General features: G+C 38.8%; 57 protein-coding genes and 1 riboswitch (1 of these 58 only partly in view). Of the genes, 15 read left to right on the top strand and 42 right to left on the bottom strand.

Going from position 1 to position 57,671, the window contains the following annotated elements; genetic code table 11:
- The first annotated feature begins 238 nt into the window (after positions 1–238).
- Positions 239–871, top strand: coding sequence for a DUF1796 family putative cysteine peptidase (locus ACQKKK_RS10010; protein ID WP_427615981.1), 633 nt, complete (start codon positions 239–241; stop codon positions 869–871).
- A 773-nt stretch (positions 872–1,644) separates the two neighbouring features.
- Here the strand turns inward: ACQKKK_RS10010 and ACQKKK_RS10005 are convergent.
- From ACQKKK_RS10005 to ACQKKK_RS09960, 10 genes are all read right to left on the bottom strand, one after another.
- A complete protein-coding gene (locus ACQKKK_RS10005; protein ID WP_427615980.1) occupies positions 1,645–2,493 on the bottom strand; it encodes a dTDP-4-dehydrorhamnose reductase family protein in 849 nt (282 codons plus the stop codon).
- 1 nt (position 2,494) lies between these two features.
- A complete protein-coding gene (locus tag ACQKKK_RS10000) occupies positions 2,495–3,481 on the bottom strand; it encodes a polysaccharide biosynthesis protein (RefSeq protein ID WP_427615978.1) in 987 nt (328 codons plus the stop codon).
- The gene (gene wecB, locus ACQKKK_RS09995) at positions 3,474–4,565 is read right to left on the bottom strand and encodes a non-hydrolyzing UDP-N-acetylglucosamine 2-epimerase (RefSeq protein ID WP_427615976.1); all 1,092 of its coding nucleotides are present in this window, start codon (positions 4,563–4,565) and stop codon (positions 3,474–3,476) included. Before wecB ends, ACQKKK_RS10000 begins: the two co-directional genes overlap by 8 nt.
- A 377-nt stretch (positions 4,566–4,942) precedes the next feature.
- Positions 4,943–6,658: an ABC transporter ATP-binding protein gene (locus ACQKKK_RS09990; RefSeq protein WP_427615974.1), complete on the bottom strand. Its 1,716-nt coding sequence runs from the start codon at positions 6,656–6,658 to the stop codon at positions 4,943–4,945.
- 470 nt (positions 6,659–7,128) lie between these two features.
- Positions 7,129–8,391 carry a glycosyl hydrolase family 18 protein gene (locus ACQKKK_RS09985; protein WP_427615973.1) on the bottom strand — a complete coding sequence of 421 codons (1,263 nt, stop codon included), beginning with the start codon at positions 8,389–8,391 and terminating at the stop codon, positions 7,129–7,131.
- A gap of 240 nt (positions 8,392–8,631) precedes the next feature.
- Positions 8,632–9,381: a (S)-benzoin forming benzil reductase gene (locus ACQKKK_RS09980; protein WP_427615971.1), complete on the bottom strand. Its 750-nt coding sequence runs from the start codon at positions 9,379–9,381 to the stop codon at positions 8,632–8,634.
- A gap of 81 nt (positions 9,382–9,462) precedes the next feature.
- Positions 9,463–10,920, bottom strand: coding sequence for a cardiolipin synthase (gene cls, locus ACQKKK_RS09975; protein WP_427615969.1), 1,458 nt, complete (start codon positions 10,918–10,920; stop codon positions 9,463–9,465).
- Between the two features lie 228 nt (positions 10,921–11,148).
- Complete coding sequence (locus ACQKKK_RS09970; protein ID WP_061463458.1) at positions 11,149–11,412, bottom strand: metal-sensitive transcriptional regulator; 264 nt, start codon at positions 11,410–11,412, stop codon at positions 11,149–11,151.
- Between the two features lie 174 nt (positions 11,413–11,586).
- On the bottom strand, positions 11,587–12,030 hold the full coding sequence (locus ACQKKK_RS09965; protein ID WP_427615967.1) for a CoxG family protein: 444 nt from the start codon (positions 12,028–12,030) through the stop codon (positions 11,587–11,589).
- 289 nt (positions 12,031–12,319) lie between these two features.
- The gene (locus ACQKKK_RS09960; RefSeq protein WP_427615966.1) at positions 12,320–12,520 is read right to left on the bottom strand and encodes a hypothetical protein; all 201 of its coding nucleotides are present in this window, start codon (positions 12,518–12,520) and stop codon (positions 12,320–12,322) included.
- A 637-nt stretch (positions 12,521–13,157) separates the two neighbouring features.
- Between ACQKKK_RS09960 and glpT the strand changes: the two genes are divergently transcribed.
- Positions 13,158–14,519, top strand: a complete 1,362-nt coding sequence (glpT, locus tag ACQKKK_RS09955; RefSeq protein WP_427615964.1) for a glycerol-3-phosphate transporter — start codon at positions 13,158–13,160, stop codon at positions 14,517–14,519.
- Between the two features lie 351 nt (positions 14,520–14,870).
- On the opposite strand, the gene aspA is transcribed toward glpT, so the two are convergent.
- Both aspA and ACQKKK_RS09945 read right to left on the bottom strand, forming a co-directional pair.
- Positions 14,871–16,301 carry an aspartate ammonia-lyase gene (aspA, locus tag ACQKKK_RS09950; RefSeq protein ID WP_427615962.1) on the bottom strand — a complete coding sequence of 477 codons (1,431 nt, stop codon included), beginning with the start codon at positions 16,299–16,301 and terminating at the stop codon, positions 14,871–14,873.
- A gap of 23 nt (positions 16,302–16,324) precedes the next feature.
- Positions 16,325–17,314: an asparaginase gene (locus ACQKKK_RS09945; protein WP_427616208.1), complete on the bottom strand. Its 990-nt coding sequence runs from the start codon at positions 17,312–17,314 to the stop codon at positions 16,325–16,327.
- Positions 17,315–17,546: 232 nt separating this feature from the next.
- On the opposite strand from ACQKKK_RS09945, the gene ACQKKK_RS09940 reads away from it, so the two are divergent.
- Complete coding sequence (locus tag ACQKKK_RS09940; RefSeq protein ID WP_427615961.1) at positions 17,547–17,918, top strand: helix-turn-helix domain-containing protein; 372 nt, start codon at positions 17,547–17,549, stop codon at positions 17,916–17,918.
- 696 nt (positions 17,919–18,614) lie between these two features.
- On the opposite strand, the gene ACQKKK_RS09935 is transcribed toward ACQKKK_RS09940, so the two are convergent.
- The 7 genes from ACQKKK_RS09935 to ACQKKK_RS09905 form a co-directional block, all read right to left on the bottom strand.
- Positions 18,615–18,782 carry a hypothetical protein gene (locus ACQKKK_RS09935; protein WP_162878727.1) on the bottom strand — a complete coding sequence of 56 codons (168 nt, stop codon included), beginning with the start codon at positions 18,780–18,782 and terminating at the stop codon, positions 18,615–18,617.
- Positions 18,783–19,303: 521 nt separating this feature from the next.
- Positions 19,304–20,266 carry a homocysteine S-methyltransferase gene (gene mmuM, locus ACQKKK_RS09930; protein ID WP_427615959.1) on the bottom strand — a complete coding sequence of 321 codons (963 nt, stop codon included), beginning with the start codon at positions 20,264–20,266 and terminating at the stop codon, positions 19,304–19,306.
- Positions 20,256–21,650: an S-methylmethionine permease gene (mmuP, locus tag ACQKKK_RS09925; RefSeq protein WP_427615957.1), complete on the bottom strand. Its 1,395-nt coding sequence runs from the start codon at positions 21,648–21,650 to the stop codon at positions 20,256–20,258. The genes mmuM and mmuP overlap by 11 nt, the downstream gene beginning before the upstream one ends.
- Before the next feature lie 82 nt (positions 21,651–21,732).
- Positions 21,733–21,835, bottom strand: a riboswitch (SAM riboswitch).
- Positions 21,836–21,990: 155 nt separating this feature from the next.
- Positions 21,991–22,599 (bottom strand): flavin reductase family protein, encoded by a 609-nt coding sequence (locus ACQKKK_RS09920; RefSeq protein WP_427615955.1) that lies wholly within the window; start codon positions 22,597–22,599, stop codon positions 21,991–21,993.
- Positions 22,600–22,617: 18 nt separating this feature from the next.
- Positions 22,618–23,226, bottom strand: coding sequence for an alpha/beta hydrolase (locus ACQKKK_RS09915; RefSeq protein ID WP_427616207.1), 609 nt, complete (start codon positions 23,224–23,226; stop codon positions 22,618–22,620).
- A complete protein-coding gene (locus ACQKKK_RS09910; RefSeq protein WP_427615954.1) occupies positions 23,226–24,173 on the bottom strand; it encodes a ring-cleaving dioxygenase in 948 nt (315 codons plus the stop codon). Before ACQKKK_RS09910 ends, ACQKKK_RS09915 begins: the two co-directional genes overlap by 1 nt.
- A 5-nt stretch (positions 24,174–24,178) precedes the next feature.
- On the bottom strand, positions 24,179–25,177 hold the full coding sequence (locus ACQKKK_RS09905) for a ring-cleaving dioxygenase (protein WP_427615952.1): 999 nt from the start codon (positions 25,175–25,177) through the stop codon (positions 24,179–24,181).
- 241 nt (positions 25,178–25,418) lie between these two features.
- On the opposite strand from ACQKKK_RS09905, the gene ACQKKK_RS09900 reads away from it, so the two are divergent.
- A complete protein-coding gene (locus ACQKKK_RS09900; protein WP_427615950.1) occupies positions 25,419–26,018 on the top strand; it encodes a nitroreductase family protein in 600 nt (199 codons plus the stop codon).
- 182 nt (positions 26,019–26,200) lie between these two features.
- Here the strand turns inward: ACQKKK_RS09900 and ACQKKK_RS09895 are convergent, their stop codons facing one another.
- The 3 genes from ACQKKK_RS09895 to ACQKKK_RS09885 are packed head-to-tail and all read right to left on the bottom strand — an operon-like array spanning position 26,201 to position 28,525.
- A complete protein-coding gene (locus ACQKKK_RS09895; protein WP_427615948.1) occupies positions 26,201–27,253 on the bottom strand; it encodes an alpha/beta fold hydrolase in 1,053 nt (350 codons plus the stop codon).
- Positions 27,246–27,737, bottom strand: coding sequence for a hypothetical protein (locus ACQKKK_RS09890; protein ID WP_427615947.1), 492 nt, complete (start codon positions 27,735–27,737; stop codon positions 27,246–27,248). The genes ACQKKK_RS09895 and ACQKKK_RS09890 overlap by 8 nt, the downstream gene beginning before the upstream one ends.
- A gap of 26 nt (positions 27,738–27,763) precedes the next feature.
- On the bottom strand, positions 27,764–28,525 hold the full coding sequence (locus tag ACQKKK_RS09885; RefSeq protein ID WP_427616206.1) for an SDR family oxidoreductase: 762 nt from the start codon (positions 28,523–28,525) through the stop codon (positions 27,764–27,766).
- A gap of 294 nt (positions 28,526–28,819) precedes the next feature.
- On the opposite strand from ACQKKK_RS09885, the gene ACQKKK_RS09880 reads away from it, so the two are divergent.
- Entirely contained in the window at positions 28,820–29,275 is a 456-nt protein-coding gene (locus ACQKKK_RS09880; RefSeq protein ID WP_427615945.1) for an OsmC family protein, read from the top strand.
- Between the two features lie 47 nt (positions 29,276–29,322).
- Here ACQKKK_RS09880 and ACQKKK_RS09875 read toward each other — a convergent pair whose 3' ends face one another.
- Positions 29,323–29,574: a YkuS family protein gene (locus ACQKKK_RS09875; RefSeq protein WP_427615943.1), complete on the bottom strand. Its 252-nt coding sequence runs from the start codon at positions 29,572–29,574 to the stop codon at positions 29,323–29,325.
- 98 nt (positions 29,575–29,672) lie between these two features.
- On the opposite strand from ACQKKK_RS09875, the gene ACQKKK_RS09870 reads away from it, so the two are divergent.
- Complete coding sequence (locus ACQKKK_RS09870; protein ID WP_101225105.1) at positions 29,673–29,807, top strand: YuzL family protein; 135 nt, start codon at positions 29,673–29,675, stop codon at positions 29,805–29,807.
- 134 nt (positions 29,808–29,941) lie between these two features.
- Here the strand turns inward: ACQKKK_RS09870 and ACQKKK_RS09865 are convergent, their stop codons facing one another.
- Positions 29,942–30,106, bottom strand: coding sequence for a hypothetical protein (locus ACQKKK_RS09865; RefSeq protein WP_427615942.1), 165 nt, complete (start codon positions 30,104–30,106; stop codon positions 29,942–29,944).
- Between the two features lie 86 nt (positions 30,107–30,192).
- Between ACQKKK_RS09865 and ACQKKK_RS09860 the strand changes: the two genes are divergently transcribed.
- On the top strand, positions 30,193–30,393 hold the full coding sequence (locus ACQKKK_RS09860; protein ID WP_427616205.1) for a hypothetical protein: 201 nt from the start codon (positions 30,193–30,195) through the stop codon (positions 30,391–30,393).
- 485 nt (positions 30,394–30,878) lie between these two features.
- Here the strand turns inward: ACQKKK_RS09860 and ACQKKK_RS09855 are convergent, their stop codons facing one another.
- The 3 genes from ACQKKK_RS09855 to ACQKKK_RS09845 all read right to left on the bottom strand — a co-directional run bounded on the left by ACQKKK_RS09855 (position 30,879) and on the right by ACQKKK_RS09845 (position 33,574).
- Complete coding sequence (locus tag ACQKKK_RS09855) at positions 30,879–31,817, bottom strand: magnesium transporter CorA family protein (protein WP_427615940.1); 939 nt, start codon at positions 31,815–31,817, stop codon at positions 30,879–30,881.
- A gap of 322 nt (positions 31,818–32,139) precedes the next feature.
- Positions 32,140–32,412, bottom strand: a complete 273-nt coding sequence (locus ACQKKK_RS09850) for a hypothetical protein (protein ID WP_427615939.1) — start codon at positions 32,410–32,412, stop codon at positions 32,140–32,142.
- Between the two features lie 61 nt (positions 32,413–32,473).
- Positions 32,474–33,574: a nitric oxide synthase oxygenase gene (locus ACQKKK_RS09845; protein WP_427615937.1), complete on the bottom strand. Its 1,101-nt coding sequence runs from the start codon at positions 33,572–33,574 to the stop codon at positions 32,474–32,476.
- 243 nt (positions 33,575–33,817) lie between these two features.
- Here ACQKKK_RS09845 and ACQKKK_RS09840 point away from each other — a divergent pair, with 243 nt between their 5' ends.
- Both ACQKKK_RS09840 and ACQKKK_RS09835 read left to right on the top strand, forming a co-directional pair.
- Positions 33,818–34,141 (top strand): winged helix-turn-helix transcriptional regulator, encoded by a 324-nt coding sequence (locus tag ACQKKK_RS09840; RefSeq protein WP_061463475.1) that lies wholly within the window; start codon positions 33,818–33,820, stop codon positions 34,139–34,141.
- A gap of 154 nt (positions 34,142–34,295) precedes the next feature.
- On the top strand, positions 34,296–35,213 hold the full coding sequence (locus tag ACQKKK_RS09835) for an NAD(P)/FAD-dependent oxidoreductase (RefSeq protein ID WP_427615936.1): 918 nt from the start codon (positions 34,296–34,298) through the stop codon (positions 35,211–35,213).
- Between the two features lie 91 nt (positions 35,214–35,304).
- Here ACQKKK_RS09835 and ACQKKK_RS09830 read toward each other — a convergent pair whose 3' ends face one another.
- Positions 35,305–35,451, bottom strand: coding sequence for a lmo0937 family membrane protein (locus tag ACQKKK_RS09830; RefSeq protein ID WP_125161371.1), 147 nt, complete (start codon positions 35,449–35,451; stop codon positions 35,305–35,307).
- 283 nt (positions 35,452–35,734) lie between these two features.
- Between ACQKKK_RS09830 and ACQKKK_RS09825 the strand changes: the two genes are divergently transcribed.
- Both ACQKKK_RS09825 and ACQKKK_RS09820 read left to right on the top strand, forming a co-directional pair.
- Entirely contained in the window at positions 35,735–36,055 is a 321-nt protein-coding gene (locus tag ACQKKK_RS09825; protein ID WP_427615934.1) for a YckD family protein, read from the top strand.
- A gap of 169 nt (positions 36,056–36,224) precedes the next feature.
- Positions 36,225–38,198 carry a prolyl oligopeptidase family serine peptidase gene (locus tag ACQKKK_RS09820; RefSeq protein ID WP_427615933.1) on the top strand — a complete coding sequence of 658 codons (1,974 nt, stop codon included), beginning with the start codon at positions 36,225–36,227 and terminating at the stop codon, positions 38,196–38,198.
- Positions 38,199–38,239: 41 nt separating this feature from the next.
- Here ACQKKK_RS09820 and ACQKKK_RS09815 read toward each other — a convergent pair whose 3' ends face one another.
- The 8 genes from ACQKKK_RS09815 to ACQKKK_RS09780 form a co-directional block, all read right to left on the bottom strand.
- Complete coding sequence (locus tag ACQKKK_RS09815; RefSeq protein ID WP_427615932.1) at positions 38,240–38,671, bottom strand: CBS domain-containing protein; 432 nt, start codon at positions 38,669–38,671, stop codon at positions 38,240–38,242.
- Between the two features lie 81 nt (positions 38,672–38,752).
- Positions 38,753–39,589: an MBL fold metallo-hydrolase gene (locus ACQKKK_RS09810; RefSeq protein WP_427615931.1), complete on the bottom strand. Its 837-nt coding sequence runs from the start codon at positions 39,587–39,589 to the stop codon at positions 38,753–38,755.
- An 89-nt stretch (positions 39,590–39,678) separates the two neighbouring features.
- A complete protein-coding gene (locus tag ACQKKK_RS09805; protein ID WP_427615929.1) occupies positions 39,679–40,659 on the bottom strand; it encodes an ABC transporter permease in 981 nt (326 codons plus the stop codon).
- Positions 40,652–41,566: an ABC transporter ATP-binding protein gene (locus tag ACQKKK_RS09800; RefSeq protein ID WP_427615927.1), complete on the bottom strand. Its 915-nt coding sequence runs from the start codon at positions 41,564–41,566 to the stop codon at positions 40,652–40,654. The genes ACQKKK_RS09805 and ACQKKK_RS09800 overlap by 8 nt, the downstream gene beginning before the upstream one ends.
- Positions 41,563–42,354 carry an SGNH/GDSL hydrolase family protein gene (locus ACQKKK_RS09795; RefSeq protein ID WP_427615925.1) on the bottom strand — a complete coding sequence of 264 codons (792 nt, stop codon included), beginning with the start codon at positions 42,352–42,354 and terminating at the stop codon, positions 41,563–41,565. Before ACQKKK_RS09795 ends, ACQKKK_RS09800 begins: the two co-directional genes overlap by 4 nt.
- Positions 42,355–42,548: 194 nt before the next feature.
- Positions 42,549–43,520 (bottom strand): bile acid:sodium symporter family protein, encoded by a 972-nt coding sequence (locus tag ACQKKK_RS09790; protein WP_427615923.1) that lies wholly within the window; start codon positions 43,518–43,520, stop codon positions 42,549–42,551.
- A 182-nt stretch (positions 43,521–43,702) separates the two neighbouring features.
- Positions 43,703–44,899, bottom strand: coding sequence for an MFS transporter (locus ACQKKK_RS09785; RefSeq protein WP_427615921.1), 1,197 nt, complete (start codon positions 44,897–44,899; stop codon positions 43,703–43,705).
- A gap of 95 nt (positions 44,900–44,994) precedes the next feature.
- Positions 44,995–47,142: a PAS domain S-box protein gene (locus ACQKKK_RS09780; protein ID WP_427615919.1), complete on the bottom strand. Its 2,148-nt coding sequence runs from the start codon at positions 47,140–47,142 to the stop codon at positions 44,995–44,997.
- A 371-nt stretch (positions 47,143–47,513) separates the two neighbouring features.
- Here ACQKKK_RS09780 and ACQKKK_RS09775 point away from each other — a divergent pair, with 371 nt between their 5' ends.
- Entirely contained in the window at positions 47,514–48,428 is a 915-nt protein-coding gene (locus ACQKKK_RS09775) for a YitT family protein (protein WP_427615917.1), read from the top strand.
- A gap of 87 nt (positions 48,429–48,515) precedes the next feature.
- Here ACQKKK_RS09775 and ACQKKK_RS09770 read toward each other — a convergent pair whose 3' ends face one another.
- The 4 genes from ACQKKK_RS09770 to ACQKKK_RS09755 all read right to left on the bottom strand — a co-directional run bounded on the left by ACQKKK_RS09770 (position 48,516) and on the right by ACQKKK_RS09755 (position 53,083).
- On the bottom strand, positions 48,516–48,710 hold the full coding sequence (locus ACQKKK_RS09770) for a cold-shock protein (RefSeq protein WP_034307294.1): 195 nt from the start codon (positions 48,708–48,710) through the stop codon (positions 48,516–48,518).
- Positions 48,711–49,578: 868 nt separating this feature from the next.
- Positions 49,579–49,785 (bottom strand): cold-inducible protein YdjO-related protein, encoded by a 207-nt coding sequence (locus ACQKKK_RS09765; protein ID WP_061463486.1) that lies wholly within the window; start codon positions 49,783–49,785, stop codon positions 49,579–49,581.
- Between the two features lie 130 nt (positions 49,786–49,915).
- A complete protein-coding gene (gene recQ / locus ACQKKK_RS09760; protein ID WP_427615915.1) occupies positions 49,916–52,039 on the bottom strand; it encodes a DNA helicase RecQ in 2,124 nt (707 codons plus the stop codon).
- A 156-nt stretch (positions 52,040–52,195) separates the two neighbouring features.
- The gene (locus tag ACQKKK_RS09755; RefSeq protein WP_427615913.1) at positions 52,196–53,083 is read right to left on the bottom strand and encodes a LysM peptidoglycan-binding domain-containing protein; all 888 of its coding nucleotides are present in this window, start codon (positions 53,081–53,083) and stop codon (positions 52,196–52,198) included.
- Between the two features lie 255 nt (positions 53,084–53,338).
- Here ACQKKK_RS09755 and ACQKKK_RS09750 point away from each other — a divergent pair, with 255 nt between their 5' ends.
- Genes ACQKKK_RS09750 through ACQKKK_RS09740 form a run of 3 tightly spaced genes read left to right on the top strand, consistent with a single transcriptional unit; the run spans position 53,339 to position 54,421 of the window.
- The gene (locus ACQKKK_RS09750; protein ID WP_427615912.1) at positions 53,339–53,572 is read left to right on the top strand and encodes a spore coat associated protein CotJA; all 234 of its coding nucleotides are present in this window, start codon (positions 53,339–53,341) and stop codon (positions 53,570–53,572) included.
- A complete protein-coding gene (locus ACQKKK_RS09745) occupies positions 53,573–53,839 on the top strand; it encodes a spore coat protein CotJB (RefSeq protein ID WP_427615910.1) in 267 nt (88 codons plus the stop codon).
- A 12-nt stretch (positions 53,840–53,851) separates the two neighbouring features.
- Positions 53,852–54,421, top strand: coding sequence for a manganese catalase family protein (locus ACQKKK_RS09740; protein WP_427615908.1), 570 nt, complete (start codon positions 53,852–53,854; stop codon positions 54,419–54,421).
- A 48-nt stretch (positions 54,422–54,469) separates the two neighbouring features.
- On the opposite strand, the gene ACQKKK_RS09735 is transcribed toward ACQKKK_RS09740, so the two are convergent.
- Together ACQKKK_RS09735 and ACQKKK_RS09730 are read right to left on the bottom strand one after the other, a co-directional pair.
- A complete protein-coding gene (locus ACQKKK_RS09735) occupies positions 54,470–55,342 on the bottom strand; it encodes a CvfB family protein (protein WP_427615907.1) in 873 nt (290 codons plus the stop codon).
- Positions 55,343–55,463: 121 nt separating this feature from the next.
- Positions 55,464–57,671, bottom strand: the 3' portion of a protein-coding gene (locus tag ACQKKK_RS09730) for an ATP-binding protein (protein ID WP_427615905.1). The gene runs 681 nt beyond the window's last position; only the last 2,208 of its 2,889 coding nucleotides appear in the window; the start codon falls outside the window, past its right edge; it ends in the stop codon at positions 55,464–55,466.

The raw sequence follows: 57,671 nt of genomic DNA, 5'->3' as shown, positions 1-57,671 counted from the left end.
CTTAATCTTTCCTTACTAATTGGGGATGTGATTCGATAAAAATTGTTCAGTTTCAATAGTATTTTGATTTTTGCCGTCTCACAAAACATCACTACTACATTTAATATTAGTAAACGGAATGAAGAAGGATGAAGGTTTTTTCCATCACGACTCTAGCAGAAAACCACATCCTTCCATTACTTTTCTACCGAAAATAGAACAATTCGGAAGAAACCTGTAACATAAAGGAGATGAAATAATGAGTTTAAGTTTAAAAGATATTAGCGGAAGTTACGATGCTATCTTTAGTTTGGGAGATCTTTGTTTGGCCTCCATTCAGCTTAGAAAAAACAATTTAAGACCATATGCAGGAGTGCTGGATTGGGTGGGTTCTCCCACTTTGCCTAAAGTGAACCTTCTTCTACAAAATCAATTTTCTGATTTCTTGGATCCCCGTAATTTAAAACCAATAAAATACCTTTCGCAGTTGGACCTTTACGTATTAGACGAGCATTACAATATAGGCTTTAATCATGACTTTAAAACAGATAAGAATTCGCTAACCCATTTAGGCGGTTATCCTGAGGTCAAAGAGAAATATGACAGAAGAATTCAAAGATTCCTAGAAAAAATGTCAACGAGTCAAAAAATCCTTTTTGTAAGGACGGAGGGTTCATTCGAAGAGGTTAAGGAACTCGAGTCCATTTTATCCGGATTGGTGAATCATGACTTTCGGATCCTCGTTATCAAACATACTAATGTAAACGGCATTGTTGAAAACGATTGGCCTCTAGAGAAAGTCTGTGTTATTGAACTTCCTAACCATGATATTTGGAACTCGAATGATCATCATTGGAAAACGATACTGAGTGGCATTAGTATCAATGTTTAGTATATAACTCCACAGCTTAGATAAAATAAAAATAAAAATAAGAACCAACATTTCATTATTAGTTTCATAGAACCTTTCATGGACAAGAAAGATTGTCCATAACGTTATAGTACCCATAACATAAGTTTGGACAGGTTATAATTCAGAATCCTAAATAATCTATTCTAACTAAGATCCCCTTCTAGTAACGATTGAAAAACAAAGTAAAGCTAAAATATGTTTTAAGCCGTTTCTTTACTAGGAGGCGGTTTTTTCTATTGCTCCAATCACAAACCAAAATTCAACAATTGTTTTTTATACTGGAATGAAATTAATCGAACTATTTATTAAAAGTCTAGATATTGCCCGTGCCTTTAATATGACTAAGTACACTCACTGCTTATATAGGTTGAGCCAAAATCTGCATGAATAAATAAGCCTTCGAAGTGCACCTGTGAAAAAAGTGCGTTATCGAATTGCTTAATTACTTTAACGGATTGTTTCTTCTTATATTCGTTATATCTTTCACACCTGTATTTTTACGTTCCCGCCTAACTTAACATACAACTTTAATTTACTTCATCCTAAAGTAATTTTTTGAACATTTGATCACTAATATTATGTAATATACTAATGGTCATAAGGACCATTAATATCTAATATGGGTTTTTTTTCAGATTTCCTCAAGGAAAGCACCTTATTACAAAACAAATAGATTCTCTACATTATTTATTTTGTAATTCGGTTCTTCCTTTAAAGCCTTTCAGGCACTATAAAGTAGGTTAATACTTAAATTAACCATTTTGTCTATTTGTTTCTTGCTTTCTCATCCAATCTTTTAATTCCGCTAACATCTTTTCATAAGTTGGAACTTGATAATTAAAATCGGACCTTCCATTCTTTATGGTTCGATCCAGAACTATATTTGAATCCGGAATAATTTCAACATCTTTTTTCTCAAAGATTTCTGCAATCAATTTCAATAAGGATAACTTTGAGACTTTCTCCTCCGAGCCTAAATGATATAACCCAGTAATATTCTTCTGAATCATCGTGTCTATCGCTTTAGCCAATTCTAGCGTTGTTACACCATTCCAAAGCACTTTTTCATACCCTTTTATTTCACCTTTTTGTTTCATGAACCATAGGAATAAACCAATTCCATCATTTTTTAGTTCTGGGCCTATTATGGAGGTTCGTATCGTCAAGTGTTTTTCGCAAATAATTTCTCCTAAGTGTTTTGACTGACCATAAATCGTGGTACTGTCAGGAAAATCGTTCTCAGTATAATCTCCTTTAGTACCTAAAAATACACAATCTGTACTGATATGAATCAATTTCCCATTATTGCGTTCGGTCAATTTGACAAGCTGATGGGGAAAAACACTATTAACCTGAAAAGCGAGTTTCGTATTATCACTTGCATGGTCATTTAATATCCCAATACAATTGATCGTTATGTCGGGTTTTACTTTATCCATAATTTCCTCTAGACTCGTTAAATCGGTTACATCCAGATATAAACCCTTTTTATCATTCGGATCCCTTGACGTATAGGTTACCTGATATTTGGGGTCCTCTGTGAAATAATCTTTTATTACATGGCCTGCCATTCCTTGTCCACCAAGGACTAGTACCTTCATGTTAAATGAAGCCACCTTTCTTTAACATTTCCTTAATCTGGGCTTTATCCATTAGTCCTGTGCCAGAGTTATAATCTTCTAAACTAACAGGCTGGTATTTAGAGTACTGTTCCTTTATACCCTCTATGTGAATGGCTGGCAGTATTACATAATATTCTTCATCATAGGCAATTGCCGTCGTGCTTTCATATTCTGAAAGTAAGATCTCATGGAGTTTTTCACCAGGACGGATACCTAGGACTTCCACACCAACATTTCCTTTATTGGACGCTTGTATTAAAACTTCAGCGAGGTCAATAATTTTACAGGATGGCATTTTCATCACGAATATTTCTCCGCCAATGCTTTCAAAGGTAGCCTTGAATACCAATTTAATCGCTTCTTCAATGGTTAAAAAGAACCTTGTCATATTTAAATCCGTGATACCTATTTTTCCCTTTTCTTTGATTTGCTTTTTGAATACATGGATTACACTTCCGTTCGTTCCCAAAACATTTCCGCCACGGATACATACAAATCTAGTTTTCGTGTTTAATGTATTAGCGTGAATGATCAACCTTTCGGCCATTGCTTTTGATAAACCATAAAAATTGGATGGATTCGAAGCCTTGTCTGTAGAAATGTTCACAACTGAATGCACATTACAGCTTATAGCTGCTTCTATAACATTCTGTGTACCAATCACGTTCGTCTTTAATGCTTCGATGGGTTGATCTTCACATACAGGAACATGCTTTAATGCGGCCAAATGAAAGATATAATCAACTCCTTGGCAAGCTTCCAATAAAGCATCCTTCTCTTTTATGTCTCCGATAATGAAATGCAATTTCGGATTGTTATCAAACTCTTGTTTCATTGTGAATTGATTAGACTCATTCCTTGAAAAAATCCGTATTTCACTCGGTTCAAAATCCAGTAGTTGCCTTACCAATTCATATCCCCATGAGCCTGTACCGCCTGTTACCAAGATTTTTCGATTCTTAATCAATTTCATGGCCTCCCAATATTATTTTAAGCACTTTATCCGAAACATTTTTATGGTCGTAGCCTTCTGGAATTGTCCAGTCTTTTTGCTGGTTAACCATAATCTTTACACAATTGACGATTTGTTTAGCATTAATTCCCGATAACATATTGCTGCCAGACTCAATGGTTTCGGGCCTTTCCGTTGTTTTTCGTATCGTAACCGCAGGAACATGGAACAAGCAGCATTCCTCTTGAACGGTTCCACTATCGGTCAGCACACAATAAGCGTTTTTTTCAAGCTTTACGAAGTCAAAGAAACCAAATGGCTCATGGAATTCAATTAATGGGTGCACTTCTAATTTGGGACTGAGTTCTATGCGGGATTTTGTCCGGGGATGTAAACTGCATATGATTCTTTTTTGATAGGTTTCTGCAACTAAATTCATGCCTTTCATAATTTCGATCAAACGGTCTTCATAGTCGACATTTTCAGCACGATGGGCTGTAACGAGGAAATAATCCTCCTTATCCAGATTCAATTTGTCCAAAATTACACTTTGTTCAATCTCATTGTTATAATGGTTCAAAACTTCGAAAATGGGGTTTCCCGATAAATAGATTCTTTTACTGGGGATACCTTCATTCAAAAGATTCACTTTACTTTGAGGAGTATAAGGTAAATTCAAGCTTGAAACAGCATCAATGATTCGGCGATTTTTCTCTTCAGGCACTTCCAGGTCAAAGCAACGGTTGCCTGCTTCCATATGAATGACCGGGATGCCCAGTCTTTCTGCTAAGATGGAGCTAAGCCCGGAGTTCGTATCCCCCAACACTAATACTTTGTCTGGTTTTTCATTTAATAGGATGGTCTCTAAATTCTTAAAAATGGCCGCTAACTGTTCGCCGAGGGATTTCTGTTGACTCAGCAAGACATAATCAGGTTTCCTTACCTGTAGCTGCTGGAAGAATATTTCGCTTAAGGATGTAGTGAAATTTTGTCCGGTGTGCACTAGTATATGTGAATCGGCATACTGATCCAACTTCTTTATAATGAGACTTAATCTGATGATTTCAGGTCGGGTCCCTAAAATGGTCATTACTTTCACGATTTTCACTCCTTACTCTTTTCTGGTTTTTGGCCTCTCCGTCTACCCTTTATTGTATGCACAGCCAATCCTATTGATATAGGCGGACCTATTAGATTTCGCCTCAATTTGAACGTTTAACCTACTAATACTCTCCATCCCCTCGCAACCTTGAGTATTAAAAGACTAAACGGAATCCCATTTTTCTTTTTCGGGAAAATTTCAATAACGGTAAAGTTTCCACTTTAATTTCTCCATTAAAAGGGATCTCTAATTTGTTGGTTCCTTTTGAAATATCAATTTGAATGAAATTGTGTTTTATCGAAATTATTATTGATTGAACTCCATTCCATTCTATTAAAAAAGCTATATATCCTCGTAAGGACATATAGCTTTTATCATTTTTGGAATTGTAATTGATGCAGATTGGCAAAAATGCCCCCCTGCTTAAGTAAGTCATCATGTCCGCCCTCTTCAGCAATTCCTTCTTCCGTAACAACTACGATTTTGTCAGCGTTTCGAATGGTTGCCAATCGGTGTGCGATGATTAACGTAGTTCTGTTTTCGGCAAGTTCAGTAAGGGCCTGCTGAATTATTCTTTCCGTCTCGGTATCAAGTGCAGAGGTTGCTTCATCTAGGATTAATATTGGCGGATTCTTCAAAAACATCCTTGCTATTGCAATTCGTTGCTTCTGTCCCCCCGATAATTTCAAACCACGTTCACCTATTTGAGTCTCATAGCCTTCTGGAAGTCCTTCAATGAAAGTCTCTAAATGGGCCTTCCTTGCAGCTTCTTGAATTTGTTCATCCGACGCATCAAGCATTCCGTACGCAATGTTTTCTTTTACAGTCCCTGTAAATAGGAACACATCTTGCTGGACAATGCCAATTTGTGACCGCAATGACTTTTTCGTCATCTCACGAATATCAATTCCATCAATGGAAATTGAACCGGCATTAACATCATAAAATCGTGGGATCAATGAACATATGGTCGTTTTCCCTGCTCCTGAAGGCCCGACAAAAGCGATGGTTTCACCCGCTTTAATAGATAGATCGATAGCTTTTAAAACGGACTTTTTATCTTCATAATTAAAAGAAACGTCTTTAAAGGAAATGTCCCCCAAAAGGGAAGAAACCGCTATTGCATCCTTTTTATCCACGACGTCAGGCGCGACATCCAGAAGTTCCGTAAAACGCTTAAAGCCGGCCATCCCTTTTGGATAAAGTTCCATCAACGCACTGATTTTGTCGATTGGCTTAAATAATACGTTAACATATAATACGAATGCAACCAGTTCACCATATGAGAGCTGCCCATGAAAAGTTAGCCAAGCTCCCATCACCAACACGGCAAGGGTCATAAACCTCGTCATCATGTAAATGCCTGATAAGCTAAAGGACATTACTTTATATCCAAGTAGTTTCGCTTTACGGAATCTGCGATTATTAGTAGAAAATCTATTCATTTCATATGTTTCATTAGTAAAGGATTGGACAACCCTCACTCCTGAGACGCTATCTTCCACACGGGCATTTACATCCGCAACCTCTGTATACATTTTCTTCCAGGCTTTATTCATCTTTAAATTACTTATGACAATCAATAAAACGAGGAACGGTAATATACAAACGGAAATGAGTGCCAGTTTCACATTAATTGTCAACATTATCCAAAATGCACCTATAAAGGTCATGAAGGCGATGAATAAATCTTCGGGACCATGGTGAGCAAGTTCTCCAATATCGAACAAATCATTGGTGATCCGGCTCATGATATGGCCGGTTTTCGTGTTATCAAAAAAACGAAAAGATTGTTTTTGCACATGTTCAAATAATTCTTCACGCATATCAGTCTCAATATTGATACCCAATTTGTGACCCCAATACCCTACGATGAACTGTAAGAAGGTACTAATGATATAAAGAAGGAACAAACCGGCACTTACTGAAACAATTGCAGACCAATTGTCGCCAGGCAGCAGTGTATCGATAAACCACTGAACTGCGAGCGGAAATGCAAGTTCAAGTACCGCAACGACCACAGCACTGAAGAAGTCAATAATGAATAACCGCTTATGCGGCAGGTAATATGAAGCAAAACGTCGAATCATCAATTTTTTCTCCTTTTTTACATATATTAAGGAGTATAATTCCATATTCAGTATTCAGCAAGCATTTCAGAATTAGTTTAAAGGGCAGAGTGTAATTTGTATCCGATGAAGCAATTCCTTCCATCCCATGTTCTAGATAGCGAGCTACCCTTCTCTTCAGAGGGGATAGACCTACATTTCTTTCTTGTGCAATTGTTTTATAAAATTCCCCCCCTACCACTTACTCTAAAACTGCATGTAATTTTTCGTCTATCGTGTATTTAAAAACTGCACCTCCAATTGTTAGATGTTGTCTAACAATTGGGGTGCAGTTCATTTTCCATGGCTCCCTTTCTTTATAACGGTTGCAAGGCCAAGAACACGAAGGCTCACTTTAAAATCCCGGTGTGATTGTCTTGATCCTGATGAAAGTCGCACAACTAAACAGGCAAAAAAATAAATTCACCTCCTCTTTTCACTGCCAATTCATTTTATTTTATTATCAAGATATTCTTTTCCATAAACGCCCAGTTCTGCGGGAATTGCAAACCAATCTGCCAATAAGTAGCCCCTATCAGTTCATATGCATCAATCACTTCATATTTTGCGCTTATCGAACGAATATCTTCGAACCAAACGACATGGTTCGAATTCTCTCTTCTATAAGAATAGGTAGGTGAAGCAGCGGAAGTATCGAAAGTGATTTCCGAGCCAGTTGCAATGGCAAGGTTTTGGGCATTTTGCGCTGATAAAGCCTTAGTCTCATGGCTAGGTACTATCCAATCGTATCCATACATAGGAAATGCAGACTGTAATTTATACCCTGGTATATTCGCCAAAGCATAACGGATAACCTCGCCCATCCACCAAAGAGGGGAAATTGGTTCAGGCGGGCCAGTTGGATACCCATAATCAATGGTCATCACGGCAACAAGGTCGGCTACCTCTCCAATCCCCCGATAATCATGACCGCCTACAATTCGATTATCGGGATTATCCGCTGTTTTTGCATGTACGTTCACATGCAGGATCAGCTTGTTCAACCCCACCTTTAATTCTTTTAAAAAAAGCACATAATCAGAACGTCTTGCAGGAGGGATGAATTCGATGTCCATACTTACACCCCCATAGCCTTTCTCCCTTACGAATTTCAGCATACTATTGATTAAATTCGCTCTGTATACTGAATTAGTGAGAACATCGCCAGCCAAGTCAGCTTTAAAATCCCCCTCTTGGAAATTCCGGATCATCAACAGCGGCGTCACCCCGGTTTGCTTACATTTCGCGATAAGGGGGAGATCATCACCGTCAACGAATGCATGGCCTTCCTCGGTAAAAGAATAAGCTACAATGGCTAAATAGGATAATTTATCACCATTCTCCTCAAGTGTTTCAAATACTACCCCACCAGAAGTCGGGAAGGCAAACCCCAGCGTAATCAATTGATTTTTGTAAGGAGATGGAATCGAAATTTCTGTGCCGACCTTTAGCGAGCTTGCAACAATTCCTGGATTGGCCTTCATGATTGCCGCAGCACTCGTTCCAAAACGACTGCCTATTTCAGAGAGGATATCATGATTTTTAATAATATACCTTCGATTCACCACATTTCCATTAGGTATATACAATGCCAGACCAGGAACCAAAGCTGCTGATTCCAATCCGTTTACTTCAATTATCCTCGATGGGTCAACTTTATTTTTCGTGGCGATTTCCCAAAGACTATCACCTTTTTTCACAACAATGATCGTCATTCAAAACCCTCCAAACCCCCTCCAAAAAGTTTATGTTATTCAGGTTAATAGATAGAACGAATTATCTCATTTCCATAATGATGGTATCCTGAATTTTTAGGCTTCACATGCGATATTTTAAATGATGAGTTTTTTTAAAAGTGGAATAAATGAATACTTAATAAAAAAGAGGATGTCCAAAAGGACACCCCTCAATATGAGCCATCAATTGATTTTCCGTTTCACCCATTCTTACATACATCAAAGTAAATTCTTAATATCGTAAAACTTCCCATTCTCCAAATCTTCCACTTCAAGTAGCTGCAATAGTTTTTCTGCTACAAAATCGGGGCTCCTTAACATGCCCTTCTCTTTATATTCATGGAATTTGTCTCGATCGGAAAAGTCCCGTTCGTCCGCTGTCCGGATTGTCCCTTGCATCTCCGTATCCATTACACCTGGTGAAAAAGATATGAGAGACGTTGGGAAAGGTAATTTACTCTGTTCCAACCCTGCAACCCGCGTGAACATTTCTAGCCCCGCCTTAGTACTGCAGTAGGCAGCCCAGCCATGATAGGGATTTTTTGCTGCACCAGAAGATATGTTCACCATTACCTTCTTTCTATTCCAGTCCCGGGTTAGTTTAACGAATTCATCGGCCAATACGATGGGTGCCATGAAATTCACCCGCATGCTTGCTTCCAAATTTACCTGACCAAGGTTCCCTACCGGTTTTATCGGTTCAATGACACCTGCATTATTAATGAAGTAAATGTCACTTGTTTCATCGACAGCAGCAAGAATCTCTTTGATTAAGAAAGGTAACTTATCAGTTTCATTTAAGTCCATCGAAATGAATGTAAGTTTCGTCCCGAATTCTCCAGCTAGCCTCTCCATTTCAGGATGGGCTGTACGGGAAACTAAAATGCAATGATCACTCGTCCCCATACATCGCTTGGCAATGGCAGCACCTAAACCTTTTGAAGCTCCTGTGATTATAAAAGTTTTCACGGCATTTCCCCCTTTAATGGATCATTTACTATTGTACCAAAAGAAGCAGCCCACATAGTAATGGGCCGCTTCAGTTTTAAATTATAAAATGGGTGATACCAGTCTTGCAATGGACTCTTTAAAACGAATCCATTTTGACCGCTTTTCAAACTCTTCAATTGTAAGCTGCCTGCAGACATGGATATCCTTATAAAAAATACTTGTCAGTGTTTCAGCCATTCCTTCATCATAAATGAAGGCATTGACTTCAAAATTCAATTTAAAACTTCGGACATCAATGTTAGCTGTCCCCACCGAAGAGACCTCTTCATCCACGACTATCATCTTCGCATGTATAAAGCCGTTATCATAGATGTATATTTTAGCTCCCGCCCTTAATAATTGCCCTGCATTGAAAGTTGTTGCCCAATAAACGAAAAGGTGATCAGGTTTATTCGGTATCATGATTTTTACATCCAATCCAGACAAGCTGGCAATCCTGAGTGCATCCAATAAACTTGCATCCGGTATGAAGTAAGGCGTTTGAATGAGAATCGATTTTTTTGCTGAAGAAATTAATTTAATATAGCCATTTTTAATTTGTTCCCATTCAGAATCCGGCCCACTTGTCACAATTTGCAAATCGATATTGCCTTGAGGCTCTAAAGTAGGGAAATAATGAGGCTGATAAGTTATATCATGGTGCTTTGATGCCTGATTCCAGTCCAGGATAAAACGGGTTTGAATGGCTTTTACGGCTGAACCCCTTATTCGAAGGTGTGTATCACGCCAATAACCGAATTTTGGATTAAGCCCTAAATATTCATCCCCTACATTAAAGCCGCCAACATACCCTACCCTTCCATCAATGATGACAAGCTTTCGATGATTACGGAAATTCAACCGTAAATTTATAAATTTCAACTTGGATGGAAAGAATGCCTCCACTCGTCCTCCTGCCTGCCTAAATTCCTTGAAGAAACTTTTAGTCATCCCCCTAGATCCCAACTCGTCATAAAGAATTCGAACTTTGACGCCTTCATTAGCTTTTTTAGTCAAAGCCTCAATGAATCGCTTACCCAGGCCGTCCCTTTGAATGATGTAATATTGTATATGTATATGGTTTTCGGCCTCTTCAATATCTTTAAAGAGCTGGTCAAACTTCTTTTTTCCTTCCGTAAAAATATCGACTTGATTATCTTCCGTAAGAACGGCATCATTGTTCCGGAGGTGCATATAAATCAAATCACGATAATTACTCGAAGAAGCATTTCGAAAGGGAAAATGATTTGTAGAAAGCTCTTCCATCTGTTTATCAAGGATTTCTTCAATCCCGACTTTCTTCTTGTCTTCCCATTGGAACAAATGGGCGTGCCTTAAACTAGTTCCAAAAAGGAGATATAAAATAAAACCAACTACAGGCAGAAAATATAACACCAATAACCAAGCCCAGGTCGTGCTCGCTTCCCTTCTTTCAAAAAATATGACAATCGTGGCAAATAATATATTAAGAATGATAACAAGGCCTAGCAAAACCGATGTAACATGCGTAAATTCCATAGCATACCCTCACTCAATTTTTATCCCCTTAAGGATAACATGCAAATTCTTTATATCAAAGGATTTGCTTATTATAAAAGGAAAACAGAGAATTCACCAAAATAGGCCTCCTCCTGCAGAGACCCATTTTAAAAAACATCCACTGGTCCCCAAACATTCCCCGGCATGAGCAGATTGTTTTATAATCATTCTCTTAAAAATTCCAACTCAACATTAACATAAATGGACTTACCGGCTTTTCACTAATAAATTCACAGCTTCTTTGACTAACTCCTCAGGATTCTTTTCTCCGGTTTCATTAGCCTCCCGAACGCAATCTACGAGATTGGAACTTACAATTACCCCAATTGTCCTGTCGATTGCGGATCTAGTGGCAGATAACTGCGTTACCACATCTCTACAATCTTTGTTTTCCTCCATCATTTTCAATATCCCACGAAGCTGCCCTTCAATTCGCTTCACTCTATTCTTCATCTGCTTATCATATTCCATGTGAGGTCTGCCTCCTACCCTGCCTATTACTTTTGAATCCTATCCAGACTTCAGCATAAAACCCGTTCAGTTTGAAGTGAAGCTTGAATAAAAATCTTTCAATTTATAATACATACCACTTAGGTATGATTGTCAAGTGCCAATGATCAATATTCCTAAATCCATATGTAATTATTATTTTTGTACCAGTAGACTTTGTGCAATAGCCTCAGAAAACTCGATTGTCATTTGGGGAACGTAGGTTTTTAACAAAGCATTGACAATCGGGGCTTTAGCTCCTTTTGCCGTTATCGCCAGGCAGCCAGTCATTTTAGTCTGTCCACTCCCGCACTGTTCTGCTAAAAAATAGCCATGACCCTCAAACTTTTCATTTAATCCCTTAAGTTTAAATGTTACCTTATCGGGTTCGTTCCATTCCAATATATTCACTTCAAGTTTAATTTTCTTTTTCATTAGTCCCAAATCGCTTTTAAACTCCCATATAAGTGTCCCATCATTTATCATCTCATGATTGATATACCCTGGGACAAGAGGTGCCCAGCGATCTATGTCGCTGACAAATCCCCATACTGTTCTTATCGGAACCGGTAAAATGATACTATGCAATCCTTCTGACAAAGCACTTCCCCCTTAATCATTTTACTTACATCTTTTTAACGTATGACTGAACAATATTGAATAGAACGGTAAGGTTAGATTCTTAAACAAAATTCTCCCGGTGGTAGCAAAGAATCGCCCCTTTGCAATAAAGGAACGATCCTTTTTTGACTTATTAATCTGACGCAAATTCACCCGTATACATTTTCAATTTTGGATCAGGATTGATCCAGGCACTTTCAAACACGAAGACCACTTTATAATTTGCATAATCAGTATAAGTGACATAGTACATCCCTTCTTGCTCCTCTTAACTGACAAGATAACCTATCAATCCAATCAGCATGGATAAGTGAATGGTTTGCAATTGCGGATCAAAATCATCAATGGCGGTAATCGTTTTTCTTCCTGTAGAACCGTCATAGAGGAACCGGACATGACGGCTCAAATAATTGGCTGCAACGTTACTTAAATCTTCCGGTGCTCCCCAGGTTTTTTCCACTTTCTTCAACGAATCACCTACAGAAAATGGTCCACTGCCAATGGATTGTTGGGATTCAAAGGCTAAACCCATAATCTGGCGTAGATCGTGATGATATTGAATCTGAAGAAGCAAAAGCAGCCTGCCCACTAAACATGAGAAATGCGAGCATTAGAAATGTACCGCTTCGGATAAAACGATTCACTTTTTTCGAAGTTACCCTCCCTTTCCACCTGGAAATGACTACTTACATTATTGTTAAATACCTTAAAGGAAGATGAAAAATTGCATATGTCATTTCTTTTGTATTTAGCTTTACAATATTCCTTCGAACCTTGTACACATACCATTCAATCTGAAAAAAATCTTTTTTTAAACGCACCTTTAACTGAAATAATAAACCGATTAAGTCATTTTAAAACTTGTACTAAAAATCTTCGTTTGTTAGCTTGGCCAATGTTGCCAGATTCTGTCCGAATGGGCACAAAGAAACGTTGACAGCGCTTTCCTATAAAGATATTATAATTATTACAAGTTAACGATGGTGGAGATTGGGAGACTCATGCTTTAATAGGACCTTTTAACAAAAAGGTTGCTATTTTGGTATGGGTTTTTTCATGTGACATCATCAATACTTTATAAAAATATTATATTAAGGAGGAATTGGATGCTCAAATTATTTAAGCCTGCTCGGCCAGTTGAAAGATTACCTGAAGAAAAAATCGATTCTGAATATAAGAAACTCAGATTACAAGTTTTCATCGGAATCTTCATTGGTTATGCAGCGTATTATTTAATTCGCAAAAACTTTTCCATGGCGATGCCATATTTAAAGGAGGAAGGGTATACAACTGGAGAGCTGGGTCTTGCATTATCAGCTATTTCAATCTCATATGGGATAAGTAAGTTTGTAATGGGAACTGTGTCAGACCGAAGCAATGCAAGGTATTTCTTGCCAGCAGGATTGATACTTGCTGGAATCGTTAGCTTACTTATGGGCTTTGTTCCATTTTTCACATCATCGGTTGCAATTATGTTTATCATGTTATTCATTAATGGATGGTTTCAAGGAATGGGATGGCCCCCATCAGGCCGAGTACTTGTTCACTGGTTTAGTGTGAGTGAAAGAGGGGGGAAAACGGCAATATGGAATGTTGCCCACAACGTCGGTGGTGGCTTAATGGCACCATTGGCGATTGCAGGTGTATCTATCTGTGCAACATTCATGGGTTCTTCATATGCTGGTTATGAAGGTATTTTTATACTGCCTGCTCTAGTTGCCATAATAATCGCAGTCATTTCATTTATCTTAATACGTGATACACCACAATCAGTTGGATTACCCCCAATTGAAGAGTATCGTAATGATTTTCCAAATAAAATGAAAAAAACGTTTGAAACGGAATTGACAACAAAAGAGATATTATTTAAATATGTATTAAATAATAAATGGGTCTGGGCGATTGCGATTGCAAACATCTTTGTTTATTTCGTCCGTTATGGAGTACTTGATTGGGCACCGACCTATTTAAGTGAAGAAAAAGGCTTCAACATGGACGAGTCCAGTACGGCTTATTTCTTATACGAATGGGCAGGTATTCCAGGAACTTTATTATGCGGTTATATCTCGGATAAAGTTTTTAAAGGACGTCGTGGACCGGCTGGGGTTGTCTTTATGCTAGGAGTATTAATCGCAGTCCTTGTTTACTGGTTTAACCCTGCAGGCAACCCGATGATTGATATTATTTCTCTAATTGCGATTGGGTTCTTAATTTATGGACCTGTAATGTTAATAGGTCTACAAGCTCTTGATTTAGTTCCTAAAAAAGCTGCAGGTACCGCAGCAGGCCTAACTGGTTTATTTGGATATTTAGGTGGATCTGTAGCGGCTAATGCTATGATGGGATATGTAGTAGACTTTGCAGGTTGGAATGCAGGATTTACATTAATAACGATTTCTTGTGTTCTGGCAGTAGTGGTATTTGCAATTACATGGAATGTTCGTGGACAGGAAGTAGTAAAAGGCTAATACAGGTACTACTGTGCTTAATCTCCCCCATCCCCCTTAGATATTTTCTAAGGGGGATGGATTTTATATGAATCGTTAAACGCTTCCATATTGATTAGAGCTACGGTCAAAAATAACCCCAATTTGAAAATGATCTCTAACACAGATTAAATCGTCTAAGCTTCATTCCTTATTCGATCGTTTTTTTCTGAATATTCAAACTTCAATACTTATACGCTGTTGCGAAGGTGATTGGATAAAATTGCGCGTTAGCATATATAAAATTAATGACCATGCCTTTAAACCAACGGTCCAAAGGCATGGTCATTTCATAAAAAATCTATAATTGATTATTTTCTACTAATATACTTGTTATTGCCTATTAAAAAGAGAAGCTCCCGCTATACCAGGCTTTGTCATCTCATAAGGATTTAGAATTAAATCTAACTCTTCTTCTGTTAACACATCATACTGTAAGCAAAGTTCGCGAACTGATTTGCCTTTTAAAATTGCTTCACGCGCTATACGTGAAACCACTTCGTAACCAAGGTGCGGGTTGACTGCTGTAATCACTCCAACACTTTGTTCAACATAATCTTTTAAATGTTGCTCATTCGCTTCAATACCTTCTAAACAATAATCTGTAAAGACATTGAATGCATTGTTCATTATGCTAATAGATTGTAATAAATTGAATACAAGCACTGGCTCCATTACATTCAATTCTAATTGCCCTGCTTCTGAAGCTAAGCATATTGTATTATCGTTCCCAATCACTTGGAAAGCAACTTGATTAATTAATTCTGGCATTACTGGATTTACTTTTCCGGGCATAATCGATGAACCTGGTTGACGTGCTGGAAGTGTGATTTCTCCTAATCCCGCTCTTGGTCCTGAAGCCATCAAACGTAAATCATTAGCGATTTTTGACATATTCATCATGCATACTTTCAATGAAGCAGACACTTCAGTATAGGCATCAGTATTTTGTGTTGCATCTACTAAATGTTCTGCTCCTACAAGTGGCAATTTACTGATTTCAGCTAAATACTTAACAACATTTTCAATGTAGCGCGGATCTGCATTTAATCCCGTTCCAACTGCTGTAGCTCCCATATTCACTTCATATAAATGTTGACGTGATTGGCTAATTCTTTTGATATCCCGCTCTAACACGCGACTATATGCCTCAAATTCTTGACCAAGACGAATTGGCACTGCATCCTGAAGATGTGTGCGTCCCATTTTGATAACATGATCAAATTGTTTTGCTTTATTCTTTAGGACCGTACTCATCTTTGTCATTGTTTGTATCAATTGCTCTAATAGTCGTAGTGTTGATAAATGAATGGCAGTTGGAAATACATCATTTGTTGATTGCGACATGTTAACGTGGCTGTTTGGACTAACATGTGCATAATCACCTTTGTTGTGTCCCATAAGTTCTAACGCTCGGTTGGCAACGATTTCATTGATGTTCATATTCATCGATGTACCCGCGCCGCCTTGAATTGGGTCAACAATGAAATATTCATGCCATTTTCCATCGATCACTTCATCTGAAGCTTTAACGATAGCGCTTCCAATACCTTCATATAACCGTTTCGTGTCCATATTTGCTAAAGCGGCTGCTTTTTTAATCATAGCAAGTGCACGAATCATTTCTTCATTGACTTTGTAACCGGTAATCGGAAAATTTTCTACAGCTCGTAAAGTTTGTATCCCATAATAAACATCTGCTGGAATTTCCTTTTCTCCAAGAAAGTCTTTTTCAATTCGGTATGTTCTCTCATCTATCAACATTTCCTCTTGCCCCTTTGTTTGTTCTAGAATGTAATGTCCTCTGCAATCGGTGTTTCCATCATTTCCTTCACCTTTTTGGGATCCTTTGTCTTGGCTAATACCCACATCAACTTAGGAACGATGGCTTCTGTATTCATATTTCTCGAACGAATGATGACATTCTTATTCACTTTTCGTCCCACTTCGTATATATCCATATCCTCCCCTTCCTCTAAACATTGGGTAGTAATGACAACGGATATTCCACATTCAACCAACTCATTCAATTTCTCTAAAATATTTCTTCCTTGAAATGGAATACCGCCGCTTCCATAACTTTCAATTACAATTCCCCGATATTGATTTTTTAGAAAATCAAAGAATTCCGGCTTAATTCCGGGATGCAGCTTAACCAAAGCAACATCAGTACAAAGGGATTCATCTAACTTAGCTTCCTTATTCTTTAGTGAATGAACTGGCTTAAGATACTCAATTTTATCTTCATTTATGGAAGCAATATAAGGATAATTAATACTTTCAAAAGAATCATAGCTTTTCGTTCTCAATTTAATGGCCCTAGTACCCTGGATGACTCTACCATCAAAAACTACATATACTCCTCCGATATCTTCACAAGCAAACCGAATCGCATCAGAGATATTTCTTTTGGCATCCGTCTTTTTAAAGGCAATCGGGATTTGAGAACCAGTAATAATTATTGGTTTCCCTAAATCTTGTAACATATATGAGAGCGCAGCTGAAGTGTAAGCCATTGTATCTGTCCCATGGGTGATGACAAAGCCGTCGTAATCATGGTAGTGCTCATGGATGGATTTTGCCATTTCTGTCCAATCCTCAGGCTGCATATTCGTACTATCAATATTCATCAAAGGCTTACTATCAATCTTACATAGTAAATCTAATCCCGGTAGGTGACCTAAAATTTCGTCAGCCCTCATCTCCGGTACCAGTCCATTTTTCCCTTCTAACGAAGCAATTGTACCACCGGTAGTAATTAACATCAACTTCTTAATTTTTGACTTCAACTTCTCCAATATACTACCCCCTATAAAGCCTCCCTGTTTCCCAATCATTCTAAGCCTCTCAGAAAGGATGTATTCTTTGTAAATGTCTATGTTACGCGTACACCATATGTAATTATAGTCATGTTCCAGTGTGAAATCAAGCTAAAGTTATTCATTACGCGTACACTTCATAGTAATATGATGTTATAATGGTTTTATATATAAAAGGAGAGTAATAAAGATGATTTTAAATAGATTAACTACATTAAGGAAGGGCAAAAGGTGGTCTTTGCAATATACGGCTGATAGACTCGGAATCGCCAAGAGTACCTATGCAGGTTACGAATCGGGCCACCGCCGTCCTTCATTAGAAACAATTAATTTATTAGCCGGCTTATATGATACATCCACCGATTACATTCTAGGTAGAGTAGATTATCCAGCTTTGCTGTCTGGAAATGTTTCCACAGAGTCCAAGCAAGTCATGGAATTAACGGATTTCCCAAACACGGAGCTAGCAGTCGATGGAACCCCTCTATCTGAAGAAGAAATGATTCAATTTATTGCTTTTATTAGATCTAAGCGAGAAGTGGAAGTAATTCGCAATAAATAAAATGATGCAACAGAGCCATTGGGTTGAATTCTGGTAAGTTGGACTTCTGATATAAATCTCGACAGCAAATAAACGAAACCAGAGTATAAACTATCATATTCTGTAGCAACAAAAAGGTACGGGCCATACAGCATCAGTGTTCCTTTAAGTTATTCACGCCATTAGTATCTTTGAAGGTTTGGAAATGTTTCACTATTTATAATTGGGATTTGACTTCCGGAGAAGAAGGCTTTTAAGTTCATGAACTCCATAACTTTAAAAAAATTAGGTAAGTCGTCCTGGTTATGATTATTGTTGAGTTTTCACGTTCATGACGCTCCCCCCAATTCAAACACCCCCTTTTGAACAATAGATTATCACTTACTGGTTGGTAGCTCTGCAATAAAATCTAGTTTTTATTAATTAATAGAAGAAAGTCGTCTTATAAGGATTAGACCATCCATCATTTTTATCCTGTTTTCCATTCTTCTTACTTCAAATTATTCAAGGGAATTTCGGTCCGATTCACCATATATATCCGTTTTTAATAATGAAATGAAACGGAAGGACTACTTTTCCTTTTTTTTATGCAATGAAAGAAAAAACCATAGTAAAACTCATGGTTTTTCCCCATAACATAACTGAAAATTACTGAAACTTCTTTAAAAGTGAATTTTTAACGGCATCGGAATGGCTCCTATATTTTGCTTCCCTATATTAAGGCATCTCGTCTTCTTTTTCCCGATTTTTAAAAGCTTCATGTGTGACAATATCCTCAATCTGTTCATACTGTCGACTGTGTTCCTTCTCTTCGCTTATTCTATTATTAGGTAAATTTCCAGGATGACCTTTTTCTTTATGATTAAAATTTTTACCACGACTCATACTCATTCTCTCCTTTCCATTCTTGTTTGTTTAGTTTTCCCAAGCAAAAAAAAAATATGATTTAATTTCACTTTTTACTGTTTGTGAATCGATTCGTTAATAAGGAACTACTCATGCTGGGCCGACTTACATCTATCTGTTGCTTGCCCTCATAAAGGATGTTTTTCAGTGTTGTCACAAAGCAAGAATATGTGTATCCAAAACATGGATGCAAAATCAAAATAAGCCCCAGTGTCTCGAGAAGTTGACGACTAGGCCAAAAATATTTGCCGAGAACGGCTCCCCTGGTAAAATCACAGCAATCCGGTCAGAACCAAGCAGCATATCTGAACGATAATTTATATCCCGATCTCACACGCCTTTTTTTAGAAGGAATAGACAACAATAAGCAAGGCGGCTAGTGCCGGTCTCCAAAACTGAATAAAGAGACCAAAAAGAACAGGAACCGCCTGATTAAGACGCTTCCCGTTCTTTTTGTTTTCATATAATGATTATTAATAACAGTTGATATAGGAATAAAGCTATGAGGATACCACTTCGGAAGGTCGCCACTTTCTTGAAATCTCTTCAATATGATGAGGTGCCGTTCTGCAGCATCCTCCGATTAAACGTGCCCCAGCATGGTGCCATTCTTCAGATTTTTGTTCGAGCGTGTTACATGATTCTTGACCATGCCATGTTTTAGTTTGTGGATCATAGGTTTCACCAGAATTCGGATAAACTATAATTGGTTTTTTTGTGTTCGCACGTAACACCTTGATGGCGTCCGTGACAACTGATACTGGTGCACAGTTAATACCGATCGCAGCAATTTGCTCACTGTCCTCAAAGAACTTTGCACAATCCTCCAGCAATGTACCGTCACTTATTGCTTTCTCATTTTTCAAAGAAAAGGATAGCCAAGCATATACTTCTGGATAATCTTTCAATAATGAATTCAATACTTTTGCTTCTTGCAGGGATGGAATCGTTTCAAATGCTAAAAGGTCGGCACCTGCTTCAATCAAAGCTGATATTCTTAAGCGATGAAATTCTGCTAAAGTTTCATCTGAAACACCATAGTTTCCTACATATTCTGAACCATCAGCGAGGTAAGCCCCATAGGGTCCTACTGATGCAGAAACCAATGGCTTAGGTCTATTCGTTTGCGTCTCTTCCTTCCAAAAATCATCTCTTGCTCTTCTTGCGAGAAACACCGTTTTTTGAATTAACTTCAGGGCCTCTTTTTCTTGTATTCCACGAAGGGAGAAACCTTCAACAGTAGCTTGGTAGCTTGCAGTTATCGCACAGTCCGCTCCTGCACGGAAATAGTCAGAGTGAACCCGATAAATCACCTCTGGATTTTCAAGTAATACACGGGCAGACCAGAGCGGATCGTCCAAATCACACCCATACCGCTCAAGCTCTGTAGCTAGTGCTCCGTCCAGAATCATGACTGAATGTTCTCGTAAAATAGCGTCAATTGGGTTAATTTTATTCTTCAAGATCTACACCTCTTTTCTTTGAAGTTTGTGTTATATAATAACTTCCATAGCAAAACAAAATAAATGGAATACCACAATAAAGCGCAATCCGTTGTGTAGGATCAAATGCAATTCCTATACAAGAAGCAAGACAAAGCATGAAAGAAATGATTGGTACAAGCGGATATAATGGTGTACGATAAGCCAAGTCATTTACTGAATTTCCTTCTTTTATAAACCGTCTGCGAAATAGGAACTGTGAAGCGCTAATACTCATCCAAACTACAACCACGGCCAGACCCGAAATGGATACAAGCACTATATACACAGTATCCGGTGCAATAACACTAGAGAACAAGGCTAAACCACCGCCCAACATACTGAAAATGACTGCATATATCGGAACACCTCGTTTTGTTAATATTGCAAATATTGGTGATATGGTTTTCTTATCTGCAAGTGACCAAAGCATTCTGGAAGAGGCATATAGACCTGAGTTTGCAGCAGACAAAATGGCAGTTAAAATAACAAAGTTCATAATATCCGCTGCATATGGCACTCCAATTCGTTCAAGAACGGCCACAAAGGGGCTCTCTAATACGCCTGCATCCGAAATAGGCAATAATGCGGATAATACAACGATGGTTCCTACAAAAAAGATAATCAATCTCCACAATGTCAGACGAATTGCCTTTGGTATCGTTTTTTCTGGATTCACAGTTTCTCCAGCTGCAATTCCGATTAATTCAGTTCCAGAAAATGCAAAATTCACCGCAAGCATCGTCATGATAATGGCAAAAGCACCATTAGGAAATAACCCTGCACTTATAAAATTGGAAAATAGCGGTGCTGATTGAGAGTTAGTCATTGGAATAAAACCTACCATTGCAGCAACTCCCAAAATAATAAATATCACGATCGCAATTACCTTTATTGACGCAAACCAAAATTCAGATTCAGCGAAAAACTTGACAGTCAGCGCATTTAATACAAAAACCAAAATGGCAAATAGAGCACTCCAAATCCAGACATTGATTGATGGATACCATCGCTGCATCAACAATCCAGCAGCCGTGAATTCCGAACCTAGTGCAACAGTCCAAGTTAGCCAATACAACCAGGCTACTGTATACCCTGTCCCAGGTCCAATGTATTTGGCTGAATAGCTATGAAACGCTCCTGTCTCGGGCATATGTACTGCCAGTTCACCTAAACATAGCATGACCAGATAAACCACTAGTGCCCCTATCAGATACGAAAGGATAGTGCCAAACGGGCCAGCCTGTTGAATCGTATAACCCGTACTTAAGAATAAACCGGTTCCAATCACCCCCCCAAGCGATAGCATGATTAAATGCCGTGCTTTCATCTCCCTTTGAAATTCATGCTTCGTTTTGTTCTCCATTCATACTCTCCTTCATCCTGCATCCAGAAAAAACGAAAACGCACTCTAAAAAGAGTGCGTTACTGACAAATAAAAACGTAGGGTCTCATCTATCAGGGTTTCACCCCCTGGAATTAGCACAGTGTCGTAGTAGACCTGTTGCTGAGGTTTCATAGGGCCAGTCCCTCCACCTCTCTGGATAAGAAATTTATTTTTTTATTACTTTATCAATCTATGAAAAAATTGTCAAGTATTTGTTTTGGATTGTAAAGACTTGCTTTTTTGCGGGCAAGTCGCTCAAGAATTGGAGATAACCCAAGATAGAAAAAAAGACGGCATCTTAAAGATGCCGCCACAATTATTAAGGACGTTCCATTTCAAATAATTCTCCTAGTTTTGTATAAGTATGACCCGCTAATCTTGCGACAGGTTTTAGCCCATTCTGGTCAATTCGGCCATTATGGTAAATATCTTGCTCTATATGATAGCAGACTATTTTCCCTATCAATAAATCACAACCAGGTTTATTCTGGGAACCTGCCAATGGTATCGCATGCTCTAATATGCACTCAAAGCGTACCTTTGCTTCTTGCAATCCTGGTACGGATACCTTATCACTGACAGCCGGCGTGAAATTGGTAAGACCCAATTCACTTTCGTCAGATGGGAGTTCCTTCGCCGTTCGATTTGCATCAGCTACATTATTCTCATCAGTGATATGAACAACGAATTCACCTGTTTGAATTGCATTTCGGGCCGTGTCCTTTGAAACTCCTTCTTTCCGTTGAACAGAAATGGAAATCATCGGAGGATTTGAACTGACTATGTTAAAAAAGCTGAACGGCGCTATATTGATTGTACCGGTTTCGGATTGTGTCGTAACAAAGGCTATAGGTCTCGGTATAATGCTTCCAGTCAAAAACTTATAATTATCCCGTTCAGTCAGATTTTCAGGATTAACAGAAATCATCTTCAGTCCCTCTCATTCTTATAAAAAGTTCTTTTGAAACCATGAACCCGCTGCCTCAACCTCTGAACGTGTTAACTGATGACCGTAATTTTCCCACTTAACATCCACTGTAGCACCAGCTTGCAGTAAAAGTTGATTAAGTTCATCAGTTTCTGCTGCCGGGCAAATCGGATCGTTTTTACCTGCAGCAATAAATACAGGTATATCCGCAAGGGAAGGCAAAGCAATCCCTCGTCTAGGCACCATGGGATGATGAAGAATCGCTCCTTGTAATGCCCCTTCGAAATGGAACAGCAAACTTGCCGCTATATTTGCACCATTGGAATAACCTAATGCTACCACTCTTTCACGGTCGAAGTCATATTTTTTGGACGCTGATTCCAAGAAGTCATAAAGCTCCTTCGTACGAAAGATCAAATCTTCTTCATCAAAAACCCCTTCGGATAACCGGCGGAAAAAACGAGGCATTCCGTTTTCAAGTACATTTCCCCGTACGCTCAATACGGATGATCCCGGTGAAACCATTTCCGCTAATGGCAAGAGATCTGTTTCCGTTCCTCCAGTGCCATGTAAAAGCAAAAGCAATGGCGCTTCTGGATTACTACCTTTTTGAAAAATATGCTTCATCATTTATCCTCCTCCAGTACTCTCGGCACTGCCGGCAGTAACGTTTTCTCCATAATTCCCCTTTTTTCTTCCAGCCATGGCGGCAGCATTAATTTACTACCCATCGTTTCCTTCGTTTCATCATGAGCGAAGCCAGGTGGATCTGTGGCAACTTCAAAAAGTATGCCTCCATCTTCCCTGAAATAAATGGCATCGAAGTATTGACGATCTGTAAAGGGTGTCACACCATAGCCATGGTTGGCGATATGCTCCCTCCATTCTTTATGATCTTCATTATCGATTGCACGCCATGCAAGATGATGGACAGTTCCCACTCCGATGTTCCCATTTGGCAAAACCGTTTTTTTAACATCTATCAAATTTCCGATGGCCGATGTGGATTTGAAGCGGATGTAATCGCCCTCTTCCCCAATTTTTTGCAGGCCCATCACTTTCTCTAATAGTTCCATCGTTTTGATCGGTTTTGACGTCAATAATACGGCACCGCCGAATCCCTTGACCGCCTTGGCAGCTGGTACACCGCCGAATGACCACTCGCTATTTTTCCCTTCTTTACGCTCAACCAGTTCAAGTTGCAAACCATGGGGATCTTGAAATTTCAGATATTCCTCTCCAAAACGTGAAACTTTCTCAAATACTATATTAAACCTGTTCAACCGCATTTCCCAGAAATCCATTGAACCTTCCGGAACCGCATATGTTGTAATCCCCACTTGCCCAGAGCCAATTTTCCCTTGGTATGCCGCAGGCCAAGGAAAGAAAGTGATGATAGTACCTGGTGAACCTGATTCATCCCCAAAATATAAATGATAGGTTCCTGGGTCATCAAAATTGACCGTTTTCTTCACCATGCGCATTCCCAAAACTCCAGCATAAAAATCCACATTCTCTTGAGGGTTGCCTACAATTGCTGTTATATGATGTATTCCCGCGGTTTTCTTTTGCATGCCGATTACTTCCTTTCCCGGTTGATTAAATTTGTTGATTTTGTATTCAGTGGTTTTAAATTCGATTCAATATCCTGTCTTTTCGATTCTAAAAAAGGTGGTAAGGCAAGGTTTTCACCTAGGTGCTGCTCTGCTTCATCCACGGTAAAACCAGGTCCATCTGTCGCTAGTTCAAATAAGATGCCATTCGGCTCCCTGAAATAGAGGGAACGAAAATAAAAGCGGTCTACATATCCCGAGTTCACGAAATTCGATTCACTAATTTTTTCTATCCATTTTCTCAGTTCCCCTTCATTATCCACCCGGAATGCAACATGGTGTACTCCGCCCCTCCCCAATCGTTCTCGAGGGATGTCCCTCCTTTCTTCAACATGGATTTCCGCTCCTGTTCCACCCTCACCTGTCTCGTAAACGACAATCGGATTTTGCCCCCTTAAAGAAGATGGGTATGTTCCTGATTTCCGGAACCCCAACACCTCCGTTAGAACGCTTTGTGTCTGCTCAATATTGGGTACAGTGAGTTTTACTGGTCCTAATCCATTAATGGAAAACTCTTGTGGTACCGGGCTTCCATCCCAGGGTACACCTTCTTGAATGCCGTTACTACCCTGATTGGAAACCAGAAGAAGCCTTTGCCCCTCAGGATCTTTAAAAGAAAGCACCTTCCTTTGAAAACGGCTCGATATTTCATCATGCTCAACATTGAATTCAACAAAACGTTTTTTCCAATATCCTAGTGCTTCATCATCTCTCACCCTTAAGGAAATTTCGGAAATACTATTGTTCCCCTCATGAGTGCGGGCAGCATTGGGTATTTCAAAAAACGTCAACTCCGTACCCGGTGAACCAATTTGATCTCCATAAAATAAGTGATACACACGTACATCATCTTGATTCACCGTTTTTTTGATTAATCGCATCCCTAAGACTTTTGTGTAGAATTCAAAGTTATTTCCCGCTTTAGCTGTAATCGCCGAAACATGATGTAATCCTTTTAATTCCATCTGTACCACTCCTATCTTTATAAATCTCCCCTTACGTAGATGAATTATCCGCGAACAATATCTCGAATTCGAGATATTTAACTAGAGGTAAAAATACTTTTAATGAAAATATCTTGATTTAAAGATAAACGATAGTGATTTATTTGTCAACCTTTCTTTCAAAAATTTCAACCGCATTCACTTATAATAAAATATTTAAAATCAGGTCAAAATAAGTCGGTATAATTAATGGAGGTGTGATATGGCTAAAGATTTTTTATGCGCAATTGAAGATAGACGCTCTTATTATTCCCTTAGCAAGGTAAGTGTTGTTCCTGATAAAAGGATTAAAGAAGTTATCGATCATGCCGTTCAATATTCCCCTTCCGCTTTCAACTCCCAAAGTGCAAGAGTGATTGTTTTAAGTGGTCAAAGCCACGACCAATTATGGGATATCACGAGAGAAACATTACGAAAAACTGCCGGGGACAAAGATTTTGGAGAAACGGAAGAAAAAATGAAGTCATTTAAAAATGGTTATGGTACGGTTTTATTCTTTGAAGACCAAGCCATTATTGATGGGCTTCAAGAACAATTCAAAACGTATGCCGATAACTTTCCGATTTGGTCGAACCAATCATCTGGCATTTTACAATTTGTCGTATGGACTTCATTGGAAATCGAGGGGTTTGGTGCAAGCCTTCAGCATTATAATCCCTTAATCGATGACGAAGTGAAGAAGGCATGGGATATTCCTCGGGATTGGAAACTCATCGCACAGATGCCCTTTGGAAAACCCACTGCAGAACCTGGGGATAAAGAATTCTTACCTCTTGAAGAACGGGTGAAATATTATCGATAATACAATAACGGGCTGGCTCTATATGCCGAGCCAGCCCTTTCTTTTATTTCACCTTAATAATCCGGTAATGTTGCAAAGAATTTTGAAAATATCAATGATGCAAAGCCTATATACGCCAAAACCGGCATGATTTTGTTACACTCACTGTCGTTCAATACGTACATTTCCCTTCCCCCAGTAACTTATTTAATTGGTGAAGAACGCCCCGGTAGCCATTCCTTCAAATAATATGGGAGTTCACCTGAATACTGTTTGGAAGCATGTCCACTTTTCAGTAGGCTGTATGTCTTATCCTTACATGTTAGATGCTCCATTACCGGATAAATCATCTCCTGAGGGACCAAACGATCATACTTATTTGCTGTGACCAAAACACTAGCATCAATTTTCGAAAGCTTCGCCTTTTTCCCCCTTACCTTAAAACCACCATTAACCAATCGATTTTTTATTAAAAGATCCTTCGTTATTTGTTTTGCAGCTGCTCCGGATAATGGCACATGCCCATTGGTCCACGCGTTGAAACGGCGCCAATTTTGAACGTATTCAACATCATCCGCTTTATTCAATAAAGATAAATAGGGTGATATATATATAGGAGATGTAATTAAACGGATTCCATATTTAACTGCACTTGCTGGGATCGTTTGATAAATATCAATCGTCTCGTCAAAATCCACGGTCCCTTCTTTTAATGCTTCCTGCCATTGATCAAAAAATTCTGAGGCGCTGAAATCTACCGGTGTAACGGAGAGAATCAAATTCTTGATCGGCTCGTCGGCAATGGCAGCATAAATTGCAGCTAATGTACCGCCAAGACAAAACCCCATAACTGTAATTTCTGATGCTCCAGAGTGACGTAATGCACGCTGCACTCCTTTTTGAATATAATCGACGATATAATCTTCGATCGATATCTCGCCATCTTCAAAACCCGGGCTTCCGAAATCAAGCAAATATACATCAAAACCTTCATTTACTAAAGATTCTATTAAACTATTCCCTGGGGACAAATCTAGAATCAATGGAGTATTGATTAGTGAATATATAAGAAAAACCGGCACATCATATTTTTTTTGTGCCGACGGATAATACCAGAGCGTTGATTTATTTTTTTTCCACACCTCTTTTTTCGACGTCGGACCCATTCCAGGCATAGGCTGATTGGGAATATCCAAAAAATGTTTCCATTTAGATATGGGTTCGGACTGATTTTTCGGCACTTTCCGTTTAGACATTTGAATTCCCCTGTCCAAATGAATCGAATTTAGGCAACTGTGCACTTAATAATAAGGACTCATTCATAAAATCCGCTAACCTTTTTTTACTCCCTTCTATTTCATTGGATTCCCATCTTGATTTCTTTAACTTTTTACGCGATGAATAAGCATTCCTTTTATTACTAAATGAAGAATTCCCTCTGACATTCCGGTCCCTGTCCATAAGTAACTCTTCTAACCTATCAATTTTTTCTTCGAGCTGGATGACTAATTTTGCAACACCCGCTACATCTTTTTTTGTTGGGTAATTCATGATGATGGACAATCTTTCTGAGGCTTCCTGCATCATATTTATTTTTGGAATCTGCAATTGTGCATTGTCGCTTACTGTTTCAATTAATTCCCGGTTATTCAGCAGATCTTGAATTTTGTCATTCAGCTCTTGCTCTTTTTGTGCTCCTAGCAGTTTAAGCCCTTTATAAAAATTTGATTTCTCAGCCATATCTCTTTCCTTCCTTTCTCCTCCATTTATACTAATGCCGATATTCCCCCGTCAACGATCAAAACATGACCAACCATATAGTCAGAAGCCTGTGAGGCTAAAAATACGGCGGCTCCCTTTAAATCATCTTCATTGCCAAACCTGCGAGCCGGAGTATTCCCTAATATGTCATAATTGGATTTCTCAAGAATTCCCTTTGTGATTTTGGTCGGGAAAAATCCAGGTGCTATCGCATTGACCTGGATGCCGTATCTAGCAAGTTTAACCCCTAAATCTTTAGTCATTGTAATGACAGCACCCTTACTGGTGTTATAAGCTATGGTATCCAATTGCTCAGGAAACGTACCGCCAAGACCTGTCACCGATGCGATATTAATGATTTTTCCGGAATTTTGCTGCATCATGACCTTCGCAACAGCCTGTGAAAACAGGAATGTACCTGTAACATTAACATTCAATACTTTTTCCCACTTATCCTTGGGAAGATCCACAAGTGGACCTGACCAGGACGTGCCGCTATTATTGACAAGAATATCAATCGTACCGAATTGGGCAACCGTTTCCTGTACCACAAGATCAATGTCACTATCATTCGTGATATCACATTCAAAGGCAATAGCATTCACACCCATTGATTGCAAGTGTTCACATACTTCCTTACAGACAGGAAGATTTCGTGAGGCAATGACTATATTAGCGCCAGCCTCCCCCAAAGCCATGGCAATCTGTTTGCCCAATCCTCTGCCGCCTCCGGTAATGATAGCTGTTTTATTAGTCAAATCGAACATATTGCTCAATGTAGTCAACTTTTCAGCCCTTCCATAATGAATTATTATTTATATAGAACTATCTATATCATTATAGAAAAGCCTATCCAATATTGTGCTTAAAATAGCCTAATGCCTCTGCCTTTTGTTTTACCAAACTTTTAATGGGGCGATTCCGGAGATTATTCGGCAGGTTTTTTTGTCCCAATCGGTGATAATTAGACCGAACGGACACTTTATTCGGCCGATTGAGCAAAATCGAATACTTGACCTATTTAATCGTTTACACTAGAGAATAGTAAGGAGGTATAAAAAATGACCATACATCACTTTCATTTAACCGCAGAATGGCCCGGCGGCAGAAATGATATCGGCACTATTCAATCAGGGAATCTTCAAACACAGATAAGTATCCCTAAGGAAATGGAGGGACCAGGGATCGGCACAAATCCCGATGAAATGCTGCTTGGAGCGGCCTCTACCTGCTATATCATTACCTTTGCTGCCATGTTAGAGCGAGCCCATATAAAAAAGGCCAGCTTGACCATGCAATCGGAAGCCATAGTGGATATTACGAATGGTGTATTCACCTACAAGAAGATCATTCATCGCCCTACACTTGTATTAGCACCGGATACATCTGAAAAAGCGGCTGAAAAGGCGAGGAAGCTTGCTGAAAAAGCTGAAGCTTCTTGTATGATTTCAAGAGCGATCAAAGGTAATGTAGCTGTGGAATTGAACGCGGCAATTTCCATTGCACAGCATCCTTGAACAGGAAAAAAAGTGCCTAAACCGGTAAGGGTTAGGCACTTTTTGTACTATTGAATTGCGTTCACTTTATTTTCAACCTCGCGGCACACTTCATCAGCCGTTAAACCATTTGCCTCAATGATAGACGCTTTTAATGAAGTATCGCTAATTCCCATCATATTAGTATCCAATCCTGTTACCACACAACAATCCACGTTTTTTGCGTCAGCTTCTTGTTTAATCTCCACAACATCAAAACCTTTTTCACGAAGTGCTTCCTGAATATTCGTTAATGATTCTTCAACACCGATTTTTGACATCAACACACACCTCCTCTTCTTTCTAACCTGTCCTTTTCACCTTCAATATATGTATAGGATGCAAAGGAAATAGGGAAAGTAATATCGAGGTGATAAACATGAATGGAAAAAACAAGAAAGATGCATCACAAACTCGTTTAGGTTCTTCTCAGGTTGAGGGGCAAGGTACCACTACAAAAGAAACCGGGTCCTTCACTCAACCATCTTCACTTAAAAAGCAAAAGCGTTCATGACAAAAAGAATCTCATTATGGAATTCCGCTTTCATTTTGGAGAAAAAACGCTTGGTTTAACCGCCAAGCGTTTTCCACTGCATAATCCAATATTAATTGTACCGGAACCATTTCTTTCACGTTCAGGCTCTTTACTTATATATCTTGTTTTCTGATTTCCCGTTGAATCTTTAAATCATTCAATTGATCCCCATCAATGGTTTTTGAACCCATTTTTGCTTTTTCTGCTCCATCCTGGTTAAAATCACTTGCCTTTAAATTATTATTGGGAGCGGCTTGCTCGTTCCATTTGGTCATCATGATCTCCTCCTCATTCCTTTATCCTCCCCAAACCTTAGAATATTCATGAATACACCACATCATTTATTGCAAAGATACTAATGGAGGTGGTTTTATTGGAACCAAACAAACCCGGCAATAAGAATGCACCGGATTTTAAAGAGCTGAACGACCGTATCATCAGGGAACCATCACAAAGTCCCCGTTTAGTCATCAAAACAAATTTGGATACAAAGAGTGTAAATGATGAGAACCCCTACTCCGAGCGAATTAACAGTGAGGGATTTGCTGATTTTTTTGAGGAATAAAACAAAACCGGCTTAATAAGCCGGTTACCGATTGTAGACAAACTCTTCTAATAATTGAGTTTGTCTATAGTTTTTTAAGGGTTTATAAAATTAGAACAGTGATTTCCACTCAAGGCACTTGCTTTCCGCGGGCAGTCCACCCTCGCCTTTATCGCCTGCGAGGTCTCCCTAGGTGATAGAGATGCTTTCTAAACATGATTCTATTCAGTGAGTTCAACTTGAAGCGATTACTTTAGATTTAACTGGTCCTACGAACTATTTGGTTCGTAAAATGGAGGCGGCCATTGACTTCACTTTAATATGACTTGGTGAAAGATATGTATGACTTGGCAAGGGCCAGAAATGGCCCAAATAATGACCTCAGAGAGTTAACTATTCTCTATAACTGCTTCAAATCCAATAAGAAATCAAAAGGGTTTCGGAATGAGATCATTCCGAAACCCTTTTGTCTACATACTGAAACCGGCTTAATAACTCAGTTTCTCTTAAAAATATTTCTTCTTCCAAAAAATGAATGCCGTCGTCCCCGCTAAAGTGATGGCTATTAATAATGTAAAGATGAAAGCAAATTGATTATGTTCAAATGGCAGTTCCACATTCATTCCATAAAAACTTGCCACCATCGTCGGAAGCGTTAAAATAATTGTCACTGAAGTTAGAAACTTCATGGCATTATTGACATTATTCGAAATAATCGATGCGAATGCATCCATCATCCCGCTAAGAATCGAGAGATACACTTCTGCCATTTCGATTGCCTGTGCATTTTCGATGATTACGTCCTCAAGCAATTCTTTATCTTCTTCATACATTTTCAAATAATTAAAACGGAGGATCTTATCAAGTACTACCCGATTGGATTTCAATGATGTAGTAAAATAAACCAGACTTTTTTCCAAAGCCAAAAAAGTATATAGTTCTTTATTTTTCATTGACTGATGCAATTCACGTTCAGCTTCATTAGTCATCTTGTTAATCTGTTTCAGATACCGTAAATAATAGGATGAAATTTCAAATAATAATTGTAAAGCAAACCTTGTTTTCTTATTAGTGAAAAATCCTTTGATCTTATTGTTTTTGAAATTCGCCAAAATGGGTGTTTCTTTCAAAGATACTGTAATAAAACAGTCTTTGGTAAAGATCATCCCTATGGGAATCGTTTCAAAGATGGGTAAATCGGCTTCGTCCCGGGTCAAATATGGGAAGTCGACAATAATTAAAACATTATCATCTTCTTTTTCTATGCGAGGCCTTTCCTCATCGTCCAGCGGATCTTTCATGAAATTAATCGGTAACTTCAAAGTCGTACATATATAATCTATTTCGGCTTCTGTCGGAGCGACAATATTCACCCAGGAACCTTTTGTCATTTCCTCAATATTGTTTAGGTGCCGGTTTTCATTCGTCTTGTAGATTTCAATCATTTGATGACCTCCTCTTCTATAGAGAAAGCCTTATTTACCTTCTTCGAGCAGATACTCAGGGAGAATAACAGTCTCGACTTCTAGCATCATATTGGCTTCCTCTTGCTTTCTGGGTTCAGGATCATAAGAACTGCTGCTCACTCGTATCCACTTCCTTTCGATTCTTTTATCTTAATCCTTATTCTTTTAAAGCACAATAACGAATTTACCACCTTGAACACCCTATTTAAAATTCGCAATCATCTGACTTTAGCGATTAAAAAAGAGATCAAATAAAGCCATAAAAAAATCGCTTGGAATCTCCAAGCGATTTTTGATTACGTTACCCATGCTTAGCATTATTATAATAGTGAACTCCATACATGGCACCTTCATCTACCATTTTATTATCTTCATGATCATATGGATCGGGGTGACCTGCCTTTTCAATTACAGGGTCCAGCTCAGAAGCCTTCCTATTCAAAAAGCTAAATGTTTTATCTTTTGCATTGGACCATATGTCCTTCACTTTCTCTCTGTTCGTTTTATTTGAAAAAAATGAGACTCCGGCAACTCCGACTCCTAGCAATACTACGTTTCTTCCTAATGCCATCATTACCTTCCCCCTTATTATTGGATTAATTTATATATACCCAATGCCCTTCAATGTAAAACCTTTATTTATATGGAGGCTTTTGGTAAAAGAAATTAGGTTTCACTATTTCATTGTTATACGGCTGATGAAATACGTGTGTCGTAGCTGGGGACACCGGAGGAATTAACCATGTCCAGTCACCCGTTACTTTCCGGTCACATGAAGTTTCCTTTTCTTCGAATTTCTTGAATTGTTTAGCTGCCGTATGGTGATCAACAATGCTGACTCCATGTTTTTTAAACGAATGAAGGACTGCATCATTCAGTTCGATCAAGGCTCGATCTTTCCATAAATTCGAATCACGTTTAATATCCAAGCCCATCCTCTCCCCTATTGTTGGAAGCATATTGTAGCGTTCTTCATCAGCAAGGTTTCTGCCACCAATCTCCGTTCCCATGTACCACCCATTAAATGGTGCAGCTGAATAACTAATACCGCCAATTTCTAGCCTCATACCAGCTATGATTGGAACTGCATACCATTTGATTTGAAGATCTTGAAACCATGTAAACTCCGGGTGAGTGATTGGAACTTCCTTAACTAGACTTTCAGGAATTTCATAAAATTCAGGTTTTATTCCGTCCAACTGGACTACAAGGGGTAAAAGATCGAAAGGTCCAAATTTCCCTTCCCATCCTAATGCCATGCATTGCTTCGTGAATTCTATTGAACTTGAATCGCCAATTACTCCATTCTCTGTCTCATATCCTGCATAACGAATAAGCTGATGATTCCAAATATCCACTTTTACATCATGATCTTTCTGTTTGAAAATTGTAATCACAGGCCTGATGTTTCCATTATTCGTAGCGTATTCGATATGCTCAAAGAGAGCTGATACTATTTCTTCCTCGCTTTGAATCATCCTTTTATCAATCACCCTCAGCGACTCCCAAAAAAAGCGCCCGATGCAACGATTACTATTACGCCAAGCTAATTTAGCACCATAAACCAATTCTTCATATGTATGTTCATATCTACCTGTTTCATTTATTTCCTTTTTGATTTGTTCGATTCTGCCATTTATGTCCTCTTCCGTTTTCAATAATTCCGGGTAACTTGTCCTGATAAAGGATACGGCCTCTTGCAGTAAATCACTCATCTTTCCCACGGATCCTTCCATTTGTAACTCTTTGACTTCAATAATAAAGTAACATATTTTTCATAGTATCTGTAAAGGAACACATTTTTAAAAGAGCATTTCTTTTAAAATGTGGCAATTCTGAGGCGGAAATTTTATTCTTTACACTTAAAGTAAGTTCATAAATTTCTTATACTATAACATCTCTAGTAACTAAATAATATTCGGTAAAGTTGTTACATAAGATGTAAATGCATTATAATATAATAATAATGGGGTGATATGATGAATAATACGACACTTTGTCCACGTTTTGAAAAAGGAATGCAAATCTTGAGTAAACGCTGGACTGGATTGATTGTCAATCAATTGCTTAATGGCCCTCAACGGTTTTGTAATATTGAATCTGCCTTCCCGATTAGCGGCAGAATTCTTTCTGAACGTTTAAAGGACTTGGAAATTGAAGGCATTGTAAAAAGGGATGTGTATCCAGAGACACCAGTCCGGATTGAATATTCTTTAACTGAAAAAGGCAAGGCTCTTGCACCGGTAATGAAAGAAATTCAAAACTGGGCACAAGAATGGCTCGAACCAATACAGAACCAATAAAATAGGCATTTGGAGAAATGGAGGAAAGATCGCCAGCTGGCGGACTTTCCCTTTTTTTATATCTAGCATTTGTTTAGTCGCCTGCGACAAGTGGTATATTTTTTACAGATAGAATAACACTAGGTTTATTCCAAATTGTATGGGCGGTGTATTCATGAAGCAAGCAGATTGCATTATTGTTGGTGGCGGTATAGCTGGGATTCAGGCAGCCATTCAGCTCGGAAGATATAAACATGATATTATTGTCATTGATTCTGCTCAAGGCCGTTCTTCCATAGCCAAGGCTTACCATAACATTCTTGGATGGCCAGATGGAGTAAGCGGACACCAATTAAGGACTCTGGGCAGACAGCACGCAGAAAAATTCGGTGTTGAATTCTTGGATGATACAGTGACATCTCTTGAAAAAAAGCGGGACAAGTTTTTTCTCCACACAAAGAAGGGCATGGAATATCAAGCAAAAATGATTTTTCTAGGTACCGGCATTATCGATAACATCCCTCCAATCAAAAACATCTATTCAACCCTTGGGACATCCACCTATATATGCCCTGACTGTGATGGGTATGAGATCATGGATAAGCAAACCGTGGTCCTTGGAGGCGGAAATACAGGTGCAGGAATGGCCCTTACTTTATTATATTGGTCAAAGGATATCATTTACGTAAATCACTTAAAATCAAAAATTGATGAAAAGTATAGGGAAAAGTTAAAGGAAAACCAAATTCCCGTATTCGAAGAAGAAGTTGAAGAGGTTCTAATCGATGTCAAACAACGGTTAACCGCAATACAATTAGTATCTGGTAAAATAATTGAAGCCGAAAAGGCATTTACGGCGTTTAAAGGGAACAAACTTAATAATGGACTTGCCTTACAATTAGGTGTGCAAGTAAACGAAAACAATCATGTCGTGATTCATCCCCGGACTAAAGAAACGAATATTAAAGGAGTTTGGGCCGGCGGTGACCTTGTTGCCCATTCCGAACAAGTCACTATTTCGATGGGGGATGGGACCCAAGCCGCGATTTGGATTCATAAAAGACTGTTGGGCCAGCCACTTCCTTATGATTAACAACCCATGGGAAATTAAAAGGGCGACCTGTTCACCAGGCCGCCCTTTGCATTCGTATTTTTTTTGCGTAAGGCTTCGCTTCACATGTAATCTACGTTCGTTTCCTACCTTTAAAAACTTTAACCAGAATGAGAATGACCGCGATGATAAGCAGGATATGTATAAAACCTGCAGCCACTTTAAAGACTAAACCAAGAACCCATAATAATATTATTACGCCAATAATTGTCCAAAGCATTATAATCTCCCTTTCCTTCCCTTCTCATAATTGATCTTTCTTAATGAGAAGTTTCTTCAGAATGTTTAGCTTACATTTAAATTACCCATATCTTTCTGCAACAAACCCCTTTGTGGGTGAATCCAAAAAAATTACATAAAACTGCAAATTCTGTAAAAGATAATAATAAATGAGGAATCTTCCATATTGAAAAACATTCACCATAAGGAAGGCATTTCAAGTTTTTAAGCTTCAGCAGATCTTTATAAGATAAAGCAAATACAAAAGAAGGAGTTGTTTATTCATGAAAAAGTTTTTAGTCATCTGTTTAACAGCCTGTTCCCTATTCTTAGTTACCCTGGATTACCCGTCTGCACAGGAAACTAAAACAAAACCGGAAAGGGTGCAATTCACTGATGCTCAAAAATCGGAAATCGCAAAGATACACAAGCAAATACTTGCGGACAAAAAGAAGTTGATCGAAAAATATGTAGAATATGGTGCGCTATCAAAAGAAGAAGCCGATAAAATGTTTTCACATTTTGAAAAACATTATAAAATGATGGAAGAACATAATTTTCAAATACCGCCGCATCGACCACATACAGGGCATATGCATAAGTAATTTTATGTTCTTTGCCTATATAGCATGATAATCCGTCCTGATAAAAGGCCGGATTTTTTTCATTTCATTCTTTCTTGATAAATAAACCCTACGCGTTTACCATTTACTAAAGGATTTATATTTCTCTTTAGCGAAATACATAACAATGAGAAATGAAAGGGTGAAAAGGATGAACAAAATAGGTATAACAGCAAGAGACTTATTTAACTTGAAATCAGTGACCGATCCAAAGCTATCGCCGGATGGCAGCATGGCGGTGTATGTCCAAACCAGAATTGATGAAAAAACAGAAAAATACATTTCCAATCTGTTTATGTTCAGCCTGATTACGAATGAAACAAAGCAATGGACGTTTGGGGATAATCGTGATACATCACCTGCATGGTCCCCCGACGGAAAGCATATCGCCTTTATATCGGACAGATCTGGAAAAAAACAAGTCCACATTATTGGGAGCATCGGAGGGGAAGCACGCCAATTGACCCATTTCGTTAACGGTGTAACAAAACCAATTTGGTCTCCTTGTTCCACCAAGTTGTTGCTTTCTACAGGGTTAAAAGAGGGAGAAAGCCTTAATACGGTGAAGGATCTTGATTTATCCAAAGAAGTTCATAGATATGACCGGATTAAGTATAAATGGGATGGGAGAGGCTATTTTGATCAGTTATTTCAGCAGCTTGTCATAGTGGAGATTTTAAATGACGAAATCATATTGCTGACGGAAAATAATATTGATCATCACCCGAATGCATGGTCCCCTGACGGTCAACACATTGCATTCATAAGCGGGGATGCAGAAAAGAGTGATGATGAACTTTTTTCTGATATTTTCATCATGGAACTAGAAACGAATTCTTTACGGAAGTTAACGGATAGTACGGGTTTCTTTAAAGATCCAAAGTGGTCTCCAAATGGTGAATACCTTTCATTCATTGGCCATTATAAAGAATTTGCCGGTGCCACCTTTTCAAATATCTGGTTATACTCCATATTCGATCAATCGTTTCAATGCTTAACTGATGGATGGGACGTCCAAATTGGGGATTCCGCAATCGGTGATTTCCAAGTCGGAGCAGTCGACCCAGGTATTTTATGGACAAACGATAGCCAAGGCTTTTACTTTTTAATAAGCGATTATGGAAATACTGGAGTATATTATGGTTCGATTGAAGGAGCCATGTATCCATCTATACTTGATCCGCAGCATATATATGGCCTGACTATAGATCCCGAAAGCCATCGTGCGGTCGTGGCCATTAGTACCCCCGTTCATCCCGGTGATCTCTTTGCTTATAACCTTACTAATGGGGATAAAGAACAAATTAGTTTTATTAATGAAGATTTTTTAAAGGATAAACAATTGTCCATGGCTGAACCCATTACTTTTCCATCTGTTGATGGTCTTACCATACACGGCTGGATCATGAGACCGACCAATTTTAATAGAAATAAAAAATACCCACTCATTTTAGAAATCCATGGCGGTCCGCATATGATGTATGCCAATACCTATGTTCACGAATTTCAGACCTTGGCTAATGAAGGGTATACTGTTTTGTTCACTAACCCACGCGGGAGTGTGGGATATGGTCAGGACTTCGTAAATGCCTGCCGAGGGGATTATGGAGGAATGGATTATAAGGACTTAATGGCGGGCGTTGACCATGTTTTAGCTATGTATGATTTTATAGAGCATGAAAATTTGGGGGTATCCGGCGGCAGCTATGGCGGGTTCATGACAAATTGGATCATCGGTCATACCAACCGTTTCAAGGCCGCTGTGACTCAGCGTTGCATTAGTAACTGGATTAGCTTTTATGGCGTCAGCGACATTGGCTATTATTTTACTGAATGGGAAGTAGGCGGCGATATCGTTAACTCTGCTGAAAAATTGTGGCAGCACTCACCTTTAAAATATGTTTCCAATGTGAATACCCCTTTACTTTTACTTCACGGTGAAAAGGATTTCCGATGTCCCATTGAACAGAGCGAGCAATTTTTTGTCGCTTTAAAACGGCAAAAAAAAGAAGCGGTACTCGTTTCCTTCCCTGATGAGACTCATGAAGTATCCCGAAGCGGTTCTCCAAAAATGCGCCTGCAACATGTAGAAGAAATAAAAGGATGGTTCAATAAATATTTTTAAAAACAAAACTCTGTTAGCCTTTCGCTAACAGAGTTTTGTTTTTAATGTTGGATTTGATCTCTGTCCTCGGAAATTGAACTTAAAGCATTTCCCGCCATTGAATTTGTCTGTTGATGTACAGCAAGATCACCTAATGCCACGACTCCCACCAGCTTGTCATTCTCGATGATAGGGAGCCTTCTGATTTGCTCGGTAGCCATTAACTCTTCAGCTTCCTCCACTGACATATCAGGGGTGCCTGTTACAAGATTCGTGGAAATAACATCGGTAATTCTAGTCGAATTCGGCTTTTTCTCGGCAACACAGCGGATAACGATATCCCTGTCTGTAATGACACCAATTAATTTGTTATTCTCCAATACAGGAATGACTCCAACATCATCATCCTTCATTTTGACTGCTGCTTCATATATATTATCTTCCGCAGTGCAACAATCCACGTCTGTTGTCATAATATCTCTTAATGTAGTCACGGATATTACCTCCATTTTTCATTAGTTGCTTGTTTATTTTTGACCTATGAAGAGAAATTATTCATGGAACACGTTCATGCTTCATTCCACATATTTTCCATGATCCGGTTTAGCTAAAGAATCGAATTCCTTTGCCAACTTTGATAAACCCCTTTGCAATTCTTTCCCTTCAATAGGATACCCGTGCCCCGTTACAGCCACAGCCGGATTCAGACTATCCAATAACCTTACCGATTCCTTGGCAGCCTCCCAATCGGTTGTCAAATACCGTGGCGGCCCTGCTATTTCTTTCTCCTGAGTGATAACCTTGTATAGTGAATCTTGCCTGACATTCACAAAAGCATCTCCAGCAATCAGACTTCGGTCACTTTCCCGAAATAGTGAAATATGTCCTTTTGAGTGGCCCGGGGTGTGGACCCATTTCCAATCGCAAAGCTCGGGAACACTATGATCATCAGGCAGGGGTTGAACTTTTTCGTCAAGGTTGATTCCCTCATTCGGAAACATCCAAGAAATCTTAGCCACCATCCCCCCTTCAACAGTAGAATCTGGCTCAGGATAATTTTCCTGTCCCGTTAAATAAGGCATTTCTTTAATGTGGGCATAAACAGGAGCTTTCCAATATTCCATTAACTCAATCAATGCACCAACATGATCAAAATGTCCATGTGTCAAAATAATGGCAGCAGGTGGATGATGTGGTCCGTATATTTTTTCGGCAGCTCTCTTTATCATCTCTGCTGAACGTGGCATTCCTGCATCTATCAATACCCATTTTCCGTCTTTGGGGGAACCTATAAAAATTACATTAACGATTTGTACGGGCAGACAATATATATCCTCTTTTACAATCTGAACATCTCCACTGGAAACTGAAGTCATTGGCAGAAATTTTTCATTCAAATGATTATCATCCATTTATAGACCTCCTAATAAAACTTCCTGTTTTTTAAGGATACCCTGTAAAAGAAAATAAAAAACAACCTATAATTAATATAGGCTGTCTTTCAGTAAACATCCCTGCGTGTAAAAACTGTAAAAGAAATAAGTAAAGCTAGCACCCACCAAACGAGCAATGTTATGACGGAGGATAATAAGGTCATCCCTTCTATCGGAGGAGCCGTCCCGCTAATATAAGCGGTCAATTTCAAATTCACCATAAAGAAATATTTCGCTGACTCCCATGATGAAACCATATTGTTCAATATAGCTCCGGAAATCAATGCAGCCAGCATAATGCCCATGCCTGCAGGTGTACTTCGCACCAAAACCGAAAGCATGAAAGAAAGGGTACCTATCACTACCGCAACCAACCAGACGAGCCCCAAATCCATCAAAAGGAATTTCCATTGTTCCACTAGCCTTACTTGACTGACATCCACATCAGCACCCTTTAATTCGAATCCGGTTATTACGGGCGCACCCCAACCTTGATACCCAAAAACGATTCCTGATAAAAAATACGCTAAAAAGGCTGTCATCGCCACGATAATCGAAACTGACAATAATAATGTTACATATTTGCTCAATAAAATTTTCCAGCGCTCAACTGGCCGCGTCAGCAGAAGCTTGATTGTGCCTTGACTATTTTCGGAAGAAACCAAATCACTTGCCACTATCATGATCAACAGCGGAATGAACAAATCAATTGAATTTTCCAAAAACATGCGAGTAAAAGTAGCAGCTCCTGGTTCTGAGGGGTTAATGTCATGATCCAGGTAATATTGCTGCTGTTTCAGACTTACTTCCAGCTGTTCACGCCACTCATCCAACATCCTATTTGAGCCCAACCGATTTTGAGTATCAATGATCTGCTGTTGAAGAGCTGCACGCCAATCATCAGTTCCCAGCTTCTCCCGCTGCTCTTCCATTTGTTTGTATTGTGCATACGTGAACATCAACACTAAAATCCCGACGATGATACCTATTATGATTAACCGTTTCTTTGCCAACAACTTCATCATTTCATTTTGGATCAAGTTATTCAATATCTCCACCTCCGACACCGGTTACTTGTAAAAATAACTCTTCCAGTCCCGGAAGCTTTCGGTTCATTTCATGTACCTTTACCCCTGCTTTGTTAAGTGCAGCATTCCATTCAGGGGTTTCAAATTCATCATAAGCTGTAATGATATATTTTTGATCTAAGGTAATATCGGTGAAACCGCTAAGGATTTCCACTCCCTTTTGTAAAGGTTCTACCCTCCAAATTATCCGCTCTTGCGTGGATAATAGGCGTTCCACTGTATCAGTTTTGATAATTTCCCCACTTTTAATAATTGCGACCCGGTCACAAAGTTGTTGTATTTCACCTAATAAGTGTGAGGAAACTAGAACACTCATGCCTTTTTCTTCAGCCAGCTTTCTGATGAATTGTCGCATTTCACGGATACCAGCAGGATCTAGACCGTTAGTGGGTTCATCCAAAATCAACAGCTTAGGACTATTAAGCATTGCCTGCGCGATCCCTAGACGCTGCCTCATACCTAAGGAATAGGTCTTCACTTTATCATGAATTCTCGCTTGCAGACCGACGAGTTCTACAACCTCGATCATTCTTTTTTCATCAACTTCAGGTAACATCCTTGCAAAGTGGAGCAAATTATTCCACCCGTTCAAAAATGGATATAACTCCGGATTTTCAACAATGCAGCCCATTTGCTTCATTGCCTTCGTAAATTCCTGCCGAACATCATACCCGCATATATGGATAGAACCGGAGGATGGCTTAATCAAACCGACCAACATGCGGATCGTAGTCGTTTTACCGGCTCCATTCGGACCTAAAAAGCCAAAAACCTCACCTTCATTCAGCTCAAAATCTATCCCTTTAATAATTTCCCTTTTGCCAATCTTTTTTTTCAAGCCCTTTACAGACAATGTCACCTGTTTCATCGTTCCTCATCCTCCCATTTTATTAAAGGAGCAACCCTATCAGCAATCAAACGATACCCCTTCTGATTAGGGTGAAATTTATCTGAATACAAATATTCATTTACCGACAATTGAAATAAATCAAATGTTGGGACGAAAATTGCATTCTTATAAAGAGCCACGACTTCTGCCGTTTCATTATTCCAGTCCCGTACGATGCGGTTAGTATCATAGTCCTCATCCAACTCTATAAATGGATTATACAGGCCCAGCAATAATATGGTAGCTGTATCATTGACATTATTGATATCCTTAAAAATTTCATTTAAATTTTCCAAATAACCCCTTCTTGATTCAGCTGTGGCTTCACTATCATAATCAAGCAGGGTCTGGCCTTTTTGAAATAAATCGTTACCGCCGATCGTAACTAAAATAACATCAGCTGCTTGGATTTGGCGCTTCACTTCCGGTTGTTTCACTTGCTGAGCCAATTCTTTAGACAATTGTCCATTAATTCCGAGGTTATGAATGAGCGGTTTTTTATTATATTCACTCTTCAAATCTTCCACAACAAGTCCAACGTAACCTTTGCCTGTTTCATCACCTGTACCACGTGTCAAGGAATCACCTAACGCCACAACCGTAAAATCATCAGGCAGATCATTTTTAATGGGGGATTCCTCTATTGTTTCCATATCAGAAGTCCTTTTTCCATAATGGTCAATAATCGCCCATCCAAGGCAAAATAAAAAAAACAGTCCGATAAGAGCTGATACAATGGTAGCGGCCAACACTTTTGATTTGCTCAAAAACACTCATCCTTCCATTCATTCTCTACCTTCCCATTAAATCATATTATTTCCAAAAATAAAAAACTGATTGCTCTTGATACCAAAAATCCCAGGTAGCCCATCATTGCTTTCTATAAACCGCACCCTACCACTCCTATCATTAGAAAAGGCAGAATGGGATTCATTTAATCCCATTCTGCCTTTTTTTTGTATTACTGTTTAATCGTTTCCTTTCCCGCCATGGAATTCCCTTTGATTTTGTGTGCTCTTTTTGACCAGTAGGTTGCAAGCAAAGGACCGGATATATTATGCCAAACACTGAAGATTGCGCTTGGGACTGCCGCCAGTGGCGAAAAGTGAGCTGTGGCTAATGCAGCACCTAAACCTGAGTTTTGCATGCCCACTTCAATTGAAATCGCTTTTTGATCTTCGTATGGAAGTTTTAACACTTTAGCTGCAAGAAAACCAAGTAATAATCCAAATGAATTGTGCAGGACAACCACCCCGAATATAGCCAGTCCTGATTCAAGTATCTTCTCTTTATTTGAACTGACAACTGCGGCCACGACTGCCACGATTGTCACAACGGATATCAATGGAAGTGCTTTAGTTCCCTGACTTACTTTCTCTTTAAAAATGAATTTTACAAGGAGTCCTAATAAAATAGGGACCAAAACTATCTGGAAGATAGAAAATAGCATATCTTTTCCTGAAACCGGCAGCCATTTACTAGCAAGTAAATAGGTTAGTGCCGGCGTTAAAAACGGAGCAAGCAAAGTGGATACAGAAGTGACCGCCACTGATAATGCCGTATTTCCTTTAGCTAAAAATGTCATTACATTTGACGCTGTACCTCCCGGACAACATCCAACAAGGATCACTCCGACAGCCACTTCAGGTGAGAGTTCCAAGCTTGTTGCCAGGAGATATGCCACACCAGGCATGATGATGAATTGTGCAGCCACTCCGATAAAAACGGATATCGGCTGCTTCAATACAGCTTTAAAATCACTAAACGAGAGAGTGAGACCCATTCCAAACATAATTATTCCAAGTAAAATGGATATGTATGGAGCAATCCATTTAAATGCATCCGGAAAAATCATTGCTAATACGGCAAATAGGAGAACCCAAATGGCAAAAGAGTTTCCAGCTGCCTTACTTATTTTCGCTAACTTATCCATAATCCCTAGTAGACCACCTTTTCTAATTTATAATTAGATTATACTTCATAATTATGAAATAACAATTAATTCTGACAATTAGTTAACTGGGAGCCTTTCCCTCATGGACGAGCAAAAAAGACCTCTTCACCATTTAAGATGAAGAGGTCTCTCGCTTTCAATAAGGGAAAAATTCAATAATATTATTTTTCTAGTATACCAGTGGTTTTCCCCATTACTTTTAAGTTTTTATCTAACCTCATGAGCCATATCGTGAGTAGCATCCCGATCAGTGTAAGTAAACCATAAAATAAATACACCGCGTATATCCCTGATTTATCCAAGATTATCCCGCCACTAAAGGTACTGAACCAGTTTCCCAATCCATTGCCAATGGCGGAATATAGCGTTATTGCTGTAACTGTTATGCGGGCCGGGACGACTTCCCGAATATATTGTAAAGCCGCAGGAATGAATAAGCCAAGTGAAAACCCTTGAATGATCGAAGTTACATATACGGTAGCCAAACTTGGTTCGGTAAAATACAAAACCCAGCGAACCAATGAAGCCGTCCCAGCCAATAAGGTTATTGGCAGCAGGCCCATTTTATGAATCCATGTACCTGCCATTCTCATAAATGGAATTTCCGACAATACAGCTAAAAGGAACGCAATGCCAATTCCTGTATATGTCCCGCCTCTTGCCTCTACAAACAAACCATAGTATACATTATTTGCAAGATTTGGACCAAAAATCAAGAACGTTATAGCAAGAAAGATAAGGAAACGTTTCATGGTGATCAATTCTTTCATCCCACCGAAAAGTTTTCCCTTTTCTCTAGGAGGCTCTTCGGGCAAACGAAGAGCAAGACTAGCCGCGATCAATAGACCGAAGAAAAAGGCATAAAATATAACGGAAGGACCAATGAAGGATTCCGATAACTTTCCCATTACAAACACGGCCACACCATAACCGAGTGAACCGAATAAACGGATTTTCCCATAATTCGATTTAATTCTTGTTGTATATTGAAGAGTGATGCTGTCTGAAACTGGTATGATGGCGCTTTGAAAGATAGCCAGGGCAATTGCGACGGATACTATAAGTAAATAGTGCTCAAACAGCAAGTAACCTAACCCTAATACACCAGCAAGCAACGATGTAATTGAAAGGATTTTTGCTGGCTTTCCACTCCAATCGCAGACAATTCCCCAAATGGGTTGAAAAACGATCATCACTATCGGTCCAACAGACATGATCATACCTATTTCAATACCAGACAAACCTGCCTCATTGGCTAAATAAACGCTTAATAGCGGTGTTAAACTTCCCACTGCAAAAAATGAAAATAGATAAAATACCTTCAAGCTAAAAATATTAGCATGCTTTTGTTTTTCCAAATCCAGTTTCCCCCATGCTGCATCCACTAAATTATTACCATATATATCCACAAATTACACATTTCATTATATCCCTGCATCTTTTTCATATCCTTCTAAGAAAAGGCTTTTTTCATAGGGAGCACGATATTAAAGGCTGTACCCCTATTAACCTCGCTTTCGACAAAGACATTTCCCAGGTGGCTTTCTATTATTTTAAAGCTGATCATGAGTCCTAACCCATTACCGGATTTTTTCGTTGTGAAAAATGGCTCTCCCAATCTCTTAAGCTGCTCTGGCGGCATCCCGATTCCTGTGTCGGTTATGGAGATATGCACTTTATCCTCTTTAAGCTTAGTAATGACTTTTATGACCCCACCGTCAGGCATGGCTTCCATACCATTTTTAATGAAGTTCAATATGACTTGTTTTAAACGATTCTCATCACATTGTACGAGGATTTTTTCGTGAAAACAATCCCAAACTAGGGTGACTTTCTTCTTTCTTGCATCAAACTCCGTCAAAGATAACACGTTTTGAATGATTGGTATAATATTCTTCGTTTCCAATATCAAGGACTGTGGTTTGGCCAATTGTAAGAATTCTTCAACTATCTCATTCACACGATTGATTTCATCCATAATAATTTCTAGATATTCTTGTTTGTTTTCATCTGTTTCATCTAATTGCAAAAATTCTGTATACCCTTTCATGGAGGTCAGCGGATTCCGTATTTCATGTGCAACACCAGCAGCAAGCTGGCCGACAGCAGCCAATTTATCCTGCCGATGGAGCATTTCTTCCGATTGTTTACGCTCAGTTATATCATGTCTTAGTGCCAAAAATTGAAATGGCTTACCTTCTTCGCTGAAAAATGGAACAATTGTTGTATCGACCCAATAAAAACTGCCATCTTTCGCCCTGTTTCTAATTTCACCTTTCCAAACCTTGCGTTGATGGATGGTCTTCCACATTTCATCGAAGAATTCCTTTGAGTGGAATCCGGAATTAACCAAATTATGAGTTTGACCGATCAATTCATTTCTCTCGTAGCCGGAAACCTCAGAGAACTTTTCATTCACTTCAATAATGACCCCTTTATCATCGGTAATCGCCACAATCGAGGATTGGTTGATGGCATAATGCATATCCTCTAGTTCCTTGATTGAACTCCTTAAAGCATTTTCTGCTTTTTTACGACTGGAAATATCCGAACGGATGGAAATATATTGATAGGGTTTGCCCCTTTTCATAAAAGGAACGATTGTTGTTTCCACCCAGTAAACATTACCATCTTTAGCCCGATTGCATATTTCACCATTCCATGTTTTGCCCTGGCTGATCGTTAGCCATAAGTCAGTGAAAAATTCTTTTGCATGATAACCCGAATTGATGATGGAATGATTTTTCCCTATTAGTTCATGTTTTTCATATTGAGATATTTCCAGGAATTTTTCGTTAACATATGTAATGATTCCTTTTGCATCCGTGATGGCGACGATCGCCGATTGATCTAATGCATAACGAATATCGCTCACAGTATTATCACTTCTTGCCAACCGCCGGCCTACGATCGTACTTGAAGCAATCAAGCTGGCAAGGATGAACAATGAGACAAAGCAAGTTAGATAAAGCATAAAAGGAGTGAGTGGAACAAATTCTCCCGTTACATTTTTACCATCCATCGGTAACACTCTCAAAAAAAGATAGTACCCTTCAATGATTGCCCCGCTCATCATGAGAGTACTGACTGGCTTTAGTGAGGATTGACTTAATTTATTAAAATAAAATAATATTGCAAGCGCTGCTACAAATAAACTAAAGATACTGAAAAGCGTACTGGCGACCAACAATGTGCTAAATTGCAAAGAGTGGTTTAAAGAGGACGTTCCCATAATGTAATTGGATAATATCGCCATCGTAAACATGAAACCGCAAAAAACGATTTGCAGTACTTGTGTTTTATATGATATCGCCAATAACCCAACCCCTGCGAGAGCAATCGCTAAAACTAATGAAAAAATTATTGTAGAAAAGTTGTATGCTGCCACCCCAGAATTATCAAGGGTTAATATGACCACAAAGTTAAGCATCCAAATAGCCACTCCCATAGAGCAGCTGCTCCCTATATACAATAGGCGTTTATATTTCTTGATCGTCAGTAACGATGTCAGTAAATCCAACGCCGTATAACACGCCATTATTATCAAAAGTACCGCAATCATAAAGAGGACAGGATTTGATGCCACAATTGATTGTTCCATTTTTACTTGATCACCTCTACCGTTCTATTCTCCTATATTGTAATGGAAATTCATAGTACCTCCAAGGTTTTTTATTTCCTTATTCCTATATATTTACACACTAACTCTTTTGGTGTGCCTCATATCGCATGAAATGCAGTTTTTTTCATAAATTCAATAAAATGAGAAATACTATTCTTTTGTATAGAGTAAAATTAAAAATACATGATAATGACAAGCATTCACAACCTGCTTCATCATCGCATGACATAATAAATAACAAAAAGAATTATTCAGAAATATATTAATTAAGAATGTTAATTTCTTTATTTAATTATACCTATAGGTTTATAATTAAATAGAACATATATAGAGAGAAGGAGTGGGGGCGCATGATTATGTCAGACCTGGCAGGTGCAAGTACAACAGAAATTATGCAAAAGAAGACCCAGCATAAAAAGTTAACACTGAGACAAATATTACAGAGAGGACTTTTAATTACAATCGGTGCGGTTTTAATGGCTGTCGGCCTCGAGATTTTTTTAGTACCGAATAACGTAATCGACGGAGGCATAACGGGAATATCGATTATGTTATCTTATATCACGGGGTGGAAGCTTGGTATTTTTCTTTTCGTTTTAAATCTTCCTTTCTTTTTTATCGGTTATAAACAAATTGGAAAAACCTTCGCATTATCTACTCTGTATGGGATTTTAGTCCTTTCTATTACCACTGCATTGCTTCATCACGTACCAGCTTTCACTCAAGATATCCTCCTCGCGTCCGCTTTTGGCGGAATGATTCTTGGCATTGGTGTTGGAATGGTCATTCGATATGGCGGCTCATTGGATGGTACAGAAATACTTGCTATACTCGCTAGCAAGAAAATCCCTTTTTCCGTTGGGGAAATCGTCATGTTTTTTAATTTATTCATCCTTGGCAGTGCAGGCTTCGTTTTCTCATGGGATCGCGCCATGTATTCGATCATAGCTTACTTCGTAGCTTATAAAACGATGGATATCGTCATCGCCGGTTTGGATGAATCCAAATTTGTTTGGATTATCAGTGATGAATTTGGTGATATCGGCGACGCCATAATGAATCGCCTTGGACGTGGCGTAACCTTTTTAGCTGGCGAAGGCGCTTATTCTGGTGATGATAAGAAAGTCATCTTTTGTGTAATAAACAGGCTTGAGGAAGCTAAACTTAAAGATATAGTCAAAAGCTTTGATCCTTCTGCATTTCTTGCCGTAGGGGATATCGCGGAAGTTCGGGGCGGCCGATTCAAGAAAAAAGATATTCACTAATCATTCACCTGCTTTTTGCTTTAAACAATTGGCAAAAAGATAAAAAAAGCTGAAGGGAGAATCCCCTTCAGCTTTTTTTATGCAGTCTTAATAGTTTCTTGGATTGTTGATTGCTTGAAGCATTCTGGTGCCGGGTTTCATCTCGCTGCTACATAACGGACAAACGTGTTCATCATTACTTGTAAAGTTATCGCGAATCCAACCTTTGCAATCTTCTGATGTACATTCCCACACCTTTGTTTCTTCAGGAATGATTTCTTCCGTATTATTTCTTCTATACATGTATCTCACTCCTTAGAATTGAATTGACTTCGTCGTGCATAACAGATCACAAGCCATAAAGATAAAAGAAGAATAGATGGCGATTAATCTAAATAGTGAGTAAATACTCATTCGCTTAACCAAGAATTGATTATACTTCATTACACCCAAATTTTTTTGAGTGGAAAGAACTTAAGATTACGACATGAATTTTTAATATCTCAGTAACCATTATAACATATATATGCATTTAATATTTGAGTAAAAGATTCTAAATAAGAAATGATTCCTTAAACCTCAGTTTCCATAAATAAAACGCAGCCCCTGACTTACCCTTCAAGATAATCGAGACTGCGTTGTTCAAGAATCCATTCCATATGGTTCTTCCTGCTCGATCGGATGAGCAATTCAAAGCGAATCGAGTATGAGAGTAATTTTAGTGCCAAAACCTAAAACAATGAAAGCCCTGCCTCTCTCCCATCCATACGGTTCCTAGACCGCGCCTGCGAGAATCAGATAAAAGCTTGTAAGTACATGTTTATTAATTAAAACCGTCCGTAATTCCAATTGGGAAAATTAAATTCCAAAAGATAAATGGTACATAGAAGTAAGTTAATGAAGAACAGAAATGGATCGAGGAAAATACTTGGTGATTAAATGTATTTCATTTTTCTAGATTGTTTAACTTTTTTCTACTCCATCATGAAAATGATGGAAAATTATTTTATTAATAAAAATGTCTTTAAATTACCCTCCAGTGTTTTCTTTTAATAACACTGAAATTACATCTTACCATATATATTTATATATGTAAAGAATTAAACCAGAATGTACTCACTCCGGCATTCTTCTTTCAAGCAAAAAAATAAAGAGGCATGATTCACCTCTTTTATTTAAATGCATTATACTCATTTTCAATTTTGGGGAGTTCTCTGACTTCCTCGACTAATTGACTTCCGCACATTGGGCAATCATAGTTTTCCGATGCAAAATCTTTTCTCATCCAACCATTACAATCTGCTGATCCGCACGCATATACTATCGTATCTTCCATAACGATTTCTGGTTCCTCTGAATTCTTTTTACCAAAATACATGAGCAACCTCCTCTTTTTTATATAAAGACTCTGATTAAAGGCGCGAAATTGACCTTTTTATCATTCCTAGTATACGCATTAAACCAAATTCTTATTTATTCCTTGAAAAAATATTCCAAAACCTTATCACCTATGCGTTTTCCAATCCTGCTTTAACCAAGATCGCTTTAATCATAAAGTAGGAAAAGTGCTCAGGTAAGGCTTCTTTTAGCGGTTTTAGTTTTTCAGAATCCAATTGTTTCGCAGTTTCCAATACAAGGTCATACTCTTTATCCGAGAAAATCTCTCCCCATTTGATATCCAAATGTTCCTCTGCACACTTTAATAAATGATTTTCAATTGAAATGGAAGACAACCCTCTCATTGTCCCGATTTCCTTGATTGATTTTCCTTCCTGATATAAGCGATAGCTTTCTAAATGTGATGGCGTAGTGCTTCTCTTTACTGCTTCCTTTGTAACCATTATATTCGTTTCTAATTCAGGATGTGCCTGTACATAATGGGAAATCCCTTCTAGGAATACGGCGCCGAAGCGTTCGAACTTCTGGGTGCCCACCCCTTTTACTTCTAGGAATTCCTGTTCTGTTTTCGGCAATTTTACGGCCATATCTTTCAAAGATGCATCGGAAAAAATAATGAATGGCGGTACATTTTCCTTTCCTGCCAATTCTTTTCTTAACTGTCTCAACGCATCGAATAACCCATGATCTACACTGATGCTGCTTACTTTTTTTATTTCTTTACGCAAGACTTTTTTCTGTCCCAACAGTACTTCCCTGCCAGTATTGGTTACTTTAAGGACTGGAAATTGGCCCCCGGTCATTTCGATATACTGTTTTGCTGTAAGGAAATCAATGAAATCACCTACATCCTTTGCAGATTGATTATTGATGATTCCATAAGTTGAAAGCTTCTGAAAACCGAACTCTTCAATTTTCTTATTGCGTGATCCCGTAAGCACTTGGGAGATCATCGTTTTACCGAATCGCTCACCCATTCGCAGCATGCATGAAAGGACCATCTGTGCTTGTGTAGTTACTTCAACAGAGTCACGTTTATCTGTACAATTTTCACAGTGACCGCAATTTTCAGGATTTTCCTCTCCAAAGTATTGAAGAATGAAGGCTTGCAAACACCCTTCAGTAAAACAATAATCCTTCATTTTGTTCAACTTCTTCAGTTCCTGTGATTGCCACTCCTGGGAAGGGTTTGATTGATCAATCAAGAAACGCTGAATCTGCATATCCTGGGGGGAATACAAAAGGATGCATTCACTCTCCAAACCATCCCTTCCAGCACGACCTGCTTCCTGATAATAACTCTCCATGTTCTTTGGAGTTTGGTAATGGATGACGTATCTAACATTAGACTTATCGATCCCCATCCCAAAGGCAGATGTCGCTACCATCAAAGGAATGTCATCACGAATGAATTGGTCTTGCTGTTCCGAACGGTCTTGTTCATTCATGCCAGCGTGGTATCGACCTGTCTTGAATCCGGCTTTATTAAGCTTGGCATATAACGAATCGACTTCTTTCCTTGTGGCTGCATATATGATACCCGACTCATTCTTGTTTTTCTCTATATAGCGCATTAAAAAACGTCCGCGGTTTTCTTCTTTCACAACGGAAAAGAACAAGTTATCTCTTGAAAATCCCGTTGATATGGTATGCTGCCCTGATATTCCGAGCGACTGGCAAATATCATCGGTCACATGCGGTGTGGCTGTTGCCGTTAATGCCAGTACAGTAGGCGCTGATGGCATGTTTTTCAATAAGGTTTTGATTTTTAAATAGCTTGGTCTGAAGTCATGGCCCCATTGAGATATGCAATGGGCTTCATCAATGGCCACCAATGAAATGTGCACATTAAATAAATCCTGTTGAAATGCAGGATTTTCCAAACGTTCCGGTGCCACATAAACCAACTTATATCTTCCTTGCTTAATATCATTCATTCTATTGGATGATTCTAACCCCGAAATGGAGCTATTAAGAAATGTGGCATCAATACCGTTTTGTTCGAGGGCATCTACTTGGTCCTTCATCAAGGAAATAAGTGGGGATATCACGAGTGTTACACCGGGTAACAAGAGGGCCGGGATCTGGTAACAAATTGATTTACCTCCGCCAGTAGGCATGATTCCCGCTGTGTTTATGCCTCCCAACACCTGTTCGATAATCTGTTCCTGACCTTTTCGGAATGACTCATAACCAAAATATTCCTGTAAATATTCACGTGCTTTTTCCATCAATTTACTACTCCTCCTATTTACCTTGTAAGGATTGGTAAGGATCTATTTCTTTCATTGTACCTGCTTTTGCCGTGAAGAAAAAGGACAAAAAGAGTAGACACATTAAATCTCCGTGTCTACTCTTTTCGATATATTAACATGTTTTGCATGGAGGAATTAATTCAAGACTTGCAATTTAACGTTTTTAACGCCCCAATTCACGGCATCCTTTTCGTTTGGTACAAAAATGTCCACTCTATTTCCTTTGATAGCACTGCCCGTATCTGCTGCCGTTGCGTAGCCATAACCCTCTATATAAACTTTCGATCCAAGTGGAATGACTGATGGATCCACGGAAATCACTTTAGCATCAGGATTAGCTTTCAAGTCGACCCCTGTGGCTGTTGTACCGCTGCAGCCTTGACAATTAGCCGTATAGGCAGTAGCTCTAACAGTCATCTCTTTTTTAATTCCTGCTTGATCCTTGGATTCATTGTTTGTTTCAGCTGGTTTCGATTGTTCTGCTGGTTTCGATTGTTCTGCTGGCTTCGATTGTTCTACTGGTTTCGATTGTTCTACTGGCTCTGATTGTTCTGCTGGTTTCGATTGTTCTACTGGTTTTGATTGTTCTGCTGGTTTTGATTGTTCTACTGGTGCAGCTTGCTCTGATTTTTGCTCAGGCCCAACACTCGCCGCTTCGACTTTGTTAGCCGCTGGTTTAATGACCAGTTCTTGATCAGGATGGATTGTATCTGAATTTAAACCGTTCCAAGATTTAATATCATTTACCGCTACATTATATTTGCCTGCAATTCCCGATAATGTGTCTCCTGACTTGACTTTATAATGCTCTTCTTGAGAAATATGTAAGGTTCCTCCGGCATAAATCATGTCTGAAGACAAATCGTTCCAAGACTTAATATCTTCTATTGATACTTTATATGTTTGAGATATCCCCCATAATGTGTCTCCATCTTTCACTTTGACATCTTCTGCTTGAACCGGAATTGTGAAAGCACCGGATATTGCAGCCGCTGCCGCTAACGATAAGATTGATTTTTTCATGTTGTTACCTCCTTGTGAGCTACTTTATAAGCTAACGAGTTTAATCTTAACATAGTTTTTTTCTATACAAAGAACAAACAGATAAAGAATAGATGACAAACATCACAGTAAGATAACGAGACTATAACAAGATGATTCAATATTCAGAAAAAACATCTTTTTCCATTCATCTTCCACATCATACTAGTAGAGTCATATTATGTATTAATCAAGCATAATAATTAGAGGCTATATCTATACAAAGGAGGTATTTTTTTGACACGCGAAAAGCCCTTTACCTTAGTTAAATCATACAAACCTTTTCATAGTAAATTCGATCCGTGCCCACCTATTGGGAGAAAGTATTACAGGACTCCTCCCAATTTGTATATTAATTTTCAACCACCGAATTTAGAGCAGTTCACACCAGAAGAAGCTTTGAAATACGGTACACTTTGGAAGTTCTTTTATGATTTCTATGATAATCCACATCGGGAAAGGGAGACGTAAATGAATAAGAAATTGGATGATGAATATTATCAGCTGCTTGAACAAATACAGGCTGCGGATTTCGTACTTGTCGAGTTGACTCATTATTTGAATACACATCCTAACGACCAGCAAGCATTACAGCAATTCAATCAATTTCATGAATATTCACAACAATTGAAATCGGTTTTTGAGCCTAAATACGGTCCCTTATTGGGTTTTGGAAACAGTCCAGGCGGTGAAAATAAATGGGAATGGGGCCAAGGCCCTTGGCCCTGGCAGGTATAAGGAGAGATATCTATGTGGGTGTATGAAAAGAAGCTGCAATATCCAGTTAAAGTAAGAGACTGTAATCCTAGATTGGCAAAATATTTAATAGAACAATACGGGGGTGCTGATGGTGAATTGGCTGCAGCACTCCGTTACTTAAATCAACGATATACTATTCCAGATAAAGTGATTGGCCTCCTCACGGATATTGGAACGGAAGAATTTGCCCATCTGGAAATGATCGCCACGATGGTTTATAAGCTTACAAAGGACGCCACACCACAGCAGATGGTTGCAGCAGGTCTTGGCCAACATTATGCGAATCATGATGGTGCCCTTTTCTATCAAAATGCAGCAGGCGATCCATGGACAGCCACATACATCCAAGCTAAAGGCGATCCCATTGCTGATTTATATGAAGATATTGCCGCTGAAGAGAAAGCTCGTGCAACCTATCAATGGTTGATTGACATCTCAGATGACCCGGATATCAATGATTCACTAAGATTTTTAAGGGAAAGGGAGATTGTACACTCCATGAGGTTCAGAGAAGCTGTAGAAATCCTAAAAGAGGACAAAGGGAGAAAAAAGTTTTTTTAATAAAATTCAAATAGAAAAGGCAACGGAAATGCTTCCGCTGCCTTTTTGTCATTTACGGTCTGAAGAATATGTCCATCCATCTTCCTGGTAAATCTTCTCTTCTTTCATCAGTTTGCCGAGGGCACGTTTGAACGCTCCCTTGCTTAAACCGAAGTGAAACTGGATATCATCAGGTGGTGTTTTGTCGCCATAAGGCATAGCACCGCCACGATTCATTAAATAAGTGAAAATGACATCAGCATCTTCCCCCATTAAATCTTGTTTAAAGGGAAATAAAGAAACGTTTAGTGTTCCATCTTCTTTACTATCAATGACGCGCCCTTCAACTAATTCACCAAGACGGGGCTCCTCCTTGCGTTCACTTTCGTGAATGAAACAGCGATATCCTTCTTCGGAAACAAAGAAAGACCCAACCATAAGCAAACGATAGACATTTCCCTTAACAGTGGTGTTACGGACTCCTTTTAATGGAGCTTTTACCGCAATCTCCTGGATTACATCTTCCGTTGCAAGTTTACCAAACAGGCGGTCATTGCGATCTGTCTTAAGGGATAAATATAGACGATCACCAACCTCAGGCCATAAACGATCAATATTCGGAAGGTCATCCAGGGATACAAGTATATCTTTGGAAAGGCCGATGTTCACAAAAACACCAAGTTTCCTTTTCACATTGACAACTTCCGCCCAACCATACTGATCAATCTGAATTTCGGGAATCTTCATTGTCGCTGTTAGCCTTGCTTGTTTATCGTGGTAGATGAACACAGTAACTTCATCACCAAGCTCAAGTTCCGTTCCTTCATTCATTTCACTATGATGAAGTAAGACATCTTCTGAACCATCAGTTAAAAACCATCCGAAATCAGCCTTACGTTCCACTTCTAACTCTACAGCCAAACCGGCCTGAATTTTTTGCATGTATATAAATCCTCCTGTAACTTACCTTTACCTACAATTGTACCCAATTATTTATTTTTCCAACATATTTGAATTTATCATTTTTTTGTTGTTCTGTATACCCATTACGGTTTTTTATTTTTTAACCCTTGTCATCTTCATGGAATGCATGAGGGACCAGAATCTGTCCTTGCCTACCATTGCTGAACAAGGTATGCATGATCACTTTGGATAATTGGCTCGGTTTATATGGCTTAACTAAATAATCCTTAGCTCCCAATGAAATACCCTTTTCCCTTTCATCAAGTGCCGTCGATACAAAAACGGGAATCTCATTCAAGTCACTGGATTCTTTTAACTCCCTCAGGATTGTCCAGCCGTCCATTTCTCCCTCTTCAAGAAGGATATCTAGTACAATGGCATCCGGAAATGAGGTTTTTAGCTTTTGAAATGCCTTTCTTCCACTATTGAAATAGCTGACGTGGAAGCCACTATCCATCAATTCATATTTGAGCAGTTCCGCCAAGTTAATATCATCTTCAATGACCATAATATCATAGCTCAGTTTTCTTGACTGTCCATCATTGTTCAGACCCACTTCTTTCAGGGCTACTCTAGGTAATGATATGGTAAATGTACTTCCATGTCCGTAATTGGAAAACACCGTAACATATCCGCCATGTGATTTTATGACTTCATCAACGATTGCTAATCCAAGGCCAGTTCCCCCAATCCTTCGGCGGTCTGAATTATCGACCCTATAAAATTTCTGGAATAAATGCGGAAGTGATTCTTTTGGGATGCCAAGCCCCTCATCCTGGATATCAACGGAAAGCATATCGTCCCTGTTATATACACGGATAGAGATCCTGCCCCCATCCGGTGAATATTTGATTGAATTGCTTAAAAGGTTGGAAAAGGCTTGTTCGATTTTTAAGCGATCCCCTAAGATCATTAAATCCTTAGTTTCGATTTTGAGTTGGATATCATGCTGTGCTGTATTTATTTCTAAATGTTCAATTACCTTTCGAATTAACGGTATGATTTCTACATATTTTTTTTCATATATCTGTTTACCGGACTCCATCCTTTGAACATCCAGGAAATCATTGATAAGTGCTGTAAGCCTTTTTGCTTCATTGTAGATCGTCTGTAAATATTTTGTCTGTCTTTCGGGTTTCAATGGTTTGTTCAGCATCAATTCGGTAAAACCAAGAACGCTTGCAAGCGGTGTCCTTAATTCATGACTAACTGTACTGACAAATTCGGACTTCATTTGATCCACTTCATATTCTTTTGTAATATCACGATAAACCAAAATTGTCCCAAAACCTTCTTCGCGATAATGTAAAGTCTCAAGATATACCTTTATGACCTGATTCGTCTCTTCCTTTTTAAATGTGATGCTTCGTTCTTCATAATTTGCTCCCCCCAGATTATTAATCGCTTCATCCATTACATGTAAAAACCTCTCCCCCTCCATTTGACCAGCCATTTCAGCACTCCACGTTTCCCATGGCAAGTCGATTATTTGCTCTGGTAAAGAACCTGATCCAAAAATATCGCAAAATGGCTGATTAACCTGAATTACCTTTCTTTCCTGATCAATCAATTGGATGCCTACCTGGATCGTATTCAGGATATCTTGATTCAGCCTCCCATTCTCTTCCGTTTGTTCGTAAAGCTTGATCTTGTCAAGCGATGTTGAAATTTGCTTAGCCAACGTTTCGCATTCTTCCACTTCCTGGTTGGTAAACGGAGTCCCATATCTGTTGAAAACCATGATGGCATCAACTTCTTTAAACGTAGATAAAACAGGAAGATATAAATCATAACTATAATTCTTATTTTCGTGGTACCCTTTCTCCCCCACATCTTGTTCTCTCTTAATAGTGAAAGGTTTCTTCTCTTTAATAAGGCGGTGGTTCAAACCATTGCGAATATTATCACGGAATTGCCGTACTCCGTTTTCCGAAATTCCGAAAGATGAAGAAACATCTTCATGAACCAAAGCAATCATTCCACGATCGGCAGAAATCAATCTGCTCATATTAAGGACAATGCTTTTTAATACCTCCTTTTTATCTAAAGTGGAGGATATCCCATTGATCAGTTCATTTCTCCTGGTGAGCTTCTGCTCATTATCAGTTATGATTCTAAGTGTCACCTGAAGTTCATTTTGCTGGGCTTGAAGTTCTTCCTGCTGGGCGAGCAGCTCTTCATTATGAGCCATCAGTTCCTGCTCCTTTTCCTGAACGCTTGTCAACATTTTTTTGAATGCAATCGACAAAACCCCAAGCTCATCCTTACGATTTTCCGTGACGGAAATAACAGCTTCCCTTCCTGCAGC

The organism is Peribacillus sp. NPDC006672 (genome assembly GCF_050274955.1).
Classification (GTDB): domain Bacteria; phylum Bacillota; class Bacilli; order Bacillales; family DSM-1321; genus Peribacillus.
This window is presented reverse-complemented; position numbering and strand designations above follow the sequence as displayed.

Bases quoted from the DNA above. Each gene is read 5' to 3' on its own strand.
- ACQKKK_RS09835 (WP_427615936.1), top strand. From the start codon at position 34,296: ATGAAGCAAGCAGATTGCATTATTGTTGGTGGCGGTATAGCTGGGATT.
- ACQKKK_RS10010 (WP_427615981.1), top strand. From the start codon at position 239: ATGAGTTTAAGTTTAAAAGATATTAGCGGAAGTTACGATGCTATCTTT.
- ACQKKK_RS09910 (WP_427615954.1), bottom strand. From the start codon at position 24,173: ATGCAAAAGAAAACCGCGGGAATACATCATATAACAGCAATTGTAGGC.
- ACQKKK_RS09920 (WP_427615955.1), bottom strand. From the start codon at position 22,599: ATGATTTCTGTTAATCCTGAAAATCTGACTGAACGGGATAATTATAAG.
- aspA (WP_427615962.1), bottom strand. From the start codon at position 16,301: ATGTTGATAGATGAGAGAACATACCGAATTGAAAAAGACTTTCTTGGA.
- ACQKKK_RS09775 (WP_427615917.1), top strand. From the start codon at position 47,514: ATGATTATGTCAGACCTGGCAGGTGCAAGTACAACAGAAATTATGCAA.
- ACQKKK_RS09830 (WP_125161371.1), bottom strand. From the start codon at position 35,451: ATGCTTTGGACAATTATTGGCGTAATAATATTATTATGGGTTCTTGGT.
- ACQKKK_RS09840 (WP_061463475.1), top strand. From the start codon at position 33,818: ATGAATAATACGACACTTTGTCCACGTTTTGAAAAAGGAATGCAAATC.
- glpT (WP_427615964.1), top strand. From the start codon at position 13,158: ATGCTCAAATTATTTAAGCCTGCTCGGCCAGTTGAAAGATTACCTGAA.
- cls (WP_427615969.1), bottom strand. From the start codon at position 10,920: ATGGAATTTACGCATGTTACATCGGTTTTGCTAGGCCTTGTTATCATT.
- ACQKKK_RS09895 (WP_427615948.1), bottom strand. From the start codon at position 27,253: ATGTCTAAACGGAAAGTGCCGAAAAATCAGTCCGAACCCATATCTAAA.
- ACQKKK_RS09790 (WP_427615923.1), bottom strand. From the start codon at position 43,520: ATGGATAAGTTAGCGAAAATAAGTAAGGCAGCTGGAAACTCTTTTGCC.
- ACQKKK_RS09820 (WP_427615933.1), top strand. From the start codon at position 36,225: ATGAACAAAATAGGTATAACAGCAAGAGACTTATTTAACTTGAAATCA.
- ACQKKK_RS09800 (WP_427615927.1), bottom strand. From the start codon at position 41,566: ATGAAACAGGTGACATTGTCTGTAAAGGGCTTGAAAAAAAAGATTGGC.
- ACQKKK_RS09745 (WP_427615910.1), top strand. From the start codon at position 53,573: ATGAATAAGAAATTGGATGATGAATATTATCAGCTGCTTGAACAAATA.
- ACQKKK_RS09935 (WP_162878727.1), bottom strand. From the start codon at position 18,782: ATGAGTCGTGGTAAAAATTTTAATCATAAAGAAAAAGGTCATCCTGGA.
- ACQKKK_RS09900 (WP_427615950.1), top strand. From the start codon at position 25,419: ATGGCTAAAGATTTTTTATGCGCAATTGAAGATAGACGCTCTTATTAT.
- ACQKKK_RS09855 (WP_427615940.1), bottom strand. From the start codon at position 31,817: ATGATTGAAATCTACAAGACGAATGAAAACCGGCACCTAAACAATATT.
- ACQKKK_RS09905 (WP_427615952.1), bottom strand. From the start codon at position 25,177: ATGGAATTAAAAGGATTACATCATGTTTCGGCGATTACAGCTAAAGCG.
- ACQKKK_RS09765 (WP_061463486.1), bottom strand. From the start codon at position 49,785: ATGTATTTTGGTAAAAAGAATTCAGAGGAACCAGAAATCGTTATGGAA.
- ACQKKK_RS09770 (WP_034307294.1), bottom strand. From the start codon at position 48,710: ATGTATAGAAGAAATAATACGGAAGAAATCATTCCTGAAGAAACAAAG.
- ACQKKK_RS09780 (WP_427615919.1), bottom strand. From the start codon at position 47,142: ATGGAACAATCAATTGTGGCATCAAATCCTGTCCTCTTTATGATTGCG.
- ACQKKK_RS09985 (WP_427615973.1), bottom strand. From the start codon at position 8,391: ATGACGATCATTGTTGTGAAAAAAGGTGATAGTCTTTGGGAAATCGCC.
- ACQKKK_RS09970 (WP_061463458.1), bottom strand. From the start codon at position 11,412: ATGGAATATGATAAGCAGATGAAGAATAGAGTGAAGCGAATTGAAGGG.
- ACQKKK_RS09885 (WP_427616206.1), bottom strand. From the start codon at position 28,525: ATGTTCGATTTGACTAATAAAACAGCTATCATTACCGGAGGCGGCAGA.
- ACQKKK_RS09875 (WP_427615943.1), bottom strand. From the start codon at position 29,574: ATGTCAAAAATCGGTGTTGAAGAATCATTAACGAATATTCAGGAAGCA.
- ACQKKK_RS10005 (WP_427615980.1), bottom strand. From the start codon at position 2,493: ATGAAGGTACTAGTCCTTGGTGGACAAGGAATGGCAGGCCATGTAATA.
- ACQKKK_RS09915 (WP_427616207.1), bottom strand. From the start codon at position 23,226: ATGAAGCATATTTTTCAAAAAGGTAGTAATCCAGAAGCGCCATTGCTT.
- ACQKKK_RS09735 (WP_427615907.1), bottom strand. From the start codon at position 55,342: ATGCAAAAAATTCAGGCCGGTTTGGCTGTAGAGTTAGAAGTGGAACGT.
- ACQKKK_RS09865 (WP_427615942.1), bottom strand. From the start codon at position 30,106: ATGATGACCAAATGGAACGAGCAAGCCGCTCCCAATAATAATTTAAAG.
- mmuP (WP_427615957.1), bottom strand. From the start codon at position 21,650: ATGGAGAACAAAACGAAGCATGAATTTCAAAGGGAGATGAAAGCACGG.
- ACQKKK_RS09850 (WP_427615939.1), bottom strand. From the start codon at position 32,412: ATGATGGCATTAGGAAGAAACGTAGTATTGCTAGGAGTCGGAGTTGCC.
- ACQKKK_RS09825 (WP_427615934.1), top strand. From the start codon at position 35,735: ATGAAAAAGTTTTTAGTCATCTGTTTAACAGCCTGTTCCCTATTCTTA.
- ACQKKK_RS09755 (WP_427615913.1), bottom strand. From the start codon at position 53,083: ATGAAAAAATCAATCTTATCGTTAGCGGCAGCGGCTGCAATATCCGGT.
- ACQKKK_RS09845 (WP_427615937.1), bottom strand. From the start codon at position 33,574: ATGGAAGGATCCGTGGGAAAGATGAGTGATTTACTGCAAGAGGCCGTA.
- ACQKKK_RS09870 (WP_101225105.1), top strand. From the start codon at position 29,673: ATGAATGGAAAAAACAAGAAAGATGCATCACAAACTCGTTTAGGTTCT.
- ACQKKK_RS09810 (WP_427615931.1), bottom strand. From the start codon at position 39,589: ATGGATGATAATCATTTGAATGAAAAATTTCTGCCAATGACTTCAGTT.
- ACQKKK_RS09890 (WP_427615947.1), bottom strand. From the start codon at position 27,737: ATGGCTGAGAAATCAAATTTTTATAAAGGGCTTAAACTGCTAGGAGCA.
- ACQKKK_RS09880 (WP_427615945.1), top strand. From the start codon at position 28,820: ATGACCATACATCACTTTCATTTAACCGCAGAATGGCCCGGCGGCAGA.
- ACQKKK_RS09940 (WP_427615961.1), top strand. From the start codon at position 17,547: ATGATTTTAAATAGATTAACTACATTAAGGAAGGGCAAAAGGTGGTCT.
- ACQKKK_RS09740 (WP_427615908.1), top strand. From the start codon at position 53,852: ATGTGGGTGTATGAAAAGAAGCTGCAATATCCAGTTAAAGTAAGAGAC.
- ACQKKK_RS09990 (WP_427615974.1), bottom strand. From the start codon at position 6,658: ATGATTCGACGTTTTGCTTCATATTACCTGCCGCATAAGCGGTTATTC.